At 53.1% G+C, this 53,783-nt stretch carries 65 protein-coding genes, 1 pseudogene and 1 CRISPR repeat array (2 of these 67 cut by a window edge); of the genes and pseudogenes, 37 read left to right on the top strand and 29 right to left on the bottom strand.

Going from position 1 to position 53,783, the window contains the following annotated elements; genetic code table 11:
• A CRISPR array of direct repeats spans positions 1 to 660; the repeat unit is 30 nt; unit sequence GTTTCAATTCTCTTAGAGTCTTATTGCAAC (it extends 2,260 nt beyond the left edge of the window).
• Positions 661 to 1,156: 496 nt separating this feature from the next.
• From TON_RS05515 to TON_RS05520, 3 genes are all read right to left on the bottom strand, one after another.
• Positions 1,157 to 1,711 carry a Maf-like protein gene (locus TON_RS05515; protein WP_012572038.1) on the bottom strand — a complete coding sequence of 185 codons (555 nt, stop codon included), beginning with the start codon at positions 1,709 to 1,711 and terminating at the stop codon, positions 1,157 to 1,159.
• A 141-nt stretch (positions 1,712 to 1,852) separates the two neighbouring features.
• Complete coding sequence (locus tag TON_RS10445; protein ID WP_012572039.1) at positions 1,853 to 2,017, bottom strand: hypothetical protein; 165 nt, start codon at positions 2,015 to 2,017, stop codon at positions 1,853 to 1,855.
• A gap of 62 nt (positions 2,018 to 2,079) precedes the next feature.
• Positions 2,080 to 3,888 carry a PINc/VapC family ATPase gene (locus TON_RS05520; RefSeq protein WP_012572040.1) on the bottom strand — a complete coding sequence of 603 codons (1,809 nt, stop codon included), beginning with the start codon at positions 3,886 to 3,888 and terminating at the stop codon, positions 2,080 to 2,082.
• Between the two features lie 111 nt (positions 3,889 to 3,999).
• Here TON_RS05520 and minD point away from each other — a divergent pair, with 111 nt between their 5' ends.
• From minD to TON_RS05555, 7 genes are all read left to right on the top strand, one after another.
• Positions 4,000 to 4,740 (top strand): cell division ATPase MinD, encoded by a 741-nt coding sequence (minD, locus tag TON_RS05525; protein WP_012572041.1) that lies wholly within the window; start codon positions 4,000 to 4,002, stop codon positions 4,738 to 4,740.
• On the top strand, positions 4,737 to 5,480 hold the full coding sequence (locus TON_RS05530) for an ATP/GTP-binding protein (protein ID WP_012572042.1): 744 nt from the start codon (positions 4,737 to 4,739) through the stop codon (positions 5,478 to 5,480). Before minD ends, TON_RS05530 begins: the two co-directional genes overlap by 4 nt.
• A gap of 121 nt (positions 5,481 to 5,601) precedes the next feature.
• Positions 5,602 to 7,044 (top strand): asparagine synthase (glutamine-hydrolyzing), encoded by a 1,443-nt coding sequence (asnB, locus tag TON_RS05535; protein ID WP_012572043.1) that lies wholly within the window; start codon positions 5,602 to 5,604, stop codon positions 7,042 to 7,044.
• Between the two features lie 143 nt (positions 7,045 to 7,187).
• Positions 7,188 to 8,393 carry a hypothetical protein gene (locus TON_RS05540; protein WP_012572044.1) on the top strand — a complete coding sequence of 402 codons (1,206 nt, stop codon included), beginning with the start codon at positions 7,188 to 7,190 and terminating at the stop codon, positions 8,391 to 8,393.
• Positions 8,394 to 8,431: 38 nt separating this feature from the next.
• Positions 8,432 to 9,469 carry a glycosyltransferase family 4 protein gene (locus TON_RS05545; protein WP_012572045.1) on the top strand — a complete coding sequence of 346 codons (1,038 nt, stop codon included), beginning with the start codon at positions 8,432 to 8,434 and terminating at the stop codon, positions 9,467 to 9,469.
• A gap of 32 nt (positions 9,470 to 9,501) precedes the next feature.
• Positions 9,502 to 10,521 (top strand): L-threonylcarbamoyladenylate synthase, encoded by a 1,020-nt coding sequence (locus TON_RS05550; protein WP_012572046.1) that lies wholly within the window; start codon positions 9,502 to 9,504, stop codon positions 10,519 to 10,521.
• Between the two features lie 72 nt (positions 10,522 to 10,593).
• On the top strand, positions 10,594 to 11,775 hold the full coding sequence (locus tag TON_RS05555) for a hypothetical protein (RefSeq protein ID WP_012572047.1): 1,182 nt from the start codon (positions 10,594 to 10,596) through the stop codon (positions 11,773 to 11,775).
• Between the two features lie 11 nt (positions 11,776 to 11,786).
• Here the strand turns inward: TON_RS05555 and TON_RS05560 are convergent, their stop codons facing one another.
• Entirely contained in the window at positions 11,787 to 12,206 is a 420-nt protein-coding gene (locus TON_RS05560) for a hypothetical protein (protein ID WP_012572048.1), read from the bottom strand.
• 81 nt (positions 12,207 to 12,287) lie between these two features.
• On the opposite strand from TON_RS05560, the gene TON_RS05565 reads away from it, so the two are divergent.
• Positions 12,288 to 12,992 (top strand): nucleotidyltransferase domain-containing protein, encoded by a 705-nt coding sequence (locus TON_RS05565; protein WP_012572049.1) that lies wholly within the window; start codon positions 12,288 to 12,290, stop codon positions 12,990 to 12,992.
• A gap of 6 nt (positions 12,993 to 12,998) precedes the next feature.
• Here the strand turns inward: TON_RS05565 and serS are convergent, their stop codons facing one another.
• The 3 genes from serS to TON_RS10450 all read right to left on the bottom strand — a co-directional run bounded on the left by serS (position 12,999) and on the right by TON_RS10450 (position 15,881).
• Complete coding sequence (gene serS / locus TON_RS05570) at positions 12,999 to 14,372, bottom strand: serine--tRNA ligase (protein WP_012572050.1); 1,374 nt, start codon at positions 14,370 to 14,372, stop codon at positions 12,999 to 13,001.
• A 78-nt stretch (positions 14,373 to 14,450) separates the two neighbouring features.
• Positions 14,451 to 15,653 carry a molybdenum cofactor synthesis domain-containing protein gene (locus tag TON_RS05575; protein ID WP_012572051.1) on the bottom strand — a complete coding sequence of 401 codons (1,203 nt, stop codon included), beginning with the start codon at positions 15,651 to 15,653 and terminating at the stop codon, positions 14,451 to 14,453.
• 63 nt (positions 15,654 to 15,716) lie between these two features.
• The gene (locus tag TON_RS10450) at positions 15,717 to 15,881 is read right to left on the bottom strand and encodes a hypothetical protein (RefSeq protein ID WP_167711970.1); all 165 of its coding nucleotides are present in this window, start codon (positions 15,879 to 15,881) and stop codon (positions 15,717 to 15,719) included.
• Between the two features lie 118 nt (positions 15,882 to 15,999).
• Here TON_RS10450 and TON_RS05580 point away from each other — a divergent pair, with 118 nt between their 5' ends.
• The 3 genes from TON_RS05580 (at position 16,000) to TON_RS05590 (ending at position 19,669) form a co-directional block, all read left to right on the top strand.
• Positions 16,000 to 16,761: a hypothetical protein gene (locus tag TON_RS05580; protein ID WP_048055075.1), complete on the top strand. Its 762-nt coding sequence runs from the start codon at positions 16,000 to 16,002 to the stop codon at positions 16,759 to 16,761.
• A complete protein-coding gene (locus TON_RS05585) occupies positions 16,758 to 19,274 on the top strand; it encodes a CDC48 family AAA ATPase (RefSeq protein WP_012572054.1) in 2,517 nt (838 codons plus the stop codon). The genes TON_RS05580 and TON_RS05585 overlap by 4 nt, the downstream gene beginning before the upstream one ends.
• A gap of 77 nt (positions 19,275 to 19,351) precedes the next feature.
• Positions 19,352 to 19,669 carry a PRC-barrel domain-containing protein gene (locus TON_RS05590; RefSeq protein ID WP_012572055.1) on the top strand — a complete coding sequence of 106 codons (318 nt, stop codon included), beginning with the start codon at positions 19,352 to 19,354 and terminating at the stop codon, positions 19,667 to 19,669.
• Positions 19,670 to 19,681: 12 nt separating this feature from the next.
• Here TON_RS05590 and TON_RS05595 read toward each other — a convergent pair whose 3' ends face one another.
• Together TON_RS05595 and acs are read right to left on the bottom strand one after the other, a co-directional pair.
• Positions 19,682 to 20,389, bottom strand: a complete 708-nt coding sequence (locus TON_RS05595) for a metallophosphoesterase family protein (protein ID WP_012572056.1) — start codon at positions 20,387 to 20,389, stop codon at positions 19,682 to 19,684.
• A 103-nt stretch (positions 20,390 to 20,492) separates the two neighbouring features.
• Positions 20,493 to 21,878: an acetate--CoA ligase alpha subunit gene (acs, locus tag TON_RS05600; protein WP_012572057.1), complete on the bottom strand. Its 1,386-nt coding sequence runs from the start codon at positions 21,876 to 21,878 to the stop codon at positions 20,493 to 20,495.
• 214 nt (positions 21,879 to 22,092) lie between these two features.
• Between acs and TON_RS05605 the strand changes: the two genes are divergently transcribed.
• Both TON_RS05605 and fen read left to right on the top strand, forming a co-directional pair.
• Positions 22,093 to 22,518, top strand: a complete 426-nt coding sequence (locus tag TON_RS05605) for a phosphate-starvation-inducible PsiE family protein (protein ID WP_012572058.1) — start codon at positions 22,093 to 22,095, stop codon at positions 22,516 to 22,518.
• Entirely contained in the window at positions 22,518 to 23,543 is a 1,026-nt protein-coding gene (fen, locus tag TON_RS05610; RefSeq protein WP_012572059.1) for a flap endonuclease-1, read from the top strand. The genes TON_RS05605 and fen overlap by 1 nt, the downstream gene beginning before the upstream one ends.
• 12 nt (positions 23,544 to 23,555) lie before the next feature.
• Here fen and TON_RS05615 read toward each other — a convergent pair whose 3' ends face one another.
• The 5 genes from TON_RS05615 to TON_RS05635 form a co-directional block, all read right to left on the bottom strand.
• Positions 23,556 to 24,455: a transcription initiation factor IIB gene (locus TON_RS05615; RefSeq protein WP_012572060.1), complete on the bottom strand. Its 900-nt coding sequence runs from the start codon at positions 24,453 to 24,455 to the stop codon at positions 23,556 to 23,558.
• A 38-nt stretch (positions 24,456 to 24,493) separates the two neighbouring features.
• Positions 24,494 to 24,775, bottom strand: a complete 282-nt coding sequence (locus TON_RS05620; protein ID WP_012572061.1) for a hypothetical protein — start codon at positions 24,773 to 24,775, stop codon at positions 24,494 to 24,496.
• A gap of 17 nt (positions 24,776 to 24,792) precedes the next feature.
• Complete coding sequence (locus TON_RS05625; RefSeq protein WP_012572062.1) at positions 24,793 to 25,131, bottom strand: DNA-binding protein; 339 nt, start codon at positions 25,129 to 25,131, stop codon at positions 24,793 to 24,795.
• 77 nt (positions 25,132 to 25,208) lie between these two features.
• Complete coding sequence (locus tag TON_RS05630) at positions 25,209 to 25,661, bottom strand: 30S ribosomal protein S19e (protein WP_012572063.1); 453 nt, start codon at positions 25,659 to 25,661, stop codon at positions 25,209 to 25,211.
• 3 nt (positions 25,662 to 25,664) lie between these two features.
• Positions 25,665 to 26,081, bottom strand: a complete 417-nt coding sequence (locus TON_RS05635) for a YhbY family RNA-binding protein (protein ID WP_012572064.1) — start codon at positions 26,079 to 26,081, stop codon at positions 25,665 to 25,667.
• A gap of 186 nt (positions 26,082 to 26,267) precedes the next feature.
• On the opposite strand from TON_RS05635, the gene TON_RS05640 reads away from it, so the two are divergent.
• Positions 26,268 to 26,867 carry a DUF7411 family protein gene (locus tag TON_RS05640; RefSeq protein WP_012572065.1) on the top strand — a complete coding sequence of 200 codons (600 nt, stop codon included), beginning with the start codon at positions 26,268 to 26,270 and terminating at the stop codon, positions 26,865 to 26,867.
• Between the two features lie 8 nt (positions 26,868 to 26,875).
• Here TON_RS05640 and rpl18a read toward each other — a convergent pair whose 3' ends face one another.
• The 5 genes from rpl18a to TON_RS05665 form a co-directional block, all read right to left on the bottom strand.
• Positions 26,876 to 27,109 carry a 50S ribosomal protein L18Ae gene (gene rpl18a / locus TON_RS05645; protein WP_012572066.1) on the bottom strand — a complete coding sequence of 78 codons (234 nt, stop codon included), beginning with the start codon at positions 27,107 to 27,109 and terminating at the stop codon, positions 26,876 to 26,878.
• Positions 27,110 to 27,122: 13 nt separating this feature from the next.
• Positions 27,123 to 27,809: a translation initiation factor IF-6 gene (locus TON_RS05650; protein WP_012572067.1), complete on the bottom strand. Its 687-nt coding sequence runs from the start codon at positions 27,807 to 27,809 to the stop codon at positions 27,123 to 27,125.
• A gap of 34 nt (positions 27,810 to 27,843) precedes the next feature.
• Positions 27,844 to 28,119: a 50S ribosomal protein L31e gene (locus TON_RS05655; RefSeq protein WP_012572068.1), complete on the bottom strand. Its 276-nt coding sequence runs from the start codon at positions 28,117 to 28,119 to the stop codon at positions 27,844 to 27,846.
• Positions 28,120 to 28,129: 10 nt separating this feature from the next.
• Positions 28,130 to 28,285, bottom strand: a complete 156-nt coding sequence (locus TON_RS05660) for a 50S ribosomal protein L39e (RefSeq protein WP_012572069.1) — start codon at positions 28,283 to 28,285, stop codon at positions 28,130 to 28,132.
• Positions 28,286 to 28,405: 120 nt separating this feature from the next.
• The gene (locus TON_RS05665; protein ID WP_012572070.1) at positions 28,406 to 30,094 is read right to left on the bottom strand and encodes an acyl-CoA mutase large subunit family protein; all 1,689 of its coding nucleotides are present in this window, start codon (positions 30,092 to 30,094) and stop codon (positions 28,406 to 28,408) included.
• 145 nt (positions 30,095 to 30,239) lie between these two features.
• Between TON_RS05665 and TON_RS05670 the strand changes: the two genes are divergently transcribed.
• From TON_RS05670 to TON_RS05690, 5 genes are all read left to right on the top strand, one after another.
• The gene (locus tag TON_RS05670; RefSeq protein ID WP_012572071.1) at positions 30,240 to 31,097 is read left to right on the top strand and encodes an MBL fold metallo-hydrolase; all 858 of its coding nucleotides are present in this window, start codon (positions 30,240 to 30,242) and stop codon (positions 31,095 to 31,097) included.
• Positions 31,098 to 31,137: 40 nt separating this feature from the next.
• Positions 31,138 to 31,623, top strand: coding sequence for a mechanosensitive ion channel family protein (locus TON_RS05675; protein ID WP_012572072.1), 486 nt, complete (start codon positions 31,138 to 31,140; stop codon positions 31,621 to 31,623).
• Between the two features lie 99 nt (positions 31,624 to 31,722).
• Positions 31,723 to 32,214, top strand: a complete 492-nt coding sequence (locus TON_RS05680) for an Hsp20/alpha crystallin family protein (protein ID WP_012572073.1) — start codon at positions 31,723 to 31,725, stop codon at positions 32,212 to 32,214.
• A 93-nt stretch (positions 32,215 to 32,307) separates the two neighbouring features.
• On the top strand, positions 32,308 to 34,701 hold the full coding sequence (locus tag TON_RS05685) for a CDC48 family AAA ATPase (protein WP_012572074.1): 2,394 nt from the start codon (positions 32,308 to 32,310) through the stop codon (positions 34,699 to 34,701).
• A gap of 90 nt (positions 34,702 to 34,791) precedes the next feature.
• The gene (locus TON_RS05690; RefSeq protein ID WP_012572075.1) at positions 34,792 to 35,295 is read left to right on the top strand and encodes a hypothetical protein; all 504 of its coding nucleotides are present in this window, start codon (positions 34,792 to 34,794) and stop codon (positions 35,293 to 35,295) included.
• A gap of 213 nt (positions 35,296 to 35,508) precedes the next feature.
• Here TON_RS05690 and TON_RS10455 read toward each other — a convergent pair whose 3' ends face one another.
• Positions 35,509 to 35,658, bottom strand: a complete 150-nt coding sequence (locus TON_RS10455; protein WP_012572077.1) for a hypothetical protein — start codon at positions 35,656 to 35,658, stop codon at positions 35,509 to 35,511.
• A gap of 193 nt (positions 35,659 to 35,851) precedes the next feature.
• Positions 35,852 to 36,001, bottom strand: coding sequence for a hypothetical protein (locus TON_RS10460; RefSeq protein ID WP_167729689.1), 150 nt, complete (start codon positions 35,999 to 36,001; stop codon positions 35,852 to 35,854).
• 64 nt (positions 36,002 to 36,065) lie between these two features.
• Between TON_RS10460 and TON_RS05695 the strand changes: the two genes are divergently transcribed.
• A complete protein-coding gene (locus tag TON_RS05695; RefSeq protein WP_012572079.1) occupies positions 36,066 to 36,512 on the top strand; it encodes a M67 family metallopeptidase in 447 nt (148 codons plus the stop codon).
• Between the two features lie 42 nt (positions 36,513 to 36,554).
• Here TON_RS05695 and TON_RS05700 read toward each other — a convergent pair whose 3' ends face one another.
• Together TON_RS05700 and TON_RS05705 are read right to left on the bottom strand one after the other, a co-directional pair.
• Complete coding sequence (locus TON_RS05700; RefSeq protein WP_012572080.1) at positions 36,555 to 37,289, bottom strand: molybdopterin-guanine dinucleotide biosynthesis protein MobB; 735 nt, start codon at positions 37,287 to 37,289, stop codon at positions 36,555 to 36,557.
• Between the two features lie 9 nt (positions 37,290 to 37,298).
• Positions 37,299 to 37,514, bottom strand: coding sequence for an LSm family protein (locus TON_RS05705; protein ID WP_012572081.1), 216 nt, complete (start codon positions 37,512 to 37,514; stop codon positions 37,299 to 37,301).
• A 62-nt stretch (positions 37,515 to 37,576) separates the two neighbouring features.
• Here TON_RS05705 and TON_RS05710 point away from each other — a divergent pair, with 62 nt between their 5' ends.
• Entirely contained in the window at positions 37,577 to 38,404 is an 828-nt protein-coding gene (locus tag TON_RS05710) for a hypothetical protein (protein ID WP_012572082.1), read from the top strand.
• A gap of 18 nt (positions 38,405 to 38,422) precedes the next feature.
• Here the strand turns inward: TON_RS05710 and TON_RS05715 are convergent, their stop codons facing one another.
• Genes TON_RS05715 through TON_RS05725 form a run of 3 tightly spaced genes read right to left on the bottom strand, consistent with a single transcriptional unit; the run spans position 38,423 to position 40,010 of the window.
• On the bottom strand, positions 38,423 to 38,758 hold the full coding sequence (locus TON_RS05715) for a hypothetical protein (protein WP_012572083.1): 336 nt from the start codon (positions 38,756 to 38,758) through the stop codon (positions 38,423 to 38,425).
• Between the two features lie 41 nt (positions 38,759 to 38,799).
• On the bottom strand, positions 38,800 to 39,516 hold the full coding sequence (locus TON_RS05720) for a 6-hydroxymethylpterin diphosphokinase MptE-like protein (RefSeq protein ID WP_012572084.1): 717 nt from the start codon (positions 39,514 to 39,516) through the stop codon (positions 38,800 to 38,802).
• Between the two features lie 32 nt (positions 39,517 to 39,548).
• Entirely contained in the window at positions 39,549 to 40,010 is a 462-nt protein-coding gene (locus TON_RS05725; protein WP_012572085.1) for a DUF5615 family PIN-like protein, read from the bottom strand.
• 63 nt (positions 40,011 to 40,073) lie between these two features.
• On the opposite strand from TON_RS05725, the pseudogene TON_RS10270 reads away from it, so the two are divergent.
• Together TON_RS10270 and TON_RS05735 are read left to right on the top strand one after the other, a co-directional pair.
• Positions 40,074 to 40,651 (top strand): annotated as a pseudogene (locus TON_RS10270) (MBL fold metallo-hydrolase).
• 45 nt (positions 40,652 to 40,696) lie between these two features.
• Positions 40,697 to 41,260, top strand: coding sequence for a nitroreductase family protein (locus TON_RS05735; protein WP_012572088.1), 564 nt, complete (start codon positions 40,697 to 40,699; stop codon positions 41,258 to 41,260).
• A gap of 63 nt (positions 41,261 to 41,323) precedes the next feature.
• On the opposite strand, the gene TON_RS05740 is transcribed toward TON_RS05735, so the two are convergent.
• The gene (locus TON_RS05740; protein WP_337998366.1) at positions 41,324 to 41,827 is read right to left on the bottom strand and encodes a pyrroline-5-carboxylate reductase dimerization domain-containing protein; all 504 of its coding nucleotides are present in this window, start codon (positions 41,825 to 41,827) and stop codon (positions 41,324 to 41,326) included.
• A gap of 71 nt (positions 41,828 to 41,898) precedes the next feature.
• The gene (locus TON_RS10725; RefSeq protein WP_337998375.1) at positions 41,899 to 42,015 is read right to left on the bottom strand and encodes a hypothetical protein; all 117 of its coding nucleotides are present in this window, start codon (positions 42,013 to 42,015) and stop codon (positions 41,899 to 41,901) included.
• Between the two features lie 268 nt (positions 42,016 to 42,283).
• Between TON_RS10725 and TON_RS05745 the strand changes: the two genes are divergently transcribed.
• Genes TON_RS05745 through TON_RS05805 form a run of 13 tightly spaced genes read left to right on the top strand, consistent with a single transcriptional unit; the run spans position 42,284 to position 52,398 of the window.
• Complete coding sequence (locus TON_RS05745; protein ID WP_238516376.1) at positions 42,284 to 42,553, top strand: hypothetical protein; 270 nt, start codon at positions 42,284 to 42,286, stop codon at positions 42,551 to 42,553.
• Positions 42,546 to 43,196 carry a thiamine pyrophosphate-dependent enzyme gene (locus TON_RS05750; protein WP_012572091.1) on the top strand — a complete coding sequence of 217 codons (651 nt, stop codon included), beginning with the start codon at positions 42,546 to 42,548 and terminating at the stop codon, positions 43,194 to 43,196. The genes TON_RS05745 and TON_RS05750 overlap by 8 nt, the downstream gene beginning before the upstream one ends.
• Positions 43,193 to 44,113: a transketolase family protein gene (locus tag TON_RS05755; protein ID WP_012572092.1), complete on the top strand. Its 921-nt coding sequence runs from the start codon at positions 43,193 to 43,195 to the stop codon at positions 44,111 to 44,113. The genes TON_RS05750 and TON_RS05755 overlap by 4 nt, the downstream gene beginning before the upstream one ends.
• Positions 44,110 to 44,910, top strand: a complete 801-nt coding sequence (gene aroF, locus TON_RS05760) for a 3-deoxy-7-phosphoheptulonate synthase (RefSeq protein ID WP_012572093.1) — start codon at positions 44,110 to 44,112, stop codon at positions 44,908 to 44,910. Before TON_RS05755 ends, aroF begins: the two co-directional genes overlap by 4 nt.
• Positions 44,898 to 45,875 (top strand): 3-dehydroquinate synthase, encoded by a 978-nt coding sequence (locus TON_RS05765; RefSeq protein ID WP_012572094.1) that lies wholly within the window; start codon positions 44,898 to 44,900, stop codon positions 45,873 to 45,875. The genes aroF and TON_RS05765 overlap by 13 nt, the downstream gene beginning before the upstream one ends.
• Positions 45,872 to 46,519, top strand: a complete 648-nt coding sequence (locus TON_RS05770; RefSeq protein WP_012572095.1) for a 3-dehydroquinate dehydratase — start codon at positions 45,872 to 45,874, stop codon at positions 46,517 to 46,519. The genes TON_RS05765 and TON_RS05770 overlap by 4 nt, the downstream gene beginning before the upstream one ends.
• The gene (locus tag TON_RS05775) at positions 46,509 to 47,336 is read left to right on the top strand and encodes a shikimate dehydrogenase (RefSeq protein ID WP_012572096.1); all 828 of its coding nucleotides are present in this window, start codon (positions 46,509 to 46,511) and stop codon (positions 47,334 to 47,336) included. The genes TON_RS05770 and TON_RS05775 overlap by 11 nt, the downstream gene beginning before the upstream one ends.
• Positions 47,293 to 48,111 (top strand): shikimate kinase, encoded by an 819-nt coding sequence (locus tag TON_RS05780; protein WP_048055077.1) that lies wholly within the window; start codon positions 47,293 to 47,295, stop codon positions 48,109 to 48,111. The genes TON_RS05775 and TON_RS05780 overlap by 44 nt, the downstream gene beginning before the upstream one ends.
• A 12-nt stretch (positions 48,112 to 48,123) precedes the next feature.
• Entirely contained in the window at positions 48,124 to 49,326 is a 1,203-nt protein-coding gene (gene aroA, locus TON_RS05785) for a 3-phosphoshikimate 1-carboxyvinyltransferase (protein WP_048055167.1), read from the top strand.
• On the top strand, positions 49,323 to 50,393 hold the full coding sequence (aroC, locus tag TON_RS05790) for a chorismate synthase (protein WP_012572099.1): 1,071 nt from the start codon (positions 49,323 to 49,325) through the stop codon (positions 50,391 to 50,393). Before aroA ends, aroC begins: the two co-directional genes overlap by 4 nt.
• Positions 50,383 to 50,625, top strand: a complete 243-nt coding sequence (locus TON_RS05795) for a chorismate mutase (protein WP_012572100.1) — start codon at positions 50,383 to 50,385, stop codon at positions 50,623 to 50,625. Before aroC ends, TON_RS05795 begins: the two co-directional genes overlap by 11 nt.
• Positions 50,609 to 51,703, top strand: coding sequence for a pyridoxal phosphate-dependent aminotransferase (locus tag TON_RS05800; RefSeq protein WP_012572101.1), 1,095 nt, complete (start codon positions 50,609 to 50,611; stop codon positions 51,701 to 51,703). Before TON_RS05795 ends, TON_RS05800 begins: the two co-directional genes overlap by 17 nt.
• Positions 51,628 to 52,398: a prephenate dehydrogenase/arogenate dehydrogenase family protein gene (locus TON_RS05805; protein WP_012572102.1), complete on the top strand. Its 771-nt coding sequence runs from the start codon at positions 51,628 to 51,630 to the stop codon at positions 52,396 to 52,398. Before TON_RS05800 ends, TON_RS05805 begins: the two co-directional genes overlap by 76 nt.
• Before the next feature lie 239 nt (positions 52,399 to 52,637).
• Here the strand turns inward: TON_RS05805 and TON_RS05810 are convergent, their stop codons facing one another.
• Entirely contained in the window at positions 52,638 to 53,081 is a 444-nt protein-coding gene (locus tag TON_RS05810; RefSeq protein ID WP_012572103.1) for a protein-tyrosine phosphatase family protein, read from the bottom strand.
• Between the two features lie 150 nt (positions 53,082 to 53,231).
• Between TON_RS05810 and TON_RS05815 the strand changes: the two genes are divergently transcribed.
• On the top strand, positions 53,232 to 53,783 hold the 5' portion of the coding sequence (locus TON_RS05815; RefSeq protein ID WP_012572104.1) for a DUF2202 domain-containing protein. It continues 186 nt past the right edge of the window; the window shows 552 of its 738 coding nt (coding positions 1–552); the start codon lies at positions 53,232 to 53,234; its stop codon lies off the right edge, out of view.

Raw genomic sequence — 53,783 nt, forward strand, 5'->3', positions numbered from 1 at the left:
CGGCCTTATCAATGAAGTTGATGTGGTTTCAATTCTCTTAGAGTCTTATTGCAACGGTGTGGATCATGTGAATCTCGTCCTGGGTCAGGACGGGTTTCAATTCTCTTAGAGTCTTATTGCAACAAATCAAAGCTGCCCGTGTGCTGTACTCCGACATACTCGTTTCAATTCTCTTAGAGTCTTATTGCAACCAACGCTTGGCATTGCCATAGCTCTTGTACTAGCCATGTTTCAATTCTCTTAGAGTCTTATTGCAACCCCCCTGACAACGAAGAATGAGCCTGCAATGTTACCAAGTTTCAATTCTCTTAGAGTCTTATTGCAACAGTTATTAGTTTGGCCAAGCGCATCTTCCAAAACTCGTTTCAATTCTCTTAGAGTCTTATTGCAACCTCAATCAGAGGCTCTGGCTGAGTTTCCTCAAATTCAGTTTCAATTCTCTTAGAGTCTTATTGCAACGTGAGGATGGCAAAAAGGAAAACCTCTAAGAAAATCAAGTTTCAATTCTCTTAGAGTCTTATTGCAACTGGCAAAGTGCCGAGGGCTGAACTCCGCGAAGCGACGTTTCAATTCTCTTAGAGTCTTATTGCAACTCCCGTTCACGAGCTGTTGGCCGGCCTGCGCAATCTGGTTTCAATTCTCTTAGAGTCTTATTGCAACAGGGCGGCTTTTACCCCCTTTTGCCTCAGAAAGAATTAAGAAAGCTGGAAATATTTAAGTCTTTCTGCGGAGGGGAGTTTAAACGACAATGTGCTGTCCGCTTTTTAATGGATATGCAAACTGAACACAAGGGACAAGACCCTCTCGACGTTTTTTCCAGAGAACCCATTAACAGCGCTGGAGAGTTCCAAAGCCCGGAGCAGCCTTTTTATCATCTCCAACAGCAAAAAACAAGTCCAATCCGATAATAGACATATCAGGGCAGGAATCGACAGAATTGAGGGCACCTTACACGTCAATTCCCAGATCTCTAAAATTTTTCGTTACAATTAACTTGAAATTTTATAACTCAAAGTAACACTATCACAAACTGTTATTAAAGACTTCCAATGGGTCAAACGGAGTTCTTTTTTAAATTCTGAAACGATTAACAGAAAATTCAAGAAAAACAGGGATATGAACGAGATGCAATCTAAAAGAAGGCGTTTAGTTGTTTCTACATTACCCCGAACCCAAGTTCCCTGAGTTTCCAGACTATCTCCAGAGGAAAGCCAACGACGTTGTAATAATCGCCGTTAATCCACTCCACGAATAGGCCTCCCTTCCCCTGTATGCCGTAGGCACCAGCTTTGTCCATGGGCTCGCCCGTTCTTATGTACGCCCATATCAGCTCGTCGCTCAGCTCCCTAAACTTGACCTCCGTGACGACGGCACCCGAGACCTCTTCTCCCTCGTGGATTATGCAGTAGCCAGTCGTGACGCGGTGAACCCTGCCGCTGAGGAGCTTCAGCATCCTGTAGGCCTCTTCCTCGCTTCCAGGCTTGCCGAGGATATGGCCATCAATGGAGACGGCGGTGTCGGCACCGATGACAGTCCCGCCGACGCGGTTGTAAACTTCCCTTGCTTTCCTTCGAGCGAGCTCGAGGGCGTAAGTTCTCGGTTCGGTCAAGGAGCACTCCTCGCTCACGTTGCTCGGAACTACCTTGAAGTCCTTAATGAACCTGCCAAGTATTTCCCTTCTCCTTGGACTTGCAGAGGCCAGCACTAACATGGTTGGGCCTTCGGAAAAGGGTTAAAAAAGCTTCCGAGAACCAAAGCTGGCGATGACGACAATTTCGCTAGCTGAAGTCACGCTCCATGTGGCAGGATGATGAGTACCCTCGCAGCTGAGCCATCATGCAGTTTCCTTCCGTTATTTCGCCCATTTTTCAATGCTGGAAACCAAGAGATAAACGAAGGCAAGGATCCACAGGACATGGCCTATTATCATTGCGTCGAAGTCGACGAGCAGTCCGTAGAGATATGCAATCAGTGCCATGCCAGCCAGACCCCAGAACACCTTGTCTCTCCATACCATAAAACATTCCTCCGTGGTTAGTACCACTAAAAGAAATAAAAAATCAATCATAAAAAGTTTTTTCAGGCCGAGGCCCATATCGGAATGCCCGCGTCGAGGAGCCTCTTGAGTTCCTTGCCTATCGGCGTGCTCTTGCTTACTTTGACGAGGCCCTTCTTGCTTGGCGTTGCAGTAAAGACGTACTGCTCGCCTCCGTAGAACTTGAGCGGCCTCTTGGCATAGTCCGGCGAAACACGGAGCACTATCGTTTTCTTTTTCTCCTCGACCTCGACATGTATCCTCTCCTTCGGCTTTGTCGCTTCCCTCTCGGCGAAGCTCTTGACGTCGATGCTTATTCCTATGCGCTTCTCAAGCTCGGTGATACGCTTGCCCTTCTTGCCTATGATTGCAGGAATGTCGAACTCGTCGGCATAAATAACCGCCTTGTGCGGGCTGACTATCTCAACCTCAGCGTAAACATCGGGCAGGAACTTCTTTATCTCCTGCTTGAGCCTCTTCTCTGCAAGTCTCAGCGCCGGTGATTTCTCCTCCTTCTTTACCGGGACAACGCTTATCTCCTCGCCGTAGGTGTATATCTCGTACTCAAGCTCGCCTGTCTCAAAGTCGCGAACCTCGATGACAGGCCTGGCCAAGTCCTCTTCTTTCATGCCGCTTGGCACCTTAACGAGGTACTCCAGCGTTAGAACCTTGGCGATCCTTCCTGCCTTGATGAAAATCACAGTATCGACTATCTGGGGTATCATTCCCAGCTCGACCCTTCCGATGAACCTCTGGATCGCATCGATGGGCTTGGTAGCATGCACGACACCAACCATTCCGACGCCTGCAAGTCTCAGATCAGCGTATATTTTGAAGTCGCTGGTCTTTCTCATCTCGTCGAATATTGTGTAATCCGGCCTGACGAGGAGGAGTATGTCCCCCGTCTTTTCCATTCTACCGGCCAGAGCTGTGTACTGGGTTATCTCGTCGCTCACCTGCAGGTCCCTTGGCTTCTCCATCGTTTTCACTATCTTGCCCATGGAGGCGTACCACTCGGCCAAAGCCTGTGCGAAGGTCGTCTTTCCTTCTCCAGGTGCACCTGCGATGAGTATTCCCTCCGCCTTATCCACGAGCCTCTCCAGGAGCTTCTCGCTCAGATCGTAGTCTTCTATACTTAGTTTCGTGACTGGTCTAACGGCAGTTATCTCAATCCTGTCTGCAAAGGGCGGCTTGGCTATGACTATACGGTAGTTCCTGAGCTGGACGACGGTCGCTCCAGGCTCGTCGAGTTCTATAAAGGATTCTGGGTCACGTCTCGCGCGCTCGACTATGTCATCGGCAATCTCTTCAAGCTCTTCATCGGTCAGAATCTCGTCACGAACGGGAACGAGCTTCCACTCTCCCGGTCTTCCCTTCTTTGCCATGGGCCTTAAGCCAGCTTTCAGGTGAACACTCATCGTCGTCTCGTCAAAGAAGTCCTCCAAGCGGTGCCTGACTTCTTTCTTGGCCGTCAGGTAAATCACGTCTATACCCTTGGCGATGGCTATGTCCCTCTGCACCTGGTCACCAGTTATGAGCGTGGCGCTCAGCGTCTGGGCAACCTCCCTAACCATGTGGTCTATTTCTCCAGCCTTCGCTCTACTTATCTGCCAGAGCTCGGGCCGCTCGCCGTAGAACTCGAGGAGTATCTTCCCCCTGTCGGACATCTCACGGAGCTTTTTGAGCTCCTCAAGTCCCACATGACCGATAGCCTTTCCCTCGTTGGCCTGATGCTCTATCTCAGCAATGACTGCCTCAGGGATAACAACCTTAACTTTGTCTTCAAGCGTTGATAGGAACTGCGTAAGGCGGCCATCTACTATAACACTCGTATCAGCAACGAACACTCTCATTTCTCTCACCTCAGAAGTCCCGGAAACTCTCATCCGTTTATAAGACTTCCCTAACCGATGCTCTGACTAAAGGTTCATAAAGGTTTAGTCGAAAATAGGATAGGTGGGACGATGGGCAGAATGATATCCATTGCTTCCGGCAAGGGAGGCACGGGAAAGACCACAACAACGGCTAATCTCTCTATAGCCCTCGGAAAGATGGGCTATCACGTTTGTGCCATCGATGCTGACCTGACAATGGCGAATCTGAGCCTCGTTATGGGAATAGACGACGCGTACACGACTATTCACGACGTTCTCGCCGGAAAAGCGACTATAAGTGAGGCCATCTACGCAACGGCATACGAAAACGTCCACCTCATTCCCGCGTCGATAGACTGGGAGCACGTCATAAGGGCCGATCCCAGAAAGCTTCCGGAGACGATAAGGGAGCTGAAGAACAAGTTCGACTACGTCATAATAGACTCTCCTGCTGGACTTCAGATGGACGCGATGAACGCCATGTTAAGCGGTGAGGAAGTTCTTCTCGTTACGAACCCAGAGATATCGTGTGTGACCGACACCATGAAGGTAGGGATGGTTCTCAAGAAAGCTGGCTTGGCAATTCTCGGATTCGTTCTCAACCGCTATGGAAGGAGCGATAACGATATTCCTCCCGACGTTGCAGAGGAAGTTATGGAGATACCTCTCCTGGCTGTTATTCCGGAGGATCCAGCCGTTAGAGAAGCAACTCTCGAAGGGGTCCCCGTCGTTGAGTATAAGCCCGACTCCAGAGGTGCCAAAGCATACATGAGGCTCGCAGAAAAGGTGGCAAGGATATCCGGTCTCAAGGCGCAGGTGATGAGGAAGTGATACTGGCCTTCGTGGGCACTGCCGGAAGCGGAAAAACGACCTTAACCGGGGAATTTGGGAGGTATCTGAAGGAAAACGGACACAACGTCGCCTACGTGAACCTTGATACTGGAGTTATGCGTCTTCCCTACAAACCTGATTTAGACGTTAGGGACGAAGTGACTGCATGGGAGATAATGGAAGAGGGCTACGGGCCCAACGGGGCCATAGTTGAGAGCTACGACAGGCTTCTCCCAAAAGTTGGGAGCTACATCGATCGGATTATCAGGCTTGATACAGAGAACGACTACGTCCTCCTTGACACTCCTGGCCAGATGGAAACCTTCCTCTTCCACGAATTCGGGGTCAGGCTTATGGAGAGCCTTCCTGAGCCCCTCACAGTTTACCTCTTCAGCCCAGACATTCTAAGAAAGCCCCACGACTTCTGCTTCGTGAGGTTCTTCGGTCTCATGATAGATTTGCGCCTCGGCACGACAACGGTTCCAGTTCTCAGCAAAATCGATATCGTCGAGAACATAGATGAGTACAGGAAATACCTCGATGACGTTGAGTACCTGAAGGCCAGACTTAAGCTCGACCCGTCGATGCAGGGACTTTTGGCCTACAAGATGTGCTCAACTCTTCCGGAGCTAGCTCCGCCGACGAGGGTTGTTTACATCTCAGCCAAAACGCGCGAAGGCTTCGATGAGCTTGAAACACTGGCCTACGAGCATTACTGCACCTGCGGAGACCTAACATAGTTCACCGGTCTTTCGATTTTGTGAGCATCCTTTCAGTCAGCAGCTAACATTTTAAAAACTCTTTCAAGGAATAAGAGAGAAGCCTTTTGGCGTTGTATCTTAAAGTCCGTTGGGTGAGAGCATGTGTCTTGTAGCGGGAGGAATCGGAACCAACCTCAAGGAACACTTTACAATGATGATTCTTGCTGGAAAGCACAGAGGAGAGGACTCTTTTGGTGTGTGGACTAACGAAGGAGTGCTCAAATCAGAGGACTTTTCGAAGCTTGATGAAATTCCCGACGGAAGAATCGGCCTCCTTCAGTGCAGGCTGGCCATGACCGGTTCCTTCGGTTACACCCAGCCCTTCTACAACGATCTGGCGCTTGTCCATAACGGTGAGATATACAATCACAACCATATTCGGAACTACCTCAAGGACAGGGGGGTCTCCTTCGAGAGCGACGTTGACAGCGAAGTGATCCTAAGGCTTCTCGAATATCTCTTGGAGAAGGGCCTTAATGTTGAGACAGCTGTTAAAAAGGCCATGAGCATGCTAGAAGGGGACTACGCAGTTGCCTTCAGTGATGGCAGGAGAATATACCTCTTCCGCGACCCCGTTGGTGTGAGGCCTCTCTACTATTCACCGAACGGCTTCTTCGCCTCGGAGAAAAAGGTGCTCTGGGCGATTGGTGAGCGGGCCATTCCAGTTCAGCCGGGAGAGCTGATCCTCCTGTCGCGTGAAGGGGCTCAAAGGAGAAAGCTCTTCAGTATACTTGAACTAAAAAGGATGGTTTTTTCTGAGGAAAGAGCAAAACTCTCTCTAATAAGGACGCTCACCCATGCCGTACGGGTTAGAGTCGAAAAGAGGACGGGGGTTCTCTTCTCCGGCGGTCTGGACAGCTCGCTAATAGCTCTGACTGCATCGAGGTACTCGGATGTCGTCCTCTACACCGCCGGAGCTGAGGGAAGTCAGGATCTCGAATGGGCTAGGAAGGTCAGCGAAGAGCTTGGTCTTCCACTTAGGGAGTATGTTTTTGATCTGGACGACGTCAAGGAGGCCGTTCCAAAAGTTGCCTTCGCCATAGAGGAATCGAACCCAATGAACCTAGCAATAGGTATTCCTCTCTACTTCGCTACCAAACTCGCCCGTGAAGATGGCTGCAAGCTTCTTCTGAGCGGTCAGGGAGCCGACGAGCTCTTCGGCGGTTACGCAAAATACCTCGAGAGGCCAGAACTCATGGAGAGCGATCTGCTTGAAATAGGTGAGAAAAACCTTGTCAGGGACGATAAGATAGCGATGCTGAATTCCGTGGAAGGAAGGGTTCCCTTCCTTGATCTGGCAGTGATTTCAACAGCCTTCAACACGCCCCCCGAGGCCAAGATAAGGAAGGGCATCAGAAAAGCGATCCTCAGGGAAGTTGCCGTGGAGCTTGGTCTTCCGAAGTGGATAGCTGAGAGGGACAAAAAGGCCGCTCAGTATGGCAGCGGTGCTCAGAAGCTCCTCAAGAAGCTCGCCAAGAGCGAAGGAATGACCCTCAGAGAGTACGCCCAAAGAGCCTTTAATGAGGCATTTAAACGCGGATAAACGTTGTTAAACGTCCTTTAATCTTCTAGGACATGGGGGAGCTTTTTTAACTTTCTCATCCGTCCTCTCACAAACACGGACAAACGGTTTCGTGAAAAACGCTTAAATATGGCTCTTTCGAAACCAAAACCAGGTGAAAAGCCGTGATACTACGAAAAGGCCTCGCATTGCTCATTGGAATCCTATTCATCATAAGCCCCACCATGACGGTACATGTCGCAGGGGCAAATATAAAGCTCGTAATCCTTGTGAGCGACAACGAGGCTGATAGGGCAATAGCGGAGAATGTGGCAAAAATCCTGGGTGCCCAGGTAGTTGTTAGCCCATGGGGAACCTATGACCCGGCTGCGAGTGCAGAGATACTGACGATAAACCCAGACAAGGTAATAATCATCGGCGGATCCGTCGCCGTACCAGAGGAATACACTCAGGACTTCGGGGAGTTTGGGATACCCTACGAGCGCTGGTACGGAGAGACGAGGTACGAGACAAACCTAGCAGTTATAAAGATGCTCAAGGAGGAGTTTCCTGAGGCGTTTAGCCAAATAACTTCCGTGGTCATCGTCAACGGGCGCGACGTTCTTGCCATACAGAGCATGAGGGAATCACTCCCAAATGAGTTTGCAGGCATCCCAATTCTAGTCCTCACAGATGAAGGAAAAATCCAGACCACGCTGAATGTCCTGAACGAGTTCAACAGGATTACAGAGGTCAGATACATGGCCACCTACGCGAATTCGTTCAGCAGAACCCCCCTTTTTCCTATTAACGAGGAAACAATCGACCTCTGGCTTAAGAAGCGCTTCGGGACAAATTATTTCTCCTCCGAGAGCATGTTAATGCCTTTCACTACAAGGACATACCAAGTTCTAGTTGATGTACAGAACAAGACTCATCGCGCCGAGACGCTCTTGGATGGTCTTGAAATCCCAGATGCTAGGAAAAAGCTCGACGATGCCAAGAAGCTGATGATCCTCGCGTGGGAGGCATACAATGAGGGGGATTACGTCAGGGCCTACGAACTGGCAATTAGGGCCAACTTCAACGCAGACTTCGTTATCTCCCGCGCATACAGGGAGATGAACACCATCTATCAGGGCTCTGCCAAGCTTCAGATGGCCAGGGAGCTGTTCCGGCTGCGGGTAATGGTGGAAGTCCTCAAGAAAAAGGGCTACGACGTTAGCAACCTCGAGGCTTTACTGGTTCAGGCAGGGAAAGCCTTGGATAGAGGGGACTACTCAGCACTCCTCAATGACCTGATTCCACAGATAAAGAACGGGATAGCCCAGCTGACGGTGAAGAGGCCGATTCCAGGAATACCTGCAGGCCGGGACAGGGGAAGACCATAAGGCTTTTTAACGTCTCTTCTCCATTTTTCCCGGTCAAAATGAGGATTCTAATGGTAGGACACTACCCTCCCCACGGTGGTGGCGTTGCAAACCACCTCGATAACCTCGTGAGGGAACTTAGAAAGCGCCACGAGGTGCATGTCCTTACCTACGGCCCAATTAAACCGAGAGATAACGAGAAAGAATTCGTCCATCAGGTTAAGGTTCCACCGGTCTACGGCATCAGGGGGACGAGCTTTGCCCTTCTTGGGGCAAAGGAGATAGTCCGACTCCATCGCGAGTTCAGTTTTGATTTGGTGCACGCTCACTTTGTGGGAACAACGAGCTACGCCGGCGTTCTGGCCAGGGAGAGAATTGATCTGCCTCTTGTTGTTACAGCCCACGGAAGCGATTTAGAACACACCGCGAAGCTTACCCTTGGAAGATTTTACGTCAAAAGAACGCTTGCGACGGCAAACGCTATAATAACCGTCAGCCACTGGCTCGCAAAGAAGGCGATCTCCCTGGGAGCGGGCAAGGTTAAGGTTATCCCCAACGGCGTCAAGTCTCTCTCGGAGAAACAGGGGCAAAGGCGCTACATCACGTTTATTGGAGCCTTGAGAGATTACAAGAGCCCGGAAACGTTTATCGAGCTAGCCCGGGTTTTTCCTGACAGGGAGTTTCTCGTAGTGGGCGATGGCCCCCTCAGATGGAAACTCGAGACGGAAGCGCCGGAGAACGTCAGGTTTTTGGGTTACCGCCGCGATGTGGATAGAATTCTCTCAGAAAGCCTCCTTCTTGTACTGCCCTCAAAGAGGGAAGGCTTCGGCCTTGTAATCCTTGAAGCCAACAGCCTTGGTGTTCCGACTGTTGGGAGAAGGGTAAGCGCTATTCCCGAGCTAATAAGGGAAGGTAAAAACGGGCTGACGTTCAAAAGCTTCGAGGATCTGGTAAAGGCCGTTGAGTCAATACTCGAACCAAAGGCCAACATAAAGATCGGAAAGACCGGAAGAAGGATAGCCAGCCTCTACTCCTGGGGGGCCGTGGCAAGGGAGGTTGAAAAGGTTTACCTCGATGTCATTGGGCAACGTTTTTAACGGCCTTTTCTCGGTGAACGTTGGGTGAGAAGATGACGGTAGTAATCAATATGCGAGACGGTATGGATGGTAGGAAGATAAAGATTGCCGCGAAGTTCATACTCGAGGGCAAGCTCGTCGCCTTCCCAACGGAGACTGTTTACGGTCTCGGTGCGGATGCGCTAAACGAGGAAGCCGCAAGGAGAATATTCGAGGCCAAGGGAAGGCCAGCGGACAACCCGTTGATAGTCCACATTGCAGACTTCGATGACCTCAAAAAGCTCGCAAGAGAAATACCTGACGAGGCAAGACTCCTGGCCGAAAAGTTCTGGCCAGGCCCCCTAACAGTGGTTCTCCCCAAAAAGGAGGAGGTACCAACGGTCACTACCGGCGGCCTAGACACCGTGGCGGTTAGAATGCCCGCCCACCCGATAGCCCTCGCACTCATAAGGGCCAGCACGCCAATAGCGGCCCCATCAGCCAATATAAGCGGAAAGCCAAGTCCAACCCTAGCCGAGCACGTCATAGATGATTTCTACGGAAAAATCGAGTGCATAATCGACGGAGGCGAGACAAAAATAGGCGTGGAATCCACCGTCGTCGACCTCAGTGGTGAGAAACCAACCCTCCTGAGGCCCGGTGGTTTGCCGCTCGAGGAGATCGAAAAGGTCATTGGAGAAGTGGAGATACACCCTGCGGTCAGAGGTAAGCTCGTCGATGTTGCCCGCTCTCCGGGAATGAAGTACAAGCACTACTCGCCGAATGCGCAGGTTATTGTCGTTGAAGGACCCAGAGAGAACGTCAGGAAAAAGATAGAAGAGCTCGTTAAGGAGTACCGGAAAAAAGGACTGCGGGTTGGAGTTATGGCCACAGAACAATACGATGCAGATGAGTTCTTCCATCTTGGAACGAGCGAGGAGGAGGTTGCCAGGAATTTGTTCAAAGCTTTAAGGGAGCTCGACAAGAGGAGAGTTGACATCATAATTGCCGAAGGAATCGAAGAGAGAGGTTTGGGCTTTGCTGTGATGAACAGACTGAGAAAGGCAGCAGGGTACAGAATAGTATGGGCATAGACAACGCTTAAATATTGAGACTCTTAAATTTAGCCAATGGGACCCTGACTTGAATCATGTGGGGTGAGAAATTTGGCAGCCAACATGGGACTAGAAGGGCCAGAAGAACTGGAACAGCTAGCTTTCAAGAGAATCAACGAGGGAAAGATTAAAGAGGGACTTAAATTTGTTCTTCGTGCTGCAAAGGGCTACGAAGAGGAGGGGAAAAAGGGGGACGCCGCGAGACTTTACAAATACCTGGGATATATTCTGCTTGAGAGAACTAAATTGATTGAGAAGTCTCGCCCATTCCTTTTGAAGAGCGCCTATCTCTACATTGACCTTATCGAAAAGGAGATAACCCGACCAGGAGTTAATCTAGACACCCTCGATGATTACTGCTCCAATGTTCTCGAGGTCTTTCTGACGCTAAACGATGAAAGAAACCTGATGAAATACGCCGAAGAGTTCGCAGCGATATATGAGGATCTCGGCAACTCGTACCGGGACAATGACGATATCACCATGGCTATCCGAGCCTACGAATCCGCCTACAGGTACTACAAGATAATCGACAGCATTGAGTCCTACAAGAGGATCGCGGAGATACTGATAACCCTCTATGGGCAGGTAGCAGAGGAGAAGCTTGAAAAAGGAGACTTAAAGGGTGCTGCAGAGGCTTTCTACCGCCTCGCCAGCTTCATCAGGTCGATATTTGGCTACGATATACACTTCATTGAGATGATGGACACAGCAGCCAAGAACTTTGAGAAAGCCAGCAAGCTGGCCTATTCCAACGGTGACCTTGATAGAACCACTAGCTGTCTCGTCAAGGCACAGTACGCATATTTGCTGGCTAGGAACTTCAACAGGGCCAAGCTGATAGGAATAAACACCGTCAGGATGCTCTATCAGATAGTAAGCTCTCATCGCGCCAACGGCAACGATGACATGGCTGCCGAAAAGCTTGTGGAGATGGCTGAAGCTCTGATAGGAATTGGCAAAATCAAGGAGGCCATGGAAACATACAAGAGCGCCCTTGAAACCAGAAGTGATATGAAGTTCAGGGCTAATGTCCGCTTGGCTATCCTCAAACAGTTCGCAGCGTCAAAGGGAGATGAAGATCTCCTGGAGGACATCGATACCATCGAGTACTACACCAATAAGAAGAACTATCCGAAAGCCCTCGAGCTGGCCGAAAAAGTACTCCTTAGAAAGGATGAGCTCAAAGAGGTCGCAAACATGCTCTACGAGGCAGAAGGAATATATCATTAAGAAAAGAAAGGTCAGGACTTGACCTCTACCCTTGGAAGCGGTATGTGGTAGGGCAGGCGCATTTCCTTCGCGAGGAGCATTATCATAGGGGAGACTTCCTTGGTTATGAAGTTCACAATCTCGGCAAAGGTTACTGGATCCATCTTCTTTTCATCTTCCCACAGGTTGAGTATCTCGTCCATCTTGTCCTTCTGAGGCGGAACGTACAGAATAATTCCCTCGATTACACCCTGAGCGACCTTGGGGTTGTAGTCAATCTCATACCTGAAGAGAACCTCAATACCGTTCATCTTTCCGGTCGGAGTGCGTATCTCACCGAGGCGCATTTCCTTAATCTTCGGCGAGAGCCTGACCTCAATCTGGCCACCGGGAACGCCAATGGCCTTCTTCTCCATCTCGACCTTGGTTATGTTGAATCCAAGCACTGGCATTTTTTTCACCACCCCAAAGTGGTTTCGACTATATAAAACGCTATCGGTAGGCCTTTAAACGTTCCGGTCGAGCCTAGTTCGATGCCGAGGGAAAAAGTAGTTAAGATTTGGGACGAAAGGGAAGTGGTTTATCCACCAAAGCGCTGGCGCTACCTTTGGGAGAAGCGGGAGAAAGCTCTGAAAATAATGGAACGTCTGGAGCAGTTCGACCCGCAGCTCTACGGTAGCGTGGCTAGGGGGGATGTTAGACGAGACAGCGACATTGACATCTTCATTCCCTACAAGGTGCCGAGCTATTTAATAGAGCTCGCCCTTGAGGGCATAGTAAGCAGGAGAAAGATCGTTATGGCAACGCCGTGGCATCTCATTAAGGGCGTCATCGAGATAGATGAAGAAACTACGGTAACATTCCCCCTCATAGAACCGACAGAGAGGGAGCTGGAGTTCTATAAGTGGGGTGGCGCGATAGACCTCTGGGATGTGAAGACCAAGCAGAGGGTTCCTGGAGTAAACAAGAAGCTCATTCTTATAGTCCCAACCGAGAGAGGTCACATCGAGCGCGAGGTCGTCGGAAGGGAGAGCGAAGTAGCAAAAATCCTCGGAGTTAGCATCGACATCGTAACCGAGCGCATTCACGTTCTGACGAGAAGGGACGCGATAGGAAGGACAGGCACTTACCTCAACGAAGAGGTGCCCGATTGGATGACCTTCGAGGAAGCGCTGAAGCTCATAGCGGACCGCGACCCGAACGTCAGGAGAAAGGTAAGGGAGGCCGGGGGAATTTAAAAGAAATCACTCAAGCCCCTGGCAGCACTTCTCCTTCATATGCGCCGGGAGAATCTCCTTGAATCCGGTGTACTTCCAGAGGACCTTTGGAAGCTTGACGACGCCCTCCTCAGTCTGGTGGTTTTCGAGGATAGCAACGATAGCCCTCGAGGTTGCTATCGCCGTCGAGTTGAGCGTGTGGACGAACTTGGGCTTCTCGTGAGTCTTGTCGCGGTAGCGGATGTTGAGCCTTCTCGCCTGCCACTCCGTACAGTTGCTCGCCGAAACGACCTCCCTGAACTTGCCCTGTCCAGCCATCCATGCCTCTATGTCGTACTTTTTGGCCGCAACGTAGCCGAGGTCTCCGGTACAGATGTTGACGACGCGGTAGGGGATTTCAAGCTCCTGGAAGATCTCCTCGGCGTTCTGTATTAATTTTTCGTGCCACTCCCAGCTCTCCTCTGGTCTCGAATAGACGAACTGCTCGACCTTGTGGAACTGGTGGACTCTAAAGATACCCTTGGTGTCCTTTCCAGCGGTTCCAGCTTCCTTCCTGAAACAGGGGCTAATACCAACGTAGAGGAGCGGGAGGTCCTTTCCTTCAAGTATCTCGTTGGCGTGCATCCCAGCGAGCGGGTGCTCGGCCGTTGGAATAAGGTAGAGATCCTCCCCCTCGACCTTGTAGATAACGTCTTCAAAGTCACCGAAGCTGGTGACACCCTCTTCAACGTAGCGGCGCACCATGTAGGGCGGTATGACGGGAATAAAACCCTTCTCGATGAGTTTATCCAGGGCAAACCTTATGAGGGCGAGATCGAGGATGACCAGTTCGTTGAGGAGGTAGTAAAACCTTGAACCGCTAACCTTTGCGGCCCTCTCGATGTCAGCTCCGCGAAGAATCTCGAGCATGTCGACGTGGAGCCTTGGCCTCCAGTCAATAACCTCATAGTCCATCTTCCCAAGGCTCTGCTCCTTAAACGTCTCAAGGAACCCCTCCCAGACCTTCGCTTTGCCCCAGAACCTTATCGGCACATTCTCGCTGTCATCTTTGCCGATCGGAACGCTCTCGTGGGTGATGTTCGGCAGGCGCCAGAGATAGTAGTCGATCTTTGCCCTCAGCTCCTCAACTTCCTTCTCAAGGGTCTCAATCTGCTTCACAATCTCGTTGCTCTTTGCAAGGAGATCGTCTATCGGCTCACCAGCCTTCTTGCGCTTTCCTATCTGCACAGCGAGCTGGTTGCGCTCCTTCCTGAGCTGGTTGATCTTCCGTAGGTTCTCGCGCCACTTTTTGTCGAGTTCGAGGATTTCGTCGATCCATTTTATCTTCTCAATTTCCCCGCGCTTTATGAGATCGCCCTTAACTAGATCAGGGTTTTCACGGATGAGCTTTATGTCCAGCATAGCATTTCACCTGGGAGATGAACGGTGCTGGAGTTTAAAAATAATTTGATAATCGCCTTGACATTTCGGCAAAAAGAGTCAACCGAAGAAGGTTACTTCAACCTCCTCTCCCGCCTCGAGTATCTCCACGTTCTCCGACACCTCTATGAAGCCATCAGCATCGATGAAGCTCGTAACAGCTCCGCTGCCCTTGAGTATTGGAACCGCTTTTTCGCCCTCGATTCTGACGGGAAGGAACTGCCTCCTGCCCTTGACCGAAAAGACCTTGTGGGCAAGCCTCTTCTTGACCTTCCTGACCTCATTCTCCCTGCCAAGGAGCTTCCTGAGGAGCGGGGCGACGAGAAGGGTGAAGTTCGTTAAACAGCTCGTGGGATAGCCAGGAAGGCCAAAGATGGGCTTTCCGTTAATGAGGCCTATTATTGTCGGTTTGCCGGGCTGTATGGCTATGCCGTGGATTTTCACCTCGCCGAGCTCCTCGATTATCGAGCTGGTGAGATCCCTTATTCCCCCGCTCGCACCACCGCTCAGGAGAACAATATCACAGCACTCGACACCCCTTAGTATCAGTTCCCTCAGGCTTTCACGGTCATCCCTTGCTATTCCCAGGAAGATGGCCTCGCCGCCAAGCTCCCTTACAGCGTCAGCGATGGCCCTTCCGTTGATGTCGTATATCTGACCGTATTTAAGCTCCGTTCCTGGAAGAATGACCTCGTTGCCGGTGCTTATCACAGCAACCTTTGGCTTTCTGAAGACTCTGACCTTCGAGAAGCCGACCGCCGAAAGTAGTGCCGTCTCCTTGAAGCCTAGCCTCGTACCTTTCTCAAGGAGAGACCTACCCTTCGGAATGTCCGCTCCACGCTTCATGACACCCAAGCTTGGATAGGCCGGCTTGTAGATAACAACCTCATCGCCTTCCCTGTCCACATCCTCGAACTGTATCACTGCATCTGCGCCCTTCGGCAACGGTGCGCCTGTGGATATGTAGACGCTCTCACCAGGCTTGAGTTCTATCGTTGGCGTGTCACCAGCGTTTATCTCGCCAATAACCTTCAGCCTCACCGGTTCGCTCTCGCTCGCCATGAACGTGTCCTCAGCCCTAACGGCGTAGCCATCGACGGTTGCCCTGTCAAATGGTGGGACATCTATTGGAGAGACTACGTCCTCAGCGAGAACCCTGCCGAGAGCTTTTTCAAGGGAAACTTCCTCGATCTCCGGCTTCAGCGGAAATGAGTCTATAACCTTGAGAGCTTCTTCGAGCGGAACCACCTTCAGGAACGCCATTCTATCACCGAGAAAAGATAAGATCAGGCGTATAAATGAGTTGCGTAAAAGGAAACGTTTAACTCACCATTCATCTTCCTCGTCCCACTCTTCATCTCCCCATTCTTCCCAGTCCTCTTCCTCCCACTCGTCCTCCTCGAGCTCCCACTCCTCTTCCTCGAGGAACTCCTCTTCCTCAAACTCCTCGACCTTCTTCTTTTTCTTTGGAGGCTGCATCCCAATCCCCATCCCTACTTGCCGATAATGGCTTATAAACTTTTTTCTGCGGATTTGGAGCCTTTCGTGGCCAAAATTGTGGATTGGAACGGTTAGAAAGGTTTTTAATTGGGAAGATTTACTAATAACTATGAGGGTAGCCATCGTAACGAGCGATGCCCGTGTTTACTATCTGGCAACAAAGGTGCTGAAGGAATACAGGATAGCCTTCCACAGCATCCGCGTGGGGGATAAGATCCCGTTCGATGTGGAGGTTGTCCTGACGAGTGAGAGGGATTATGGTAAAATAGACTTTCCTGTCAAGATAATTGTGAGGAACGAAAGCTTCATAGACGAGCTCCTCGCGAAGCTTGAGGGAAGGGAGAGGTTTAAGAGAGTTTACATTGCCATAGACCCGGGCGAGAGACCCGGCCTGAGCGTCATTGCCGACAACCGCGTGATAGAGGTTCACCACCTCAAGAACCCGCGCGACGTGGAGATAATCCTTGAACTGCTTGAGAAATACCCGTCCGCTAAAATCAAAATTGGACACGGGGCGAAGCGGCAGAGGATACTCATGCTCAAAGCTCTCGCTGACTTGCTCGGCTACGATTATCCCGTCATCGTCGTGAACGAGTCGCGGACTACTCCAAAGGTTGGGGGCATAGACGTCTCGCAGGTGCAGGACATAGTCGCTGCCATAAACATCGGCCTGCGCGAGGGCAGGGAAGTGCCGATAGGAGAACTCATTGAAGTAAGGGAGCCAACCAAGAGGGAGATAGAAGACATAAAGAGGAGGAGCCGTGAGCTGAGCGGGAACATCACGATCTCCTCGAAGCTCGCCCGCGAGGTCGCCATTGGTAATCTGACATTGGAAGAGGCTATAGAAAAACAGAGGAGGAGGTCAAGATGATTTTCGGTAAGGATGAGGAGAGGTATGAAAAGATAAAGCTTCGCGTTGCCGAGGCGCTCAAGAGGGACGTGGGGAGGGGGATAGTGAGGTTCGACAGAAAGTACCAGCGCCAGCTTGGGGTTGAGCCAGGCGACATAGTTGAGCTGATAGGAGAGCGCTCGACTGCTGCAATAGTGGCGAATCCCCACCCGGACGACAGGAACCTCGACATCATAAGGATGGATGGCTACATAAGGAGAAACGCAGGGGTTAGCATAGGTGACTACGTCACGGTCGCAAGGGCGGAGGTAAAGGAGGCAAAAAAGGTCGTCCTCGCACCAGCGCAGAAAGGTGTGTTCATCCAGATACCTGGAGACATGGTCAAGCAGAACCTCCTCGGAAGGCCCGTCGTTAAGGGAGACCTTATAGTTGCAAGCGGTAGGAGTGAGGCCAGCTACTATGGCGGCTCGCCTTTCGACGAGCTCCTAAGGGGCCTTTTCGAGGCCATGCCCCTCGGCTTCGGTGAGCTCAAGTTCGTTGTTGTCAGCACGAATCCGAAGGGCATAGTCCAGATAACCTACAACACCGAGGTCGAGGTTCTCCCGCAGGCGGTCGAAGTGCGCGAGGAGACGATTCCAGAGGTCACATACGAGGACATCGGCGGTCTGAGCGACGCGATTCAGAAGATACGTGAGATGGTGGAGCTTCCGCTCAAGCATCCCGAACTCTTCGAGCGCCTTGGAATTGAGCCGCCAAAGGGTGTTCTACTCTACGGTCCGCCGGGTACTGGAAAAACGCTCCTTGCTAAGGCCGTCGCCAATGAGGCAAACGCCCATTTCATAGCTATCAACGGGCCGGAGATAATGAGTAAGTTCTACGGTGAGAGTGAAGAGCGCTTGAGGGAGATATTCAAGGATGCCGAGGAAAACGCGCCATCAATCATATTCATAGACGAGATAGATGCAATAGCCCCCAAGCGTGAAGAAGTCGTCGGGGAGGTTGAGAAGCGTGTCGTCAGCCAGCTGCTGACTTTGATGGACGGCCTCAAGAGCAGGGGCAAGGTCATAGTTATAGCGGCCACCAACAGGCCTGATGCTCTCGACCCCGCCCTCAGAAGACCGGGACGCTTTGACAGGGAGATAGAGGTCGGTGTGCCCGACAAGAAGGGCAGGAAAGAAATACTCCAGATACACACCAGAGGAATGCCCCTCGAGCCGGACTACGACAAAGTTACTGTCCTCAAGGTTCTAAGGGAGCTCCTGAGGAAGGAGACCTTCGACGAGGAGCGGCTAAAGAGACTCATCGAGAGGGTTGAGGAGGCAAAGAGCGAGGAAGAAATCAAGAAGGTGCTGAAGAGCGAGAGCGAAATCTATCCAGAGGTCAGGACGAGGCTCATAGACAGAATGCTTGAGGAAATAGCCGAGAAGACGCACGGCTTCGTCGGTGCCGACTTAGCTGCCCTCGCAAGGGAAGCCGCGATGGTCGTCCTCAGGAGGCTCATCAACGAGGGCAAGATAAGCCCTGAGCAGGAGAGGATCCCTCCTGAAGTTCTCCAGGAGCTCCGCGTTAAGAAGGCGGACTTCTACGAGGCTCTGAAGATGGTCGATCCCTCGGCACTGAGGGAAGTCCTCATCGAGATGCCAAACGTCCACTGGGAGGACATTGGAGGTCTTGATGAGGTCAAGCAGGAGCTCAGGGAGGCTGTCGAGTGGCCGCTTAAGTACCCAAAGGCCTTCCAGAGACTTGGTATAGACCCGCCGAGGGGAGTTCTTCTCTACGGTCCGCCGGGAACCGGTAAGACGCTATTAGCCAAGGCAGTGGCCACGGAGAGCGAAGCCAACTTCATAGGCATACGCGGGCCAGAGGTTCTCTCCAAGTGGGTTGGCGAGAGCGAGAAGCGCATAAGGGAGATATTCCGCAAGGCCAGGCAGGCTGCCCCGACGGTGATATTCATCGACGAGATAGACGCCATAGCACCGGCAAGGGGCAGTGACATGAACCGCGTCACTGACAGGCTCATCAACCAGCTCCTGACTGAGATGGACGGAATAGAAAAGAACAGCGGTGTGGTTGTCATTGCTGCGACCAACAGGCCAGACATCATAGATCCAGCCCTGCTTAGGCCAGGAAGGTTCGACAGGCTGATACTCGTACCAGCGCCAGACGAAAAGGCCAGACTGGAAATACTCAAAGTGCACACGAGACGCGTTCCACTTGCTAAGGATGTCAACCTCCGGGAACTCGCGAAGAAGACGGAAGGCTACAGCGGTGCCGACCTGGAGGCCCTCGTGAGGGAAGCGGCACTGATAGCGATGCGCAGGGCTATATCAAAGCTCCCGACGGAGCTCATCGAGGAAGAGAGTGAGGAGTTCCTCGAGCAGCTGAGAGTTTCAAAGAAGGACTTTGAGGAGGCCCTCAAGAAGGTCAGGCCGAGCATAACGCCATACATGATAGAGTACTACAAGAACTTCGAAGAGAACAGAAAGTCCAAAGCCGAGAAGACTAGCAGGGGGCCGGACTACTACACCTTCTAATTTTCTTTACCATTTTGGAAAAAGTTTTATACGTTGGTGCCCAAGATCTTACACGATTAAACCGAGAGGTGGCGAAAATGGTCAAGATAATGGCTTCCAAGCTTAGGGATGTCGAGCTGATAACCGACACCGGAATAAGGCTCGGCTGGGTTTACGACCTCAGCTTCGATGAGGAAACCGGCGATATTCTCGTTATCGTAGCCGAGCCCGATGAGGATCTCGACACGAGCGAATTCGTTACCGATCACGAGGGTCTTCTGCTTATCCCGATAAGCGCCGTTAAGAGCATTGGAGAGGTTATCATTATAGACTCGGGCAAGCTCGCCGTCAAGTCCAAGCTCAGGAGGATAGGTCCCACAAAGAAGACCGAGCCCCAGGAAGAACCCGGGGAGTGACTCCTCTTCCTTTTAATATCCATCGTAGAGCCTTTCCGCCAGAAACCTAGGAAGGCCGGCCTTCAGTATCTTTCTCGCCGCTTCCTGGACGTCGTATTCAACGCGGTGGAATTCAACGTTTTCTGGAGGCTCTTTTTCTGTGTCTATTAGCGCGTAGCTTGCCCGCCAGTCACCGTCGCGCGGCTGCCCAACACCACCAGGGTTTATTACTCTCCGCCCTTCGATGACCTTCAGCATCGGCACGTGGGTGTGGCCGACGAGCAGGTCATCTTGCTTAACGTAGTTCAGAACGGCCCTAAACTCGCTATCGGGGAGCCAAGGGGATAGGTACTCATCCAGCGGTGCCCTCGGCGAGCCGTGAATTAGGAGGTAGCTTCTACCGACCTCGTCGGTGAAAATCTGCCTTACAGGCAATTTTCTTAGAAACTCAAGGTTCTCAACGGTCATAACGTGCTGGTGCCACCTGACGGCTTGTCTCGCGTAGGGGTTGAAGCCCCACTCGGCGCCGAAAGCGATAGCATTATCATGGTTTCCACGGACGCAGAGGAGCTTCCTCTTTTCCATCTCCCGCCTGATGAAGTCAACAACCTCGTTGGGGGAAGCGCCATAACCGACAAGATCTCCCATGCAGAGGATTACGTCGGCGTCTTTGATGTAATCCCACACAGCCTGAAGGGCCTCCCAGTTGGAGTGGATGTCTGAGATTAGGGCGATGAGCATGGACATCCCTCAAGAAAGTTGGGCGTGGAGGTATTAAAGCATGTCTCAAAACAGGAGCGCAATTGCAGCGAGGGAAGAATTAAGAAAAGGATGCTGAAGGAGTTCACTCTCCTTGCCTCTTCTTCCAGCGGCTCCAGCGGTAGAGGGCAGCAAGAGCCTTTATCGCCCTCTCCGGCTCCGGATAGGCTGGAATGCCCTCCTCGTTGAGCATGTCGATGGCTTCCTTGGCCTCTATGCCGCCGACGATGGCAACGACGAGTGGCTTCTTCCTGCCGCTCTCGTTGTACTCGCGGATGACTATCTTGGCGAGATCCCTCGGGTCAAGCACGGCCGTCTGGCAGTAGAGCACAGCGATGCTGTGCATGTTCGGGTTCGCCAGGGCGTCCCTTATGGCACCCTCGTAGGCCTCCGCGCCGGCCATACCTGTGAGGTCAACCGGGTTCTTGTAGCTTCCGAAGGGCGGCATGTGGTTGGCGAAGACTTTCAGGTCTTCCAGGTTATCGTAGAGGTGCAGACCCTCTTCCTCAGCGGCGTCGGTGGCCATAACTCCAATTCCACCGCCGTTGGTGAGTATGACGAGGTTCTCGCCCTCTGGCTCTGGCAGGTTGCTCAGCGTTCTCGCCCAGTCAAAGGCCTCGCCGATGGTTAAGGCCCTCAGAACGCCGCTCTGCTTGAAGGCGGCCTCGTATATCTTGTCAGCACCGGCGAGCGAACCAGTGTGGGAAGCTGCGGCCTTGGCTCCACGCTCACTCCTTCCGGCCTTGATAATGATAATCGGCTTCTCCATGCTGACTTCCTTGGCAACCTCCATAAAGCGCCTTCCGTCCTTGACACCCTCCATGTAGATAAGGATGGCCTTGGTGTTGTCGTCGGTCTTGAAGAATTCAAGCAGGTCGGCGTCGTCGATGTCGCTCTTGTTTCCAACACTGACGACGGCTGAAAGGCCGACCTTCTCGAGGATGGTCCAGCCCATGAGGGCAATTCCAAGGGCACCGCTCTGGCTGATGAGGGCAAGGTTACCCGGCATGACATCGGTTGGGCCGAAAGTGGCGTTCATCTTGGCTGGAGTGTAGACAACGCCGAAGATGTTCGGGCCAAGGATTCTCATGCCGTACTTGTTGGCGGTCTCCACGAGCTGTCTCTCAATCTTCTTGCCCTCCTCGCCAAGCTCACCGAAGCCAGAGCTTATGATGGGGAGAACTTTAACGCCCTTCTTGCCACACTCCTCGACGACCTGCGGGACGAACCTGGCCGGGACAACTACAACAGCCATATCGACGTCATCGGGAACATCAAGGATGCTCTTGTATGACTTGAACTTCCTGCCGTTGATCTCAATCTCGACACCCTTGACATTAACAGGGTAGATCTTGCCCTCATAGCCGTATTCGACGAGGTTTTTCATAACTGCGTAGCCTATCTTACCTGGCTTCTCTGAAGCTCCGATGACGGCGATGCTTTTTGGCCTAAAAAGTGCCTCTAAACTCATCTTCATCACCCCTGATGATATTTACAATTTCACGTCTGTAAAATGGGTTATAACTTTTCTCTTCTCGTTTTGACGATAACTGAATCGTCATCCGTCAAAGAAACCCTAGGTTTCCAACCTTTTTAGAATAAAGCATTTAAAATCTGCCACATAGACTTCTGAGTGATGATGATCCTTCCCCTCACCTGAACGGTGATGAGCCTACGGTAGGCTGATGAAGATGACGAAGATTGAGAACGAAAAAACAGCCCAATATACACAGGTACACAGGCTGTTTAGGAAAACCCTTGAGATAAGCTTTGACTTTGTGGTAATGGCATTTCTGTTTTTCATACTATATCTTACAGTGTACTCCATCTACCTGAACTTCAAGCTAACATACGGTGTAACTGAACCAAAGCTCCTTATAGCCAATGTCCTCGTTACAATCATCCTGATAGAAACGTACCGCATACTCATAATATATTTAAGGCAACACCGTGTGAGCCTGACCCACATCCTCGAAGTTGGCATAGTGGCGCTCATCCAGAAGCTCATAGTGGCTTCAGATTTTGAAAACATGGACGCGTTTAAATTGCTGTCAATAGCGATTCTGCTTTTTGTGTTAGGATACCTCTACCTCAAGGTGGGTGAGGACTGATGGGGGTACAGATTGGAGAGCTCATCCCGAGGAAGGAAATTGAACTGGAGAACCTTTACGGGAGGAGGGTTGCAATAGATGCCTTCAACGCCATCTACCAGTTCCTCTCTACTATCCGCCAGAGGGACGGAACCCCTCTGATGGATTCCCAGGGGAGGATAACCTCCCATCTAAGCGGACTCTTCTACCGCACAATAAACCTCATGGAAGCAGGCATAAAGCCAGCCTATATCTTCGACGGCAAACCGCCGGACTTCAAGAAGAGAGAGCTCGAAAAGAGGCGCGAGGCGAGGGAGGAAGCTGAGGAAAAGTGGTACGAGGCCCTGGAGAGAGGCGACCTTGAGGAGGCCAAGAAGTACGCGATGCGCGCAACCCGCGTCAACGAGGGGCTCATAAACGACGCCAAAACGCTCCTCGAGCTGATGGGCATCCCCGTTATTCAGGCTCCAAGCGAGGGCGAGGCTCAAGCTGCATACATGGCTGCGAAGAAGAAGGTCTACGCCTCCGCGAGCCAGGACTACGATTCCCTGCTCTTCGGCGCGCCCAAGCTCGTGAGGAACCTCACGATAACGGGAAGGAGAAAGCTCCCGGGGAAGAACGTTTACGTCGAAGTCAAGCCCGAGCTGATAGTTCTGGAGGAGGTTCTCAAAGAGCTCAGCATCGATAGGGAGAAGCTCATTGAGATGGCGATTTTGGTCGGTACAGACTACAACCCAGGCGGAATTAAGGGAATCGGCCCGAAGAAGGCTCTAACGATAGTCAAGCGCACCAAAGACCCGCTCAAAAAGTATCAGAAGGAGAGTGAGGTTGACCTCTACGCGATAAAGGAGTTCTTCCTCAACCCGCCGGTCACAGATGACTACGAACTCAAATGGCGTGAGCCCGATGAAGAGGGCATTATAAAGTTCCTCTGTGATGAGCACGACTTCAGCGAGGAGAGAGTGAAGAATGGCCTTGAAAGGCTGAAGAAAGCCGTAAAGGCAGGAAAGCAGTCGACGCTCGAGAGCTGGTTTGGGCGGAGGTAGTCTCTCTTTCCTTCAAACCGGAATCTTGAGGTTCAGCTTCTCCACCAGCTCTTTGTATCTGTTCCTTACCGTTACCTCTGTGACGCGCGCAACCTCTGCAACCTCACGCTGCGTCCTCTTCTCGTCCTCAAGCAGGCCCGCTATATACAGGGCCGCCGCAACAAGGCCGGCCGGGCTCTTTCCGCTCGTGAGGCCTTTCTCGTAGGCCTCCTCGAGAATCGCAATGGCCCTTCTCCGGACCTTCTCGCTCAGGCCGAGCTCATCGGCAAACTTGTTGACGTAGTCCGTTGGCTTTACGAAGAGCTTCTTTGGCGTAAGGTTGAGGTTCCTCGCGATGAAGCGGAAGCTCCTGCCTATCTCCTTCTTGTCGACGCGCGATATGTCCGCTATCTCGTCGAGCGTCCTCGGAACTTTGAGGAGCCTGCACGCAGCGTAAACACATGCCGCTATGACGCTCTCAATGGAGCGGCCCCTTATGAGACCCTTCCTGACGGCCTCACGGTAGAGACGAGCAGCCTCTTCTTCAACGTGTCTCGGAAGCTTGAGCTGGCTCGCTATCCTGTCAAGCTCGCTCAGGGCGAATGCCAAGTTACGCTCGGCGGCATCGCTAACCCTCAGACGGGATTGCCACTTCCTCAGACGGTACATCTTCTCGCGCATCAATCCAGAAAGGTTCCTGTCGATGCCTATATCAGTTGAGAGACCCTTATCGTGAAGGAGAATGCTCTCGGGGGCACCAACGCGGGCCCTCTTCTCTCTTTGAGAAGCGTCAAAAGCGCGCCATTCCGGACCCATATCTATGACGTTCTCCTCTATAACATAACCGCAAACCTTACAGACTACCTCTCCCCTACCCGGGTCGTAGATGAACTCCGTTGAGCCACATACCGGGCAGACCCTACGCTTGCTCACTCCAACACCCCCAACCGGCCGGCTATTTTATAAAGCCCTTATAAACCTTCGCCCTTTTTCTTCGCCACATACCTAAGAATCCAGGCGAGGTCTTCACGTTTAAATGTGATCCTCTCAAGAACCCTAACTTCCCAGTCCTCCTCAACTATGTTGGCGTAAATCCAGAGGAAGACGGGATCATCGTCGGTTCCGACGTGAAGGTTCTTGTACAGAATATCGACCGTTCCATCTTTGTTCTTCTTAACGGAGACAGCCTTCCAGGTCTCGAGACTAACCTCTCCCTTTTCGTCGAGTATTTTAACTATCTCCTTGGCGTCCATGGAGTCACCTTCCGGACTCACCACTTAATCCTGAAGTCCCGTCTAGTCCTCGCGTCGATTTGGGCAAGAATCTTCTTCAGCTTAGCATCGTCTATCGGCTCGCGTATCTGTCCAGCCTGATACAGCTGAACGAGGACGAGCTCCACTTGGCGGGCCAGCTCGGGCCTGACAAGCTTAACGCGCCCGAGTCTCTCCCTCGCCTCAGGGGTAAGTATGTGCCTCATTATGGCATTGAGCTGGGCCTCAAGCTCCATCTCCTGCCTTATGGCTTCTTCCTGGGCCTTCTGCTGCTCGAGGTATCTCTTCTGCAGCTCGAGGAGCTTCTTCTTTCTGATCTCCTCTATGTCCTCGGCCATTTTTCCTCACCTCCAGTTCAAACTGTACAGCAAGGTTAAAAAGGTTCTCGATTGGAAGGAAAGTAGAAGAGGCGAGCTCAGTACTTCTTGAGCTCCGGAATCTGCTCCTCAAGCTCCTTCTTGAGCTCGGTGGCAATCTTGTCGAGGAAGCTCTGCCCCTGTGGGGTGACGATTCTTCCTTCGCCGGGAACCTTCTGGACAAAGCCGGCAGCCTCAAGCTGCTGGAGGGCCTTCCTGATAATGCTTCCACCGGCCTTGTAGAAGTGCTCCGGGGCGTGGCCGCGGTTCTTCCTTCCACCGTACCAGGTCCTGAGCCTCTCAATTCCGACCGGCCCGTCAATGTAGATCTTCCTGAAGATGCTGGCAACCCTGTAGTACCACCAGTCCTCCTGCTCCGGAAGGCGCTCCTTGTGCCTGCCGGTCTTGACGAACGGGGCCCACTCGGGCGGCTTTATGGCCTCTATCTCCTTGAGCTTCTGGGCAACCCTCTCGACGAGCAAATCACCGGGAACGTCATAAACCGTAGCCATCCTTCAATCCCTCCCCTTCTTGAATTTCCTCCTGAATTGAGCGATGTCGAGCTTGACTTTCTTAACGGGCTTCTCTTCCCGCCTTTCCTTCGAAAGCTCCTTTCTCTGGAGCTTCCTTAAATACTTTTCCCACCCCTCTCTCGGCTTGAACAATATAAACCTTTTGCCCCTGACTTCGATGAGTTCGCTGTCGGTGAGCTCGGCCACCTTCTCTGCCAGCTCCCTTCTTTCCATGCCCGTGCTGATGAGAGCACCCTTCCTGATCTCGACCTTGAGTATGCCGTCCTTCTCGAGCTGGGTGTTAATCTCACTTATAACGCTCTCATCGAGCCCTCTCTTGCCTATCCAGGCTCTTGGCTCGATGTCGTAATATTTAGCACGAATGGCTCGCCTCACTTTTCCGGGTAAGCGTTTCTCCATCTCTCTCACCTCTAAGGCCTCTCGCCGTAGGCTGAAGGCTTTATAAAAGTTTGGCTTTTAAAGGTTGCCTAGCAAACTTCGCCTTCGCAAAGTTGCTCGGTAGAGATTCATCAAAGTTTGTACGTCCCTAATTAAACCCCAAGACCTTTAAATCTCCCCTCATAGTGGGAAGCATGAGGTGAAACAATGAAAGTCTACCACCTCTACTCCGGCGGGAAGGATTCTAGCTTAGCTGCATGGATTCTAACGAGACTCGGCTACGAGGTGAGACTTGTAACGGTGAGTTTCGGCCTGCTCGACAACTGGAGATACGCAAGGGAAGCCGCCCAAACCCTCGGCTTCGAGCATGAGGTTCTTTATCTGCCGAGGGGAGTGCTTGAGAAAGCGGCGGAGATGGCAATTAAGGATGGTCATCCCAACAATGCCATCCAATTCATCCACGAAAAAGCTCTGGAAGCTATAGCCTCCATGCCTGAAGTCGAGAGAGTGAGCGACGGTACAAGGAGAGACGATAGAGTTCCGTTCCTCGACCTCCCAAAGGCCCGCTCGCTGGAGGACAGGTTTGGCGTCGCATACATAAGACCGCTCCTCGGTCTCGGCTACAAGACGATAAGAGAGCTTACGGAGGGGCTGTTTGTCGTTGAAATCAGGGAGAGCGAAGAACTTCAGAAGGCGGACTACGAGGTGGAGCTGAGACATATGCTCCGCGAGAAGGGGATCGACCCCCTGGAGATATTTCCAAAAAGGCACTACCAGTCAAGGGTTCTCGGCTGGAGGGAGAAGTAGAAAAGAAATCAGAGCTCGAGGCTGAGCTTCCTGACGATGGGGTCTTCAGCCTCTTCCGGCTTTATCTCTTCGATGCTCTCGATCCATATCTTGGTTCTCGGAACCCTGTGCTTGCTACCTATCTCAGAGTAAACGAGCTCCTTGACGTGCTCCTGCTTGAGAGCCCTGTATTCCTTGGTGAACGGCTGCTTCTTTCCGAGCCTCTCAAAGACGCCCTTAACGCGGAAGACCTTAACCTCCATTCCTCACACCTCCTCAGTCAAGGAATCCTAACGCCTCTTCAATCTTCACAATCTCGGGTCCAGTGGTGAGGTGTCCGACAACGACACCGTGAGAGTTCGCCAGCATGCACGAGCCGACGAAGGGAACGCCCATATTGGCGGTTCCGACGTATATATCAACCTTGAAAAGGTCGCGGAGCCACTCAAGCTCCTCATCGGTGGCCTCTGGGTGAACGAGGCCGCCCCTGTTGGTGACAACACCCACACTGCCAACCGCGTGATAGTCGCCTATCATTCCCCTCTCGACCTCAACGCCGAGTATGTCCTCGAGCTTCTTTGCTTCCTCGCGGGTGAACTTGACGCTTATGAGTGCTGCTTTATCGTTGGCAAGGATCAGGTTGCCGAAGGCTGTAAGCGTGCTCTGGAAAGGCTCTATCCTCATATCGATGTCGAGTTCATTGAGTTCGTTCTGGATGTGCTCGAGCTCGGCGTCCCAGATGTACCAGGGTACGACTATCGCGTTGGAATTGCCGGCGGCGAATACGCCAACTATCCTGGATTTCATTATGCTCGTCTCGATGAGCGGAACCTTGAGAACCTCGCGGAGAACCTCGAGCTTCTTCTCTCCGAGGCCCTCTCTGATAAGGGCTACCCTATCCGTAGCGGTACCGTAAACACCGAGGTACGGCGAATTCTCAAAATCGAGCTTTTCGATGTGCATCTCGTCACCTCGTGGGAATTAAAAGGAAAGGAATTCAGTCGGCAAGGTTGACGTAAGCAACCCTCTTGCCGTCCTGCTCCTCGACCTTGACCTTAACGCGGAGCTTGTTGGGCGGCTTCTCAGTTCCCCTCTCCCAGAGCTTCTCGTTGACGGCCGGGTCGATGATGACCTCCTCGGCCTTGGCGTGCCTCGCTATCCACTCGCGGACGAAGCGAGCCGCTCTAGGGGCTCTCTTCCAGCGTGGAACCCTCTTCTTAACCTTCCTAATCGGAACGGTGAATATAACCTCGTCTCCCGGCTTAATCGGCATCTATATCACCTCACTCCTTAAGCTTGGTCCTTCTCCACATCCTTCTCTTCGGGTGTGTCATGACCTTCCTGTTGGTCTTAACGATGACCCAGACCGGAACACGCCTGTTCTGCTTCGCAGCCTTGGCAAGTCTGAGCTTCTTTGCAAGCGGCTTGTTTCTCGCCATTCACAATCCCTCCCGAGGTTATCGTGATGTCTAACGTTGCTTGACCTATCCTTTTTTAAGCTTTTTCGTGGGGTTTTAAGGTTTTCTAAAGGGAAGGATGAGAAAAAGGAAAGACGAAAATCAGAATATCAGCGGCGCTCTGTACTCGCCCCAGACCTCACGGAGGACGTCAGTGACCTCTCCAAGGGTCGCGAGGTGCCTGTGGGCCTCGATAATGTAGGGAATGAGGTTCTCGTCTTCCTTCTCGGCGGCGTTCCTGAGCTTATCGAGGGCCTCCTCGACCTTCTTGTTATCCCTCTCACTCCTGAGCTTCTTGAGCCTCTCGATTTGCTTCTCCCTGATGCTCGGGTCGACCTTGAGTATCTCGACATCAAGCGGCTCGTCGACGATGAACTCGTTGACACCGACGATGATGCGCTTTTTCTCCTCGACCTCCTTCTGGAACTTGTAGGCGCTCTCTGCTATCTCCTTCTGGATGTAGCCCCTCTCGATGGCCCTCATCATGCCGCCCATCTTCTGAATCTTCTCGATGTACTTGAGGGCCTCCTCGTAGATGTGGTCGGTGAGCCATTCGATGTAGTAGGCTCCGCCGAGCGGGTCTATCGTATCAACAACGCCGCTCTCGTAGGCGATAATCTGCTGGGTTCTGAGGGCTATCCTAACGCTCTTCTCCGTCGGAAGGCTCAGAGCTTCATCGTAGGAGTTGGTGTGCAGGGACTGAGTTCCACCAAGAACCGCTGCCAGGGCCTGAATCGCAACTCTAACAATGTTGTTCTCGGGCTGCTGGGCGGTTAAGGTTGAACCTGCCGTCTGGGTATGGAAGCGCAGGAGCATCGACTTCGGGTTCTTGGCGTTGAACCACTCCTTCATTATGTAGGCCCAGAGCCTTCTGGCAGCTCTGAATTTGGCTATCTCCTCGAGGAAGTTGTTGTGGGCGTTGAAGAAGAAGCTCAGCCTTCCGGCGAACTTATCAACGTCCATTCCACGCTCAATGACAGCCTTAACATACTCAATACCGTCGGCGAGGGTGAAGGCGACCTCCTGGACGGCGTTCGCTCCAGCCTCCCTTATGTGGTAGCCGCTTATCGAAATCGGGTTCCACTTCGGCACGTGCTCAGCGCAGTACATGATGATATCGGTGGTGAGCCTCATGCTCGGTTGAGGCGGGAAGATATAGGTACCGCGAGCGATGTACTCCTTGAGGATGTCGTTCTGGACGGTTCCGCGGAGCTGTTCGGGCTTAACGCCCTGCTCCTCGGCAACGAGGATGTACATGGCAAGAAGGTTGGCAGCGGTCGAGTTGATGGTCATCGATGTTGAGACCTTATCGAGCGGGATTCCATCGAAGAGTATGCGCATATCCCAGAGAGAATCGATGGCAACACCGACCTTTCCGACCTCACCCTCGCTCATCGGGTGGTCGGAGTCATATCCTATCTGAGTGGGCAGATCAAAGGCGACGCTCAAACCCGTCTGTCCCTGGCCGAGGAGATACTTGTAGCGCTTGTTGCTCTCCTCCGCCGTTCCAAAACCTGCGTACTGCCTCATCGTCCAGAAACGGCCGCGGTACATGGTTCCGTAAACGCCCCTCGTGAACGGATACTGCCCAGGGAAGCCAAGCTTCTCAAGGTAGTCCCAGTCCTCTCCGAGATCGGCGGGGGTGTAAACGCGCTTTATCTCAAAGCCATCATCCGTCATGAACTTTTCCTTTCTTTCCGGCCTCTTCGCTATGAGAGGCTTGACAACTTTCTCCTCCCATTCCTCCTCAGCCTGCTTAATGGCTTTGAGTTTCTCCTTATCGAAAGTCATGCCTATCACCTGCCCATATTTGGGCGAGCGACTATAAAAAGCTTTTACATAACGAAAGGTCAAACTTGATGTTGGATATATTGTCCAGCCATGCGCTGAGAATGCACCGTAAAAGATTTCTGAACCGTCACCGCAGTTCAGTATAATGCTGATACACAACCTCGGTCTTGACAGCTCCGCCAAGATAGCATTCCAGAGCCACGCCCATGCCGACCATTTTGTTAGCGGCGAGGTTATCTTCGCCACCAAAGCGACAAAGTTCCTCAGCCACCTCAGGAAGGGCGGCTTCTACCGCGAGGTCGAGTTTGGAGAGACCTTCTACCTCGGCGAGTACAAAGCCAGGCTCTATCCAGCGGGCCATATGCTCGGCTCCGCCGGGATAAAGCTCTGGCTGGACACGGGAACGGTTTTCTATACCGGCGACACCAAGTGGTTCAAGCTGAGAACTGCCGAAAAGAGCCACTTTCCGAGAGCCGATGTTCTCATAATCGAAGCTACCTTCGGGATCCCCTCGTTCACGTTCCCATCCCCGCGAGAGGCCGAGAAAAAGCTGGTGGCCTTCGTGGAGGAGGCCTTAGACAGGGGAAAGAGGCCGACCCTCTACGTCAACCAGATGGGGAAAGCCCAGGAAGTCATGAAGATACTCGACGTTCATGGCTATACTGTGAAAGTCTCTAGGGAGATGCTGAAGGTTGCTCGGATTTACGCGAAGTTCGGGATCGAGTTTCGCAACATCGAAAGAGATGGCGATATTGTGCTTCGCTCCTATCGCTCGCCAAGGGTTGAGAACTCTCTTTCACCGTGGGAGCTTACTGTTTCGGGCTTTGGGAGGCTGAAGCTGAGCAATCATGCGGATTTCTGGGAGCTGATGAAAATAGTAGAGAGAGTAAAGCCCGAGAGAATTTTCACAGTTTATGGTTTCGCCGGAGAGTTCGCCCGTATACTGAGGGGTCTGGGTTACGAGGCGGAGGCCCTCGAGCCTAACTCTGTTCTGGAGCTCTAACCTTAAAAGGCGCAGGGACAACCTAAAGTAGGGAAATCCCATGGAACTCGAAAAGCTGATTTATGCAATCCTCATAATCGTGGTTGGCTCTCTAATCTCAAAGATCATAGGAATTAGCATAAGGAAATCCACGAACAGGTTTAATATCCACGGCCTCATCCTCGACTTCCTTGAGGACTTTGTCGTCGTTGTAGGAGTCATGTTCTCGATCTTCACAGCTTTGAGTTACTTGGGCTACCAGATAGAGGGCCTGACGATAAGCGTGACGGCCTTCATCGGCATCCTCATGGGCTTTGGGTTGCATGACATGCTGAACAACATAGCCGCAGGTGCTTGGATATCGGCAGTGAGGCCCTTCGAGATAGGTGACTATGTGAACCTAAAGGGCTACAAGGGTGTCGTTAAGGAGATAAACGCCACGAACATTGTTCTAATCGGGGACGACGGAGAGACCGTCACCATCCCCACTAAACTCGTCTGGAACGCGCCCATTGTGAGGTTCAAGGAAAAGAAAACCAAAGAGTGAAGCAGGTTTTAGTCACCGATGCACACTAAAAGACACAAAACTTTATAAACTCCTCTTTTTTAGTTACTACTGGTAACCAAAAGATGGGGGGTGGTGCCGGTGGTCTGGAGGAGGGACCGCCCTTACTGGGACCCATTCGACATAATGAGAGAGATCCAGGAGGAGATTGACGCAATATTCAGGGACTTCATGCGCGGGCCAAGGCTCTGGGGCCACCGCGAGGGGCCAGCGTACGAAGAGTTTACCAGCGAGGTCTGGAGGGAGCCCTTCGTTGATATCTTCGACAGGGGTGACGAGTTCGTCATCACCGCTGAGCTTCCAGGAGTCAGAAAGGAGGACATCAAGGTCAGGGTCACCGAAGATGCGGTTTACATCGAGGCCCAGGTCAGGCGCGAGAAGGAGCTTGAGCGCGAGGGAGCCATAAAGATCGAGCGCTACTACAGCGGCTACAGGAGAATCATCAGGCTCCCAGAGGAAGTCATCCCAGAGAAGACCAAGGCCAAGTACAACAACGGCGTCCTTGAAATCAGGATTCCGAAGAAGCACCCGACCAAGAAGGAAGGAGATGGCTTCGAGGTTAAGATTGAGTGACGCTTTCGTTTTTTTGTTAATCTTTGGCCAGAATTTGGCTAAAATCAGTCTAATCAAGATCATCGGTCATGAAAAGTTTGGAGGTGGTAAATAATGACCGAAAAGAGGGAAGTTAAGCTGAAGGTCGCGTCTGCATACCAGCGCGACGTTGGAAGAGGGATAGTTAGGATAGACAGGAAAGCCATGCGCGAGATTGGCGTCCAGCCGGGTGATATCATCGAGATCATCGGAACCAAGAACACCGCCGCGGTCGTTTGGCCAGCTTACCCAGAGGACGAGGGACTTTCCATCATCAGAATGGATGGAACCATCAGGAAGAACGCTGGAGTTGGACTTGGCGACGAGGTTACGGTCAGAAAGGCAGAGGTCAAGGAAGCCAAGAAGGCCATAGTTGCCCCGACCGAGCCGATACGCTTTGGACACGACTTCGTTGAGTGGCTCCACAGCAGGCTTGTCGGCAGGCCAGTCGTTAGGGGAGACTACATCAAGGTAGGTATACTCGGTCAGGAGCTCACCTTCGTCGTCACCGCGACTACTCCAGCCGGTATAGTCCAGATAACCGAGTTCACCGACTTCACCGTCAGCGAGAAGCCCGTCAAGGAGGTCAGCAAGACGGCAGCACTCGGCGTCACCTACGAGGACATAGGCGGCCTCAAGGACGTCATCCAGAAGGTCAGGGAGATGATAGAGCTCCCGCTCAAGCACCCAGAGATATTCGAGAAGCTCGGCATCGAGCCGCCGAAGGGTGTGCTCCTTTACGGTCCGCCTGGAACTGGAAAGACGCTCCTCGCTAAGGCCGTCGCCAACGAGGCCAACGCCCACTTCATAGCCATCAACGGACCGGAGATAATGAGCAAGTACTACGGCGAGAGCGAAGAGAGGCTCAGAGAGGTATTCAAGGAGGCAGAGGAGAACGCTCCAGCAATAATCTTCATAGACGAGATTGACGCAATTGCTCCCAAGAGGGAAGAGACCCACGGCGAAGTCGAGAAGAGAGTCGTCAGCCAGCTCCTGACCCTGATGGATGGCCTCAAGAGCCGCGGAAAGGTCATAGTCATTGCCGCCACCAACAGGCCCGATGCGATAGATCCGGCCCTCAGAAGGCCAGGAAGGTTCGACCGTGAGCTTGAGGTCGGAGTCCCCGACAAGCAGGGCAGGAAAGAGATACTCCAGATACACACCAGAGGGATGCCAATCGAGCCAGAGTTCAGGGTCAGCAAGGTCAAGAAGATACTCGAAAACCTTCGTGGCGACGAGCGCTTCAGGGATGTCATCGACAGGGCCATCGAGAAGGTGGAAAGGGCCAAGACCGAGGAGGAAGTCAAGGAGATACTCAGGGAGCTCGATGAGAGGCTCTACGATGAGGTCAAGGTCAAGCTCATCGACGACCTGCTGGAGGAGCTGGCCGAGAAGACCCACGGCTTCGTTGGAGCTGATCTGGCAGCGCTGGCAAGAGAGGCAGCGATGGCCGCTCTGAGGAGGCTCATCAAGGAGGGCAAGATAGACTTCGAGGCTGAGCACATACCGAAGGAGGTCTTGGAGGAGCTCAAGGTCACCAAGAGGGACTTCTACGAGGCCCTCAAGATGGTCGAGCCGTCAGCGCTCAGGGAGGTGCTCCTCGAAGTCCCGAACGTCCGCTGGGACGACATCGGTGGCCTTGAAGATGTTAAGCAGGAACTCAAAGAGGCTGTCGAGTGGCCGCTCAAGTACCCGGAGGCCTTCCTCGGACTGGGCATAACCCCACCGAAGGGAATACTCCTCTACGGTCCGCCGGGAACCGGTAAGACGCTATTAGCCAAGGCAGTGGCCACGGAGAGCGAAGCCAACTTCATCGCCATCAGAGGTCCAGAGGTGCTCAGCAAGTGGGTCGGTGAAAGTGAGAAGAACATCCGCGAGATATTCCGCAAGGCCAGGCAGGCTGCCCCGACGGTGATATTCATCGACGAGATAGACGCAATAGCCCCACGCCGCGGCACTGACGTGAACAGGGTCACCGACAGGCTCATCAATCAGCTGCTCACCGAGATGGACGGCATAGCCGAGAACAGCGGTGTGGTTGTCATTGCTGCAACCAACAGGCCAGACATCATAGATCCAGCCCTGCTTAGGCCAGGAAGGTTCGACAGGCTGATACTCGTACCAGCGCCAGACGAGAAGGCCAGACTGGAGATATTCAAGGTGCACACCAGGAACGTACCGCTCGCAGAGGACATCAGCCTCGAAGAGCTCGCCAGGAGAACGGAGGGTTACACCGGAGCTGACATAGCGGCAGTGGTCAGGGAGGCTGCCATGCTCGCCATGAGGAAGGCCCTCCAGGAGGGAGTCATCAAGCCTGGAATGAAGGCCGACGAGATAAAGCAGAAGGTCAAGGTTACAATGGCCGACTTCGAGGAGGCACTGGAGAAGATAGGCCCGAGCGTGAGCAAGGAGACCATGGAGTACTACAAGAAAATCCAGGAGCAGTTCAAGCGCTCACGCGGTGCGTGAGCCAGTGAACAATAGTTCACACGGGGCAAGGGGCCGATGCCCCAGCCTCTAACCTTTTAACCTTTTGAAACCATCTTTTCTGGGGATGCTATGAAAGTAGTAAGGAAGCTCCAGGGAGCCTATGGGCTAACTCTGATTCTTATGATGTACCTCTACCCCCTCACTATAGTGGGCCTGCTCCTTCTTAGGGGAGCGCTCGACAAGCTCGGCAGAAAAGAGCTAGGCCGCGCAGTTAGGCTTTCGGTAGTCGCCTTCCTACTCTCGGTGCCGCTCTACGTGGCAAAGATATTCCTCGGCATATCTGGCTGGGCGAAAGTGCTTGGGATAACCCCGATTGAAACGAGCCCGCTCGTTTACAACGGCGTTCACGTGGTCTTCCTGTTCCTGCAGGCGCTCTCGCTCTATTACCTCCACAAGACCCTCGACGTGCTTGCAGAGATGACCGAACAGACGATACTGAGAACCGCTGGACTGATTTTGATACTCGCAATCCCGATGCACTTCGTCAGCATCAAAGTCTACTTTGCCGCGACGCTAACTGGACTGGTGCTCATTCTGTTCGGGTTAGAAAATTCTAAGGAAGTAGTTGCATGATATACCGCGTGCTGTTGAGCATACCCAAAAGTTGGTCTCCAAATACGGGAATGAGGTGAGGAGGACCATAGGTTACGGCATAGCGAGGGGCGAGCATTACGAAGGCGACGTCGCCCTTATAGCGCGCCCGCCCGAAGGGACGGCCAAAAGGTAGCTAACAAGCCTAAAGAGCTGCCAATCAACGTTAATGTGATAGAAATCGGAGGGGAGAGACTAAGCTATCATCTCGACTTCGAAGTCTACGGCCTTAAACTCTCCCATCTTCTCCCTTGCAATCTTCTCGGCCTTTTCGATGCTGTTAACTGCAACGACGAGCTCCTCTGGAAGAGTGTTTTCGCGATAGTAGACTATTCTTGCCAGCATGAAGTCACCCCCAATATATCACCGTGAGTGATAGAAAATTTCGACCTTTTTAAAAACATTACTGCACAATTGAGTACGTCAATGAATGGAAAACCACAGCCGAAAGTGGGCATTGATGCCCATTACTTACAAGAGACCCAAATGTGGGCATCATCGTGGAGGAAGAGTAAGAGGAAAGAAAACCACGCAGAATTCACTCAAGCTTCTCGAGCTCGAAAACCCTCGCGTCCTTTCGCTTCAGTTCCCTGACCGCGACCATTCTGGCCTCGTCAGCTGTTTCGGCGTGGAAGATTATAGTTTCACCATGGTTTTCCCCGCCGTGCAGAGTGAGGGCCCATTTCATTTTACCACCGCAAAATCCTGTCATTCGTCCAAAATTTATAAGCTTAACGGGCATATTCTCGAACATGAAGTTGACGATTCGACAAGAGGATTTAAACCGGATTATCAAGGCGGCGAAGAAATCAGGGATCGAGATATGTGGTTTCCTTTTTGGCAGAAAAAACTGTGAAAGCGCTATCGTCAAGGATATTCGCTTCATAACTAACCGCATCGGCTCCCCAACGGCGTTTGAGATGGAACCCCTTGAGATGGTGCAAGCTATAGATGAGGCAGAAAAAAGGGGACTTGAAGTCGTTGGCATCTTCCACTCCCACTTGAAGTGCCCACCGAGGCCGAGTGGGCATGATCTGCCGGGTATGAGGCTCTGGCCAGTGGTGTGGCTGATAGTTGATGATAATGGAAACTACAGAGCTTTTGTGCTTGAAGGAGAGAAAGTTCGGGAAGTTCCTGTTGAAATCGTGAGTAGCATTACGGACCAATGGCAAAGAGGGCCAAAAAAGGGAGAATGTTGAGGGAAAAGGTTGAAAGTGTTGGATTTAGGGACTTCGAAAGACTCAATCATCCCTTATGATTATTTCTATCTTCCTCCCACCCCTGTAACCCTTCATTGCCGAGAGCATGCCCTTAATCGTCTTCTCGACGAGCTCCTGTACCCAGTCCTTCATCGGAAGAACCTGGCCGTCTATCTTAACAGTGACCTTTGGCTTTGAGCTGAGAACCACACAGTCATTGAGCGTTTTCTCGCCTTTGACAATCATCTTCGCCATCTCAGCGCACTTGAAGCCACACATGTGACAGTCTATGTTGGGCAGCATGAAGGCGCGCTTTTCCACGAGGTCGGCGAGCCTCTCGGGCTCGGTGAGGGCGTTTATAACCGGCAATCCCTCAACCTCGTCAATCCCACTTTCGGCTATGATCCCACTCACCGCTATCGCTAGACCGTTGTTGAGCTCGAGGACGTCCTTGGAGTCTCTCGCGCAGATGACCCTGGGCAAGTGTTGCACCGATTTAAAGCCCTCCAGCAGAAGAAAATCGGCGTTGACCATCGAAAAGAGGGCATTTATGTCCTTGGCCCTGAAGAGGAGCGCATCAGTGTCGTGGGCCTTCACGATGACAGCGTCGGCAATCTTTGAGAAGCGCCAAGTGTCGCTGTTCTCTCTGTCGAAGTCTGCATGCATGCTCTTGGCTATCGCAACTCTGTAACCGCGCTCTTTCAGAACCCTCGCGACTGCTTCAAGGGTCGCCGTTTTCCCGCTCTTTTTATAGCCAACGAATGCTACGGCCTTCATATCATCACCTCACAGGAGCATTATCCAGTTAAGGTCATCGATTTTAACTATCAGAGCCTTGGCCTTGTTTCCAGCTATGTCCACAACGTCCCTCAGGAGGATAACCTCCTCGTCAAAGTCTTCGATTATTCCTGTGAAGGAGTGCTCGCTGCTTACGGCTAAGGCCACTCTTTTGCCCTTCCACGTTTCAAGAGTCTTGTCGAGGAGATACTGCTTCTCGCTCATATCCTCACCTCCAGAAACCAAAAACCTATAAGGCTTTTAATCGTTTCCCGTTCGGTGATAGAATGAGATTCGTCACGAAGAACGAAGCAGTCAAAAGATCGCTACTTGAAGACCTCAAGAGAGAAGGTATCAAGTTTGAACTTCATGAGAGGCTGAGCTACGAGAGCTTCGTGGGTTATCTTCTCGAGGGGACACTTGAAGAGATAGGTGCTCAGATAGACGTCATGGAAGGAGCCGACAAGGAGGCGCTCAAAGAGGGTTTTCTGTCATTCAAGGAGAGTCTGAACCACATCTTGGAGCACATAAAGGTTGGCGAAAAATTCGAGACGCTCATCCAGGAGGGTCCGTGGGTCGTTGAAATCCTCGACCAGCTCACAAGAAACGAGGCGATAGAGTACAGCGATGGGATAATAAAGCTCAAAGAGGGCGTTGATATCACAAAGCTCAGGTTTGAGTTTAAGTTCCCCTTCAACCTCGTTCACAACCCGGAGAGCACCGAAAAAATCGCCAAGCAGTTCGCCTTCACTGATCTAACCATGGAGTACGAGTTCGAGATCCTCGAGCTCGACATACGCAAGATAAACACCCTTGGAAAGCTCGCCGCCAGGTACTTCCCCGAGGACTACCTCCTAAAGGTCTACTTCGGGCTCATCGGCAGGGCTATCCTCGCAGGGGAAATCCTCAAGACCCTCGGAAACGAGAAGGTTCCCGAGGAGGATCTGGTGAAGGGTTTCGTGAGGGTTTCACCAATGGCTATACCCACTGAGAAGGGAACCCTCGTGATAAACTATTCGCCGAAGGCTCTGGAAGAAATCCTTCGCCTTCTGAAGAAGCTCGGTTACCTGGAGATAAAGGCAGGAAAAGTGAAGAAGCTGAGGGATCTCGTTTGAGTCCCTCCTTTTTTAACATTAGGATTTTTCGAGTTTTGAATGGGTGGACGGTTCTGAGGGGAGCAGTATAAGGCCCACAAGCATTAGGATACCACTTACCGTACTGAAGAAGAGGAGCGAGAGCACCATTGGTATAATGAGCTTGTTTTTAGCCTCTTTGTATTCCCCTATATCAACGAGCTCCACAACCTCATTGGAGCGCTTATAGATCCACCATGCGAGTATGAACGCCGGAATTGCAAGGATTATGCCAATGATGGTTATCAGAAGCACTAATCCCCCGAGAACTCCCGCTATAAGCGAGATTATTCCCCCAATCTTTATGAGCAGTTTGGCCGTTTCAATGTCCGCCATAGAACCACCTATGTTAGTAGTGGCAAAGCAATATAAAAAAGTTATCCTCCCTCACCTGAGACAGGGAATTGGATAATCTTCGCTTTTCCATTTTTCGCCAACCAGTCCAGAAGCTCCTTCGCAAAGGCGAACTTCTTTCGCTTGCTCTCCCACATCGGCGAGTGCTCCTTCAGACCCGGTTTGCTCCATCTGCCGACCGTTTCACCGAAATCAAAGCCAACCAGGACTACTTCCTCGGCCCCCAGTGCCTCAGCCAGAAAAGCCGCCCTGTCGCCGTCGGTGAAGCCGCCGAAGTTGTAGACGATGTCCAAGGGTTCGGTCTGGCACGTTCCGAGGATTCGCTCGAAAATGGGTACGTAAATGCCCATCTTCTCGATGTTGTCTCCGTGGGCGTGGATTACCATAAATGCCCCCCTATCGTTGGCTATTTTCAAGTCAGGAATCCTTCCATCGAGGTCAGTAACAACAATGTCTGGAACCAAGCCGAACTCAAGCAGTGCGGAAGTGGCACCGTCGGCGGCTATGAGCGTTCCATCGGAGAAGTCGAACTTATTTAAGACCTCCTCGAGGCTCGGACCGGCGCCGAAGATATAGACTCTTCTGCCGACGACCGCCTTAAGTTCCTCCCTCAGGATGTAGTCATCTCCCTCCAACAGAAGCGCTCTCAGTATTTGGGCGGCTTCGCGGTCTTTCTCAATGGAATAACCCATCTCACGGACTATGCGTAGGTAGAAAGGCTCCCACTCTTCCCACTCCATTGGCTCACCAAACCGAGTTGGGGCAGAAGTTTTTAAATCCTCCTCAGCCTTTCGTCGATTTTTAGCATCTCCCTCCACTGCCTCCCCGGCCAGTATATCTGACCACAGCTCTCGCAGATATAGAACTCGTCGTAATTTGCGTAAACGCTCGATGGAACTTTGTCTCTGATTTCCCCCTTTCGAATCGGCCTTATCAGCCCGTTGCACTTCGGACATCTCGCGTTGGTGGGGAAGAGATCTTTGAACTCCAGTCCATGCTCCTTGAGTTCCTTAACCTGCTCCTCAAGTGAGTTTGAGTGGATAAGAATCACTTCTGCACCGAGCCTTTTCGCCACTCTGGCCAAACCGGAATCTCTTGTGAGTATTATTCGCCCTTCCTCTAGGGCAATCCTGAGTATCTCATTGTCATCCTCGATTCCATAGAGTGTATCGTAGCCGTAGAGCCTCAACCAGCGGGCCAAACGACCAAGCATCATGTCGGCGATGAACTTCATGGATTAGAGTTGGTGGCAATCCTTATAAGGGGACTATTTTACGACCGTAAAATAGGTGGCAGGATGATAGTTTACTTTATCGGCACCGGCGGGAGCGAGGGAATTCCGGCTCACCTTTGCACCTGTTCCTCATGCAACGAGGCGAGGAACTTTGGCTTCGCCCAGAGGAAGCCCTCTACAGTGGCAAACACGCGGATGCGCTGATACTCAACGACCCCAAAAACCTGCAGCCGAACTTCATAAAAGCCCGGCGATACTCTGAAAATCGACACGCTCAAGATCACTGCCCTAAAGCTCAATCACCAGGTTGAAACTCTCGGTTATTTAATCGAGGAGGACGGAAAGAGTGTTGCAATACTCTACGACACAAAGGGACTTCCAGAGGAGACGCGGAAGGTTCTGGAGAAAAAGGCCCCACTGAGGCTGGCCATCGTTGACGCCACTTATCCCCGGATTTCGATGATCCCTATCACAACAACGTTGATGAGGGCGCTGAAATTGGGCTTGAGCTTACCGAGAGAACCGTTCTCAGCCACATATCTCACAAAAACCTGCCCTTCCTCGAACTCACGGAGTACGTCCGCAAAAGATGGGGCAACAAAGTTCTGGTCGCGTATGATGGAATGGTTTTCTACGTCTGAGGCCAAGGTTTTTATCTCTGTTCTCCTAACCCCTACGGTGGTGGCATGAGGGTTTTTGAGCTCGCAAAGCGGAGAAAGACTGTGAGGCAGTTCCTACCGGATAAACCGTCACTTGATGCAATCATGAAAGCCCTCGAGGCTGCAAAGGAAGCTCCATCCGGAATGAACGCCCAACCATGGCGCTTTGTTGTAATAGACGATGAGTGGCTGAAAGGGAAGATACGGGAGCTCTGCGAGGAAGAAGAGAAGAAGTTCTACTCAAAGACAAAGGGCGACCTGATGGCCTGGCTGAACGCCAAGGGATTCAGGCCAGAGAAGCCCTTCCTGAGCGAAGCCCCTTACCTGATCCTTGTCTTCGGCAACACAAAGGCCCCCTACTGGCTCCAATCAACGTGGATAGCGGTCGGATATCTTCTTTTAGCACTTGAAGAGCTGGGCCTCGGGACGGTAACCTACACACCGCCCAACCCGAAGCCTGTCGAGGAGCTTTTGAACGCCCCCAGAGACTACAAGCTTCAGGTCATCCTGCCCGTTGGATATCCGGCAGACCCGAAGCCGAAGTACGAGAGGAAAAAGCTTGAAGAGGTTGTGAGCTTCAACGGATTTTAGGCCTTTTCGAGAGTATCCTCGACTTTCTGGTCGCCGCGTCTATGGCCTTCACCACCGCCATCCTCACCCTTCTTCCTCGAGCTCAAAGACGCCGTCTATCGTAGTCCCAGCGGGGTTATCATCCCCTCCCTTCACCTCGGCCGGATGTCTGTCCGTCTCCATGAGGAGCTTCGTCGTCTCGAGGAGGGTCTGGAGGACGGCGAGCCAGGCAATTTCCCTCGGCAGACCAACCCTTAAGCGGCCGTAGACCATCGCCTCAAGGAACACCGTCACGTAGGCCTGTCCGAAACCATCGAGTCCCATTATGGCGTCCATGTGCTCCTCCCCAACCTTTATGCACTCTCCAAAGGCAGGAAATAGGTTCTCAACGGTTTTCAGGTCGTCACCCTTTAGGTCGATGGCGTATGCCGTAAAAGACTCCTTGACGAGAACGGCTATGTTGGGCATCGCCCTGACCACCTTAGCCTTCGGAACTTTTCTCTCTATGTATTCGAGCCCTATGCCAGCGGCCAGCAATATCAGCAGCTTTCCGTCGAGCTTTTCCCCATCTCGTCCAGCACTGCCCAACTTTGTTCGGCTTGACCGCGAGAAAACAACATCGGCCCATTCCGCCGCCTTCACGTTGTTCCGCGTGAGCTTTACGCCATGCCCCCCAAGCCATTTGATCTTCTCAACGTTTCTCCGGGTGCGATAACCTCATGGCCGGCCTCGCTCAGGGCTTTGGCAACTGCACTTCCAGCGGTTCCAGCGCCGATAACGGCAACCTCATTCCATCACTGGCGGAAGTCCGTTCCTGTTCAGATAACGTTTTTGGGCAGTTGGGAGTCACGGTGACAAGATGTTCCCGTATATGGGGGACTACTGACGGAAATGGATGGTCGGAGTTTATCCAGTTGGTACAATAGCCAGCCCTTCCTGTCCAAGGGTTTAAATAGGGGCAACGTTCCCCATAATCCCGGTGGTCGTCATGGCAGAACCGAAGGTGATGCCCCGCCAATATTGGTAACCCCCTTCGGGGGTGAGGTGATTAGGAAACTTGTTCTCAGGGCACTGAACGAGAACCAGCGGCTGATCCTAAGGAGCGTTAACGGAAGACACCGATCCCTCAACGCCCTCCTTGAGGAGCTCAGCAGGAAGGAGAAGAAGCCGATATCAACCCTCAAACTGAACGCCAAGATACTAAAGGATCTCGGCCTCATAGACTACGGAACCAGGGACGACCCCAAACCGGTCCGCCTTACTGAGCACGGGTTCTTTGTTCTTAATCTTCTGGAGGTTGATGAAAATGAGTGAAGCAGTTTTCAGGCTCCGCAACATGCTCGAGAGGGTCAACAACTTCCACCTAAGCTCCTCCGAGACCTGTCTGGATATACTATCGGCAGTACTCGAAAGGAAGGGCGAGGAAGACGTGGTGATACTCAGCAAGGGTCACTCCGCACCCGCTTTCTACGTAACCCTCCACGAGATGGGCTTCATAACATGGGAAGAGCTACTGACCTTCGCCGACATAGACGGCCTGCCGAGCCACGTTGCGAGGGGGTTGCCCTTCATTGAGGTCTCCAGCGGCTCCCTCGGGCAGGGTCTGTCGGTGGCAAACGGCATAGCACTGGCCAAGAGGGCGGACGGAAAGGGTGAAAAGGTTTACGTCATCCTTGGCGACGGCGAGCTCGACGAGGGTCAGGTGTGGGAAGCCGCCATGACCGCTTCCCACTACGGCCTCGACAACGTGATAGCGATCGTTGACAGGAACTACTTCCAGCTCACCGGCGGAACCGAGGAGACGCTGAGGAAGGAACCCCTGGCAGACAAGTGGCGCGCCTTCGGCTGGACGGTCATAGAAGTTCCTAACGAGAGGAGCGCGATAGAGACGGCTCTGGACTACGCCGAGAGAATCAAGGGCAGGCCCAAGGTCATAATAGCGAGGTGGGAGAAGTGATAGAGAGCTTCCGCGAAGCCTTTGGACGGACCCTCGTGGAGATTGGAAGGGAAGAACTGAAGCTGGTAGTCCTCGATGCCGACGTGAAGAGCTCAACGAGGACGTCATACTTTGAGAAGGCCTTCCCAAACAGGTTCTTTCAGGTGGGGATAAGCGAGCAGGACATGGTGTCGACGGCGGCTGGCTTTGCAATAGCCGGGAAGATACCCGTGGCCTCGGCCTTCGCCTCGTTCCTCATGAGGGCGTGGGAGCAGATAAGGAATACCGTCGCGAGGGACAACCTGAACGTCAAGCTCGTCTCGACCCACTCGGGCTTCTCTGACTACCTCGACGGCTCCTCCCACCAGTGTCTGGAGGACGTCGCCCTCATGAGAGTGCTCCCCAACATGAGAGTTATCGTACCCGCGGACGCACCCTCTGTTGAGGTTCTCCTCAGGGAGGCCGTGAAGCTTGAGGGGCCTGTTTACATGCGCCTCGGCCGGGACTACGCCCCAAGGGTGTACGAAAGGCCTAAGCTAAAAATCGGGAAGGCCAGTATCCTCAGAAAGGGAAACGACGTCCTTCTGATAGCCAACGGCGTCATGGTCTCGGTGGCGTTGAAGGTCGCGGATACCCTCGAGGATAAGGGCATGAGAGCGGCAGTTGCCGACTTCCACACGGTCAAGCCTCTCGACGAGGAAACTCTCCTGAGGATGGCCTCTCCGGTTGACGTTGTTGTCACCCTTGAGGAGCACAGCATCTACGGGGGTCTTGGAGGCGCCGTGGCGGAGGTGCTCTCCGAGAGGATGCCGAGGCGGGTGATAAGAATAGGAACGACGCAGTTCGGCCGTTCAAGCAGGGACTACCTTTCGCTCCTCGACAGGTACGGTCTGACTGCCGAGAAAGTTGTCAGAAGGCTTGAGGAGGTGGTGGCTTGAGCCCTGAATTCAAGTTCTCAAAGGAGTACAAATCAAGGACTGTAATCAAAGTAGGTGATGTTAGAATAGGAGATGGGTTCACTATCATAGCCGGTCCCTGTGCCGTGGAAAGCGAAGAGCAGATAACAAAGGTCGCGGAGTTCCTGGCCGAGGTAGGGGTCAAGGTGATCCGCGGCGGCGCCTTCAAGCCGAGGACAAGCCCCTATTCTTTCCAGGGATACGGTGAGAGGGCCCTTAAATGGCTGAGAAAAGCTGCCGATGAGTACGGCCTTGTAACTGTTACCGAGGTCATGGACACCTCGCAGGTTGAGCTCGTGGCGAAATACTCGGATATCGTCCAGATTGGTGCCAGGAACGCCCAGAACTTCGAGCTCCTGAAGGCCGTTGGAAAAATAGACAACCCCGTGCTCCTCAAGAGGGGGATGGGTAACACGGTTCAGGAGCTTCTCCACTCCGCGGAGTACATAATGAGCGGCGGAAACGAGAACGTCATCCTGTGCGAGAGGGGCATAAGAACCTTTGAAACTGCCACGCGCTTCACGCTCGACATCTCGGTCGTTCCGGTCATCAAGGAACTCTCCCACCTTCCCGCGATAGTCGATCCCTCCCATCCGGCCGGAAGGAGGAGCCTTGTCATCCCGCTCGCCAAGGCAGCCTACGCCGTCGGCGCCGACGGCATAATGGTGGAGGTTCACCCCGAGCCGGAGAAGGCCCTCTCGGATTCTGCCCAACAACTCGACTTCGAGGGCTTCAGAAAACTTCTGGAGGAGCTGGAGGGGCTGGGATGGAGGGACTGATATTCGGCTCCCTCGAGGAGCTCCCTTCAGTAGTCGAGAAGCTCAGACCCCACAGGGTGGTCATACTGACCAACACGACCCTTGAACGGCTGTGGCTAGGTAAAGTGATGGAGCTCGTTGGCGGGGAGGCAATAGTTATCCCCGATGGAGAGGAGCACAAGAGGCTTGAGACGGCGGTTAACGTCTGGAACATGTTGGTGGACATGGGCTTTACGAGGAGATCCCTGCTGGTAGGCCTTGGCGGGGGCGTTGTGACGGATCTGGCCGGCTTCATCGCCTCCACATACATGAGGGGCACTATGCTCGGCCTCGTGCCGACGACCCTCCTCGCACAGGTGGACGCGGCGATCGGGGGAAAAACCGGAGTAAACTTCCGCGGAAAAAACATGATAGGAACGTTCTACCTCCCGGACTTCGTGCTGATTGCCCACGAAACCCTCTCGACACTCCCTGGGGAGGAGGTCCTCAACGGCCTCGGGGAGGTTGCCAAGTACGCCGTGCTCAAGGGAAAAATATACGGCATGGTGAGGAAGTTCCCCGGGATGACCCCCGAGCTCGTGAGGGAGTGCGCCCTCTTCAAGGCCAAGGTCGTTGAGGAGGACTTCATGGAGGCAGGGAAGAGAAGGATACTGAACCTCGGCCACACCACTGCCCACGCCATCGAGAAGCTCTCTGACTACAGAATAAAGCACGGTCTGGCCGTGGCTATGGGCCTCATGGTCGCGGCGAAGGTTGGGGAGCACCTCTACGGCTTCGACGCGGGCAAAGTGGAGGAGCTCTTGAATGCCTTCGGCCTCCCCACGAGACACCCCTTCGAGGCGGGGGAGATAGTGAGGGAAATGAGGCTCGACAAGAAGGCGTGGCGCGGAAGGCTTGTCTTCGTAGTCCCGGAGGACATAGGAAAGGTTCACGTTGAGGAGGTCGGAGAGGAGGTCGTTAAGAGAGCACTGGAGGAGACAGCATGATAGTGGGTGTAGTATTGGCAAAAAACGCCCAGAAGGCCGTTGAAAAGATAAAATCCGGAGAGGCCGATTTGTACGAGGTCAGGCTGGACCACTTCTCCTCATTTGACGGCCTTGAGGAGCTCGAACCCTTTGCCCCCAACCTGATATTCACGTTCAGAAGTTATGAAGAGGGCGGCAGGAGGGAAGCAAGCGATGAGGAGAGGCTCAGGGTGTACAAGAGAGTGCTGGAGCTCTACCCCGCGTATGTTGACGTGGGGCTGAACTCGGGCATAGCCGAAAGAGTCGTGAAAGAGGCCAGGGAGAAGAGGGTGGGTGTTGTCCTGTCGTACCACAACTTCGAGGAAACGCCGGACTTCTGGGAGCTTTTGGGGGTGGTAAAGGCCATGGAAGCCCTCGAACCCGACGTTATGAAGATCGTGACGATGGCCAGATCCCTTGGGGACAACCTCCGGATTGCGAGGCTCTACGAGGGCAGGGAGAACGTGGTCGCCTTCTGCATGGGTTCTTTGGGAAGGCTTTCAAGGCTCATAAGCGCGCTCCTGGCTCCCTTTACCTACGCGTCCCTCGATGAGGAGGCCGCCCCGGGCCAGCTCACCGTCGAGGAACTGAGGAGAGCCATTGAGGTGGTCGGGGATGGACGCTGAAACGGTACTCTACGGGCTCATAGGGCGGCCGGTGAGTCACTCCCTCAGCCCTGCGATGCACAACGCGCTCTTCCGGCTCTACGGAATGAACGCGGTGTACCTTGCCTTTGAAGTCAGTGACCTAGAAGGCGCCATAAAGGGGATCAGAGCTTTGGGGATCCGCGGCCTCAACGTGACGATGCCCCACAAGGAGACCGTTGTCGGGCACCTCGACGGCCTCTCGAGCGAGGCTGAAGCCCTTAACAGCGTTAACACGGTCGTCAACAGGGGAGGAGAACTCATAGGACACAACACCGACGGAGTTGGGGCCCGGAAAGCCCTTGAGAGGTTCACGAAGCTAAAGGGGAGGAGGGTTCTAATCATAGGGGCTGGCGGTGCGGGGAAGGCAATAGCCCACGAGCTCTCAAAGGTTGCAAGCGTGGTCGTCCTCAACAGAACCCCTGAGAGGGCAAAAACCCTCGAGCGCTTCGGAATCGAGGTCGGAAGGCTGGAGAGGTCGAGGCTTGAAGCTGAGATCAGAAATGCCGACGTCCTGATAAACGCCACGCCCGTGGGTATGAACGAGGAGAGGAGCATTGTCCCTCCGGAGCTTCTCCCAGAGGGAGCGGTCGTCATGGATGCTGTTTATACCCCACCTAAGACGCTCCTCCTCAGGGAGGCCGAGGCGAGGGGATGCCTTACGGTAGATGGCCTCTGGATGCTCGTCTATCAGGGGGCTGAAAGCTTCCGCCTCTGGACGGGAGTAAGTCCCGACGTTGATTTCATGAGGAGGGTTGCGCTTGAAGGGCTCAGCAAGCGCGGCTGTTACGGTGGTTAACGCCTTCGCAACCGGAAAGGGGGTGGCGATCGGGATTGATATGTGGACAAGTGCGAGGGTTAAGGTAACCTCAGGGGGGATAGAGGGGAAAATACTAGTGAGGGGAAAGGAGGTTAAGGACTACAGGCTCGTCCGGGCGGTGGTAGGCCTCCTCAGGGAACTCACAGGCGGGGACTTCGGGATCAGGTTTGAGATAACCTCTGAAATACCAGTGGGAAAGGGCCTGAAAAGTAGCTCCGCCGCGGCCAACGCCCTCACGGAGGCACTCGTCAAGGCACTGAAGCTCGACCTTGAGCCCTTACAGGTCGTCAGGCTTGGTGTGGAGGCCGCGAAGCGGGCCGGCGTTACGCTCACGGGGGCCTTCGACGACGCCTGTGCCTCCTACTTCGGCGGCCTTTGCATAACGGACAACACGAAAAACGAGCTACTCGGGAGGAGGGAAGTGGAAGGTGAAACCGTTGTGCTCATGCCCGGGGAGAGCCTTATGACGGAGAGCCTGAGGGGGCTAGACTTTTCCGTGCTGAGGCCGTACGTTGAGGAAGCATTCAGGCTTGCGCTGGCCGGGGAGTGGAGGAAGGCGGCGGTGATAAACGGGCTGATATACGGGACGTTCCTCGGCCACGATACGAAGCCCTTCAGAGTGGCCATGAGTATGGGCGCCGTTCCAGGCCTCAGTGGGAAGGGACCAGCGGTCTTCGCCATTACCGACGAGCCCGAGAGGCTGGCTGAGGCTTGGGAGCCCTTTGGGGAGGTTGAAATAAGAAAGCTAAGGTGATCTGGAGTGGGAGTGATAATAAGGCCAGTTGGTGAAGTGACCGGCGAGGTGGAGGCACCGCCCTCGAAGAGCTACACCCACAGGGCGTACTTCCTAGCCCTCCTCGCCGAGGGGAGGAGTAAGGTTAAGAGACCCCTGGTTTCCGACGACACACTCGCCACTCTGAACGCCATCAGGGCATTCGGGGCATCCGTCGAGGGTGAGAGCATCATCCCCCCAGAGTGGCCGAAGGGGGCATTCATAGATGCCCACGAGTCCGGAACTACGGCCAGGATAGCCTTGGCCGTGGCCTCCATAGGGGGAGGAGAGAGCACCGTTAACGGCGGTAGGAGGCTTAGGGAGAGGCCGTTTGGGGAGCTAGTAAGGGCCCTTCGAAAGGCGGGAGCGGAGATTGAGGGCGAAAGGCTTCCTCTTAGGGTAATTGGGAGGAACTTAAGGAGGAGAGATGTTGAGGTTGATGCATCAACCTCCTCCCAGTTCGCCACGGCGCTTCTGATAATCGGAGCCAAGGTCGGGATGGAGGTGCTGATTAAAAGATCCGTTTCAAGGCCTTACATAGAGGTCACGGCGAGAACTCTGAAGGCTTTTGGAGCTGACTTCAGGCGTGAAGGCTTTGACTTCTACATCGAGCCCGGAATAACGGGGACTTCCTTCACGGTTCCGGGCGATTATTCATCGGCATCCTTCTTCTTAGCTGCAGGGGCCCTCTACGGGAGGGTGAAGATTCGGAACTTAGATCCGAAAGACGTTCAGGCGGACAGGGCCATAATAGACGCCCTAAGGGAGTTCGGGGCCGAGGTGAGGGTTGGGAGGAACTACGTGGAGGCTGAGAAGGGAGAGCTTAGAGGGGTGGAGATGGACTGCTCGGACTTCCCCGACCTCTTTCCGGTGCTGGCCGTTGTTGCTTCCTACGCCGAGGGAAGGAGCGTCCTGAGGGCGAGGCAGCTCAGGTTCAAGGAGAGCGACAGGGTAAGGGCGATGGCCGTCAACCTCTCAAGGATGGGGATACGGGTGAGGGAGCTTCCGGACGGGCTGGAGATAGAGGGGGGGAGGCCTAAGGGAGGGCAGTTTGAGACCTTCAACGACCACAGGATAGCCATGGCCATGGTCGTGGCGGCGCTGGGGGCGAGGGGAGAAAGCGTTATCCCTGAAACGGGGAGCGTTTCCAAATCCTACCCCGGCTTCTTTAACGACCTTAGGAGGCTGGTGGGATGAGGTTGCTCAACTACAACCTCTTCGGTGAGAGCCATGGGAAAGCCATTGGGGTTGTCATCAGGGGAGTGCCCCCCGGGATCGAGGTTCGGGAAGGGGAGCTCACGGCAGAGCTCGAAAGGAGGAAGGGGATAAGGAGGTTCGCAACGAAGAGGAAGGAGGAGGACAGACCCGTTATACTCTCGGGAGTCTTCAGGGGACACACCACGGGGACGCCAATAGCCGTCGTCGTGGAGAACCGGGACGTTGAGTCATCCTACTACGAGGAGATAAAGGACACTCCAAGACCGGGACACGGGGACTATCCGGCCAGAATAAAATACTTCGGCTACAACGACTACAGGGGGGGAGGGCACCTGTCGGGCAGGCTCACGGTCGGGATCGTGGTGGCTGGATACTTCGCCAAAAAGATACTGGAGAGGTTTGGGATCGAGGTCAGGGCTTACATAAAGAGGATAGGTCCCGTTGAGGCTAGGGAGTTGAGCGTCGAGGAGGTGTTCTCATCGGAGAACCCGTACTGCCCCGACGAAGAGGCCTTCGGGGAGATGCGAGAGGTTATGGAAGACGCTAGGAAGAGCGGGGACAGCGTTGGAGGGATCGTGGAAGCTGTGGCAAGGAACGTTCCCGCAGGGTTGGGCGGTCCATATGAAGAGGACATTGAAGCAGATCTGGCCTCGGCTTTCTTCAGGATACCTGCGGTCAAGGGGGTGGAGTTCGGTTTGGGCTTCAGGTTTGGGGAGCTCAGGGGAAGTGAAGCCAACGACCCCTTCATCATAAGGAACGGTAAGGTCGTTACTGAGACGAACAACCACGGGGGCTTTCTCGGTGGAATGACGACGGGCATGCCAATAGTGGCCAGGGTTGTCATAAAGCCCACCCCGTCGATATACCTTCCCCAGAGAACGGTGAACATTGGGGAGATGAGAGAGGAGTGGATAAGGCTAAGAGGACGCTTTGATTCGTGTATCGTCCCCAAGGCCCTTCCCGTCGTTGAGGGGGCGATGGCCATAGTCTTGGCGGATCATCTGCTCAGGAGAATGGCCTGGGTGGGGTTTGAAAATGCAAGATAGGGTTCTTAAAATAAAGGAGCTCAGAGGCGAGATCGACAGGATAGATGAGGAGATAATCAAACTGCTCGAGAAGAGGCTCGAAGTTGCTAGGGAGATAGGGACGCTAAAGGCCGCGGCGGGCCTGCCCATTATAGACAATGAGCGGGAGAGGGAGGTTTTAGAAAGGGCCAAAAAGTTCAGGAGAATTTTTGAAGCAATAATAGCGGTGAGCAGGGATGTTCAACATCTATGAGTTCTTCAACAGGATAAACGAACTCGACCCTAAAATAAGGCTAGACGCCGGCCAACCAGACATCCCTGTTGATGGAGAGATAATAGCTGAAACTGTGAGAGCGCTTCGAGCCGGAGAGACCGGTTACACCTCAACGGCCGGGATAGGAGAGCTCAGGGAGGCCATAGCGAACCTCGAGGGGGTTTCTCCGGAGGAGGTCATGGTGGGTCCGGGTGCGAAGATATTCATCTCAGCAGTGGTAGCGAGGGCGAGGAGGATCGCAGTCGTTTCCCCTCACTGGAACGCTTACACGCTCATAGCCAATGAGTTCAAAAAGGATGTCGAGGTGATAAAGACCAGGCTTGAGGACGGATGGCTCCCCCAGGTTGAAGAGATAAACGCCGACCTGCTCATACTGAACTATCCGAACAACCCGACGGGGAGGGTTCCCTCTAGAGAAGAGCTTAAAGGAATTCTTGAAGCTGCTGAGGAAAGGGGCATCAAGGTTCTTTCGGATGAAGTCTACGCTGAGTTGAGCTTCAAGGAGCACACCCCAGTTAGGGAGCTCTACGAGAACACCATAACTGTGAAGGGCTTCTCAAAGCTCTATTCCATGACGGGCTTCCGCCTCGGCTACGCCATAGCCCAACGGGAGGACGCCAAGAAGTTGAGAGAGTTCATCGAGGTGACCGCCACTTGCGTGCCTCCCTTTGTCCAGAGGGCTGGGATAAAGGCCCTCGAGCTCAGGGACAGGATCAAGAAGAGGGTTAGGAACGAGTACAGGATGAGAGTGAAAAGGGCGGTCAGGATACTCAATGGTCTGGAGTTTTATCCCCCAGAAGGGGCTTTTTACGTCTTCCTGCGCGTCCCAGGGGACGGTCTCTCCTTTGCGGAGCGGCTTCTTAACCGGGGAGTAGCTGTCTTTCCGGGAGTTGCTTTTGGCGACTATAGGAACTTCATAAGGATATCCCTTACTTGGAAAGGGTTTGAAGAGGGACTCAAGATAATAAGGGAGGAGGTAGAATGCGCATCGGAATCGTCGGCTACGGGAAGATGGGAAGGCTCTTCAGGGAGTGCCTCAGCGGGGAGCACGAGGTGAGGGTGTACTCGCAGCACGAGAGAATGGACTTCAGCTCGCTGAGGGAGCTTTACTCGTGGGCAGAAATTATAGTTCTAGCCTCATCCCTCTCCATACTTCCACACCAGCTCAAGGAGCTCTCTACACTTTCAAAGGAACTCGGAGGGACAAAGGTAATCTTCGACATAGCGACGTTCAAAGCAGACATTGTTGGCCTTTACAGGCACTTTCCGAGGGAGGTTAAGGTCGCCAGTGTCCACCCAATGTTTGGGCCTGGGACGGCTTCCCTACGAGGCAGAAGGTTCATAGTGGTTCCAGTCCCGGGGAGGGAGGAGGATTCTAAGGTCGTTGGGGAGTTAATAAAATCCCTTGGCGGAAAAGTGGAGTTCCTTGAGGCCAGAACCCACGACAGGATCATGGGCTTCGTCATAGGCGTTCCCTACTTTCTGGGACTCTCCTATCTGGCGCTCTCAATAGAGAGAGGGCTGGGAAGGTTTGGGGGCACTTCCCACGCTTTCTTAGAGACCTACGGGAAAGCCGTTCTCAACGACTCGCCGGACTTCGTCGAGGAGGTTCTTAAACGCTCAAGGGGGGAGATAGAGGAGTTCCTGCAGTTTCTACGAGAAGGGAAGCCGAACCCGAGCAAGCTTAGAAAGAGGCTTAGTGAGGAGGAGATAAAGAAAGCCTACGAAAGGTTCTACAGGGCTTTAGAGTGATAAAATACTCCTTACCGCCTCGTTGACGTCAGTCACGTCCCTGCCGACCATCAAGAAGTCGAAATTGCCGTATTCCCTCCAGTAGTTCTCCACCAAGAGCTCGTCGTTGTGGGTGTCGCCGATGTAAATGCCACATTCCCCTAATGAGCTCCCAGAGGGCGCGGAGGTCGGGCTTCACGTAGAGCTCCCTTGTCACGGCGTTCTTGAAGCGATAGCTACAAATTTCACAATAAAAACCGTCATTTTTTCAAAAATTTTTCCAGCATCTTTAAAACGTTCAGCTGGTCGGGTGTCTCAACGGCGCTTGGTTTAAGTGAGCGCACCCTTGAAAGGGCTTCACGAAGGGATAGGCCTTGAGAGTACATCAGCCACGCAACTGCCACCGTCCCGCTTCTGCCGGAGCCACCCATACAATGGATAAGAACGTGCTTGCCTTCCGCAGTGTTTTCCTCAATCCGGCGGAGGATTTCAAAGAGCTGTTCGATGCTCGGCGCCATGAAGTCAGGAATCGGGCTGTGAAGAACCTCAACTCCGCGCTTTTTCCATTCCTCCAGCGAATAGGGGAGCTCAAACTCTTCGACGAGGACCACGATGGCATCAAATTTCTTCGCTACCTCGTCCAGCTCTCTTTCCGTTGGCATCCTTGAGAAGGCAACTCTGCCGGACGCGAACCTTGGATTCATGATACCCCAAGAGCAACTCGCAAGATGTGAGATAAATCTTTCGGAGCAGAGTTTTATTTTACATCTGTGAGAGAACCAAAACGTATTTATGAACCATAGATAAATACCATTTTGGATTCCGGGCAGACAGCCCTTTGATGAGGTGGTAGTATGAAAAAAGTCTACGCATTTTTCCTGATTGGAGCAATGTTCCTGAGTGCTCTCGCGGCCGGATGCATAAGTAACACGGAGCCTTCTACAACACCCGTTGAAACATCAACGCTCACCAACACTGTTCCACTCGTCACAGACTCGAATGGAAACGTCAATATGCAGGATCTTCAGTCGTACATAGATTCCCTTCCCTCCGAACCTCTAACCGATGCGGAGAAAGAGGGGCTGCTCTTCATGGTCGAAGAGGAAAAGCTGGCCCATGACGTTTACACCAAACTGTATGAGAAGTGGGGACTCCAGATATTCAGCAATATCGCCAGGAGCGAGACAACCCACGTCGAGTCTGTAAGGATGCTTCTTAAGAAGTACAATCTCACCGACCCGACCGCCAATGCCGGCATAGGAGAGTTCCAGAATCCCGAGCTTCAGGCACTCTACGACCAGCTTATCGAGATGGGCATGAAGAGCGAAATCGATGCCCTTAAGGTCGGCGCTCTCGTAGAGGAGACCGACATAAGGGATCTTCAAGAGAGAATCGCAATGACAAAC

The organism is Thermococcus onnurineus NA1 (assembly GCF_000018365.1).
GTDB classification, from domain to species: domain Archaea; phylum Methanobacteriota_B; class Thermococci; order Thermococcales; family Thermococcaceae; genus Thermococcus; species Thermococcus onnurineus.

Coding starts and splice junctions, on each gene's coding strand:
- TON_RS05750 (WP_012572091.1), top strand. CDS start 42,546: ATGAGTGAAGCAGTTTTCAGGCTCCGCAACATGCTCGAGAGGGTCAAC.
- TON_RS05655 (WP_012572068.1), bottom strand. CDS start 28,119: ATGCCGATTAAGCCGGGAGACGAGGTTATATTCACCGTTCCGATTAGG.
- TON_RS05725 (WP_012572085.1), bottom strand. CDS start 40,010: ATGAAGTTCATCGCCGACATGATGCTTGGTCGTTTGGCCCGCTGGTTG.
- TON_RS05770 (WP_012572095.1), top strand. CDS start 45,872: ATGATAGTGGGTGTAGTATTGGCAAAAAACGCCCAGAAGGCCGTTGAA.
- TON_RS05520 (WP_012572040.1), bottom strand. CDS start 3,888: ATGAGAGTGTTCGTTGCTGATACGAGTGTTATAGTAGATGGCCGCCTT.
- TON_RS05605 (WP_012572058.1), top strand. CDS start 22,093: ATGAAGATGACGAAGATTGAGAACGAAAAAACAGCCCAATATACACAG.
- minD (WP_012572041.1), top strand. CDS start 4,000: ATGGGCAGAATGATATCCATTGCTTCCGGCAAGGGAGGCACGGGAAAG.
- TON_RS05560 (WP_012572048.1), bottom strand. CDS start 12,206: ATGCCAGTGCTTGGATTCAACATAACCAAGGTCGAGATGGAGAAGAAG.
- TON_RS05800 (WP_012572101.1), top strand. CDS start 50,609: ATGTTCAACATCTATGAGTTCTTCAACAGGATAAACGAACTCGACCCT.
- TON_RS05690 (WP_012572075.1), top strand. CDS start 34,792: ATGAAAGTAGTAAGGAAGCTCCAGGGAGCCTATGGGCTAACTCTGATT.
- TON_RS05625 (WP_012572062.1), bottom strand. CDS start 25,131: ATGGCCGAGGACATAGAGGAGATCAGAAAGAAGAAGCTCCTCGAGCTG.
- TON_RS05585 (WP_012572054.1), top strand. CDS start 16,758: ATGATTTTCGGTAAGGATGAGGAGAGGTATGAAAAGATAAAGCTTCGC.
- acs (WP_012572057.1), bottom strand. CDS start 21,878: ATGAGTTTAGAGGCACTTTTTAGGCCAAAAAGCATCGCCGTCATCGGA.
- TON_RS05635 (WP_012572064.1), bottom strand. CDS start 26,081: ATGGAGAAACGCTTACCCGGAAAAGTGAGGCGAGCCATTCGTGCTAAA.
- TON_RS05710 (WP_012572082.1), top strand. CDS start 37,577: ATGAGATTCGTCACGAAGAACGAAGCAGTCAAAAGATCGCTACTTGAA.
- TON_RS05620 (WP_012572061.1), bottom strand. CDS start 24,775: ATGGACGCCAAGGAGATAGTTAAAATACTCGACGAAAAGGGAGAGGTT.
- rpl18a (WP_012572066.1), bottom strand. CDS start 27,109: ATGGAGGTTAAGGTCTTCCGCGTTAAGGGCGTCTTTGAGAGGCTCGGA.
- TON_RS05715 (WP_012572083.1), bottom strand. CDS start 38,758: ATGGCGGACATTGAAACGGCCAAACTGCTCATAAAGATTGGGGGAATA.
- TON_RS05595 (WP_012572056.1), bottom strand. CDS start 20,389: ATGCTCATCGCCCTAATCTCAGACATCCACTCCAACTGGGAGGCCCTT.
- aroC (WP_012572099.1), top strand. CDS start 49,323: ATGAGGTTGCTCAACTACAACCTCTTCGGTGAGAGCCATGGGAAAGCC.
- asnB (WP_012572043.1), top strand. CDS start 5,602: ATGTGTCTTGTAGCGGGAGGAATCGGAACCAACCTCAAGGAACACTTT.
- TON_RS05580 (WP_048055075.1), top strand. CDS start 16,000: ATGAGGGTAGCCATCGTAACGAGCGATGCCCGTGTTTACTATCTGGCA.
- TON_RS05795 (WP_012572100.1), top strand. CDS start 50,383: ATGCAAGATAGGGTTCTTAAAATAAAGGAGCTCAGAGGCGAGATCGAC.
- TON_RS05565 (WP_012572049.1), top strand. CDS start 12,288: ATGCCGAGGGAAAAAGTAGTTAAGATTTGGGACGAAAGGGAAGTGGTT.
- TON_RS05685 (WP_012572074.1), top strand. CDS start 32,308: ATGACCGAAAAGAGGGAAGTTAAGCTGAAGGTCGCGTCTGCATACCAG.
- TON_RS05775 (WP_012572096.1), top strand. CDS start 46,509: ATGGACGCTGAAACGGTACTCTACGGGCTCATAGGGCGGCCGGTGAGT.
- TON_RS10455 (WP_012572077.1), bottom strand. CDS start 35,658: ATGCTGGCAAGAATAGTCTACTATCGCGAAAACACTCTTCCAGAGGAG.
- TON_RS05660 (WP_012572069.1), bottom strand. CDS start 28,285: ATGGCGAGAAACAAGCCGCTTGCAAAGAAGCTCAGACTTGCCAAGGCT.
- TON_RS05630 (WP_012572063.1), bottom strand. CDS start 25,661: ATGGCTACGGTTTATGACGTTCCCGGTGATTTGCTCGTCGAGAGGGTT.
- TON_RS05550 (WP_012572046.1), top strand. CDS start 9,502: ATGACGGTAGTAATCAATATGCGAGACGGTATGGATGGTAGGAAGATA.
- TON_RS10445 (WP_012572039.1), bottom strand. CDS start 2,017: ATGGTATGGAGAGACAAGGTGTTCTGGGGTCTGGCTGGCATGGCACTG.
- TON_RS05515 (WP_012572038.1), bottom strand. CDS start 1,711: ATGTTAGTGCTGGCCTCTGCAAGTCCAAGGAGAAGGGAAATACTTGGC.
- TON_RS05590 (WP_012572055.1), top strand. CDS start 19,352: ATGGTCAAGATAATGGCTTCCAAGCTTAGGGATGTCGAGCTGATAACC.
- TON_RS05720 (WP_012572084.1), bottom strand. CDS start 39,516: ATGGAGTGGGAAGAGTGGGAGCCTTTCTACCTACGCATAGTCCGTGAG.
- TON_RS05805 (WP_012572102.1), top strand. CDS start 51,628: ATGCGCATCGGAATCGTCGGCTACGGGAAGATGGGAAGGCTCTTCAGG.
- TON_RS05765 (WP_012572094.1), top strand. CDS start 44,898: ATGGAGGGACTGATATTCGGCTCCCTCGAGGAGCTCCCTTCAGTAGTC.
- TON_RS05640 (WP_012572065.1), top strand. CDS start 26,268: ATGAAAGTCTACCACCTCTACTCCGGCGGGAAGGATTCTAGCTTAGCT.
- serS (WP_012572050.1), bottom strand. CDS start 14,372: ATGCTGGACATAAAGCTCATCCGTGAAAACCCTGATCTAGTTAAGGGC.
- TON_RS05650 (WP_012572067.1), bottom strand. CDS start 27,809: ATGCACATCGAAAAGCTCGATTTTGAGAATTCGCCGTACCTCGGTGTT.
- TON_RS05735 (WP_012572088.1), top strand. CDS start 40,697: ATGAGGGTTTTTGAGCTCGCAAAGCGGAGAAAGACTGTGAGGCAGTTC.
- TON_RS05705 (WP_012572081.1), bottom strand. CDS start 37,514: ATGAGCGAGAAGCAGTATCTCCTCGACAAGACTCTTGAAACGTGGAAG.
- TON_RS05700 (WP_012572080.1), bottom strand. CDS start 37,289: ATGAAGGCCGTAGCATTCGTTGGCTATAAAAAGAGCGGGAAAACGGCG.
- TON_RS05670 (WP_012572071.1), top strand. CDS start 30,240: ATGCTGATACACAACCTCGGTCTTGACAGCTCCGCCAAGATAGCATTC.
- fen (WP_012572059.1), top strand. CDS start 22,518: ATGGGGGTACAGATTGGAGAGCTCATCCCGAGGAAGGAAATTGAACTG.
- TON_RS05695 (WP_012572079.1), top strand. CDS start 36,066: ATGAAGTTGACGATTCGACAAGAGGATTTAAACCGGATTATCAAGGCG.
- TON_RS05675 (WP_012572072.1), top strand. CDS start 31,138: ATGGAACTCGAAAAGCTGATTTATGCAATCCTCATAATCGTGGTTGGC.
- TON_RS05575 (WP_012572051.1), bottom strand. CDS start 15,653: ATGGCGTTCCTGAAGGTGGTTCCGCTCGAAGAAGCTCTCAAGGTTATA.
- TON_RS05545 (WP_012572045.1), top strand. CDS start 8,432: ATGAGGATTCTAATGGTAGGACACTACCCTCCCCACGGTGGTGGCGTT.
- TON_RS10450 (WP_167711970.1), bottom strand. CDS start 15,881: ATGGGGATTGGGATGCAGCCTCCAAAGAAAAAGAAGAAGGTCGAGGAG.
- TON_RS05810 (WP_012572103.1), bottom strand. CDS start 53,081: ATGAATCCAAGGTTCGCGTCCGGCAGAGTTGCCTTCTCAAGGATGCCA.
- TON_RS10460 (WP_167729689.1), bottom strand. CDS start 36,001: ATGAAATGGGCCCTCACTCTGCACGGCGGGGAAAACCATGGTGAAACT.
- TON_RS05665 (WP_012572070.1), bottom strand. CDS start 30,094: ATGACTTTCGATAAGGAGAAACTCAAAGCCATTAAGCAGGCTGAGGAG.